This window comes from Bradyrhizobium japonicum USDA 6, from assembly GCF_000284375.1.
Classification (GTDB): Bacteria; Pseudomonadota; Alphaproteobacteria; order Rhizobiales; family Xanthobacteraceae; genus Bradyrhizobium; species Bradyrhizobium japonicum.
Genome location: NC_017249.1, coordinates 3,101,600 through 3,157,786 on the forward strand (window position 1 = coordinate 3,101,600; position 56,187 = coordinate 3,157,786).

The window sequence follows — 56,187 nt, forward strand, 5'->3', positions numbered from 1 at the left end:
CGTCTTGGAGGTCACGGCGACGTCGGGCGTCGCAACCGCGAGCGACGGCACGCCGTCGGCGGCGCCATTGGTGTCCTTCCAGAAGGTCGGGCTCAGCGCCTGCGCGCTGATGCCGAACATCGGGATCGGCACCTGCTGGTTCTTCCACTGCACCGTCGGCTGCACGCCGACATGCGAGATGCCGGTCACGATCACGTCGGGCTTCTTGCCCTCGATGTTGTTGAAGATCGGCGTGAAGTCGGTGGTGTCGGGCGAGAAGCGCACATGCTCCACGACCTTCAGGCCCGCCTTGGGCAGGCAGGCCTCGTAGCCGACGTCGAGCGGCTTGGTCCAGGCCGCGTCCTCGCTCATGATCGCAACGGTCTTGAACTTGAGCTTGTCGACCAGGAGATCCTTGGCGGCATCACAGACGAGCTGGGCCTGGGCCGCCGAGGTCAGGTAGCCGTGGAAGGTGTACTTGTTCTTCTCATAGTCGTTGTGGATCGCCTTGGTGATCTCGTTGGAGGCCGCGCCCGGCGTGATCAGCGGCATCTTCAGCCGCGCCGCCCAGGGTTCGAGCGCCAGCACGACCTCGCTGATATAGCTCGCGATCACGGCGGACACCTTGTCCTCGCTCACCGCGCGCTGGAACGCTCGCACCGAGTCGGCCGACGAGCTCTTGTTGTCATAGGTGACGATCTCGACCTTGCGGCCGAGAATGCCGCCCTTGGCATTGATCTCGTCGGCGGCGATCTGCGCGCCACCGGGGGTGGCGGCACCGGCGATCGACTGCACTTCGGCGATGACACCGATCTTGATCGGATCGTTCGACTGCGCGTAGGCGGGCGCGGCGAGGCACAGGGCCAGCGCCGAGGCGAGAAGGAGGCTGCTGCTTGGATTCGTCGATGGTCGCATGGTCGTTTCCCTTTGCTTGTTTTGTTATTGATACGCGCGAATTAAAGAAAATCGGCGCCGGCTTCGCTCGCGAAGCGGCCGGGATCGCCCTCCCAGACGATGCGGGCGTGCTCCAGCACATAGACGCGGTCGGCATGCGGCAGCGCGAAGGTGACGTTCTGCTCGCCGAGCAGCACCGTGATCGCGGTGGTCTGCCGCAGTTTCGTGAGCGCCTTGGACAATTGCTCGAGGATGACGGGAGCGAGGCCCAGCGTCGGCTCGTCCAGGATCAGGATCTGCGGCTGCATCATCAACGCGCGGCCGATCGCGAGCATCTGCTGCTCGCCGCCGGAGAGCGTTTGCGCCATCTGGCCCTGGCGCTCCTTCAGGATCGGGAACAGCTCGAACAGCCAGGCGAGCTGCGCCGCGCGCTTGTCGTCGGAGAGATGCTGGCCGCCGAGATCGAGGTTTTCGCGCACGCTCATCTCGCCGAACAGCTCGCGCGATTCCGGGCATTGCACAAGGCCGCTGCGCGCGATCTTCGCAGGGCTAGTGCCGCGCAGTCTGTCGCCGCCTCGCACGATCTCGCCGCTGTAGGGGAGGAAGCCGGAGATGGTGTTGAACAGCGTGGTCTTGCCGGCGCCGTTGAGGCCGACGACGGAGACGAATTCGCCCTCGTGGACGTGGATCGAGACGTTCTCCAGTGCCTGCGCCTTGCCATAGAACACGCTGACATTCTCGACCTGGAGCAGCGGCACCTTGTCCTTGAAGCTGGTCTCGGGCCGCGCATGGGTCTCGATGGCGCCGCCGAGATAGACCCGCCGCACCGTCTCGTTCTTCATGACGTCGTCGGCCTTGCCCGTGACGATCTCCTCGCCGAGATACATCGCGAGCACGCGGTCGACCAGCGCGGCGACGCTCTTGACGTTGTGGTCGACCAGCATCACGGCGCGGCCCTCGTCGCGAAAGCTGCGGATCAGGTCGGAAAAGACGTCGACCTCCGCACGCGTCAGCCCGGCAAAGGGCTCGTCCACCAGCACGACCTTTGGGTCACGCGCGATCGCTTTCGCAAGCTCCAGCCGGCGCAGATCGGCGAATGGCAGCGTCGGCGGCCGGCGGTTCATCACGCTGCCCAACCCGACGCGGTCGGCGATCCATTTGGCGCGCTCGACCAGCGCCTTGTCCGGGAACAGCATGAACAGGCTGTCCGGCAGCAGCGCAACCATGATGTTCTCCAGCACCGTCTGCCGGTTCAGCGGCCGCGAGTGCTGGAACACCATGCCAAAGCCTTTGCGCGCGATCTTGTGCGCTGGCAGGCCGGCGACGTTCTCGCCCTCGAAGATGACTTCGCCCGATGTCGGGCGCTCGATGCCCATCACGCTCTTCATCGCGGTCGACTTGCCGGAGCCGTTCGGCCCGATCAGGCCGAAGATCTCGCCGGCGTTCACCTCGAAGCCGAGGTTCTTCACCGCCGTCAATCCACCAAAGCGTTTTGTCAGGCCGCGGACGTCGAGCACGGGCCGGTTTGCGATCATATCCATCACGAGCGCGCCTCACGCGAGAGGGCCGCTCCGAGGAAGCCGCCGGGGAAGAACAGCACGACGAGGAGCGCAACCGCCGAGACGATGAAGGTCGCGAGCTCGCCGGTGGGACGCAGGAATTCACCGGCAACGATCAGGAAGATCGCGCCGAGTGCCGCGCCAAGCACGGTGCGCCGGCCGCCGAGCACGGCCGAGACGATCACGTTCACGCCGACCGCGACGTCGACGACGGTTCCGACCGAGGCGGTGCCGAAATAGAACACCAGCAGCGCTCCGGATAAACCAGAGAAGAACGCGCTGACGATGAAGGCAGCAAGCTTGTGCTTGACGATGTTGAAGCCGAGCGCGCCGGCCTGCACCGGATCCTGGCCGCTGGCCTGGAGCACGAGGCCAATCGGCGATTGCGACAGGCCGTAGAGGATCGCCGCCGAGATCGTCATGAAGCCGAGTGCGATCCAGTAGTTTGCGCCGGCGTTGATGGTGATGACGTCGGGGATGGTCAGGCCGATCTCGCCGCCGGTGAGATCGGCGAACACCACGATGAAATTCTGCAACATCAACACCGCGACCAGGGTGGTCAGGCCGAAATACGGTCCGCGCACGCGCAAAGCCGGCAGTGCCAGCACGAGGCCCGCGATCACGGAGGCGAGCGCCCCCAGCACGATGCAGAGATAGACCGACCAGCCGAACTGGGCGTTGAGAATGCCGGCGGTGTAGGCGCCGACACCGATCAGGAAAGTGGGCCCGAAATTGACCTCGCCCGCGAAGCCGAACAGCAGGTCCCAGGCCATCGCGAACACGCCGAAATAGAATGCGACGGTGAGCAGGCCGAGCACGTAGCCGGAGACGTAGAGCGGCAGCGTTGCCGCGATGATGACGAGCGCGACCGAGATGAAGAACAGGCGGGAGGTGAAGAAGGTGGACATCTCAGCGTCTCCCCAGAAGGCCCTGGGGCCGGATATACATCACGAACACGAGCAGCAGCAGCGCCGGAATGGTGCGGTAGGCCGGCGAGACCAAATAAGCCGTCAGCGTCTCGAGATAGCCGACCACGAAGGCCGCGATCAGCGAGCCGGAGACGCTGCCGAGGCCACCGAGCACCACGATCGAGAACGCGCTCGCCGTCAGCGGTCCGACGCTGTAGGAGCTGACCCCTAAGAACATGCCGAGCAGCACGCCGGCGATGCCGGCGAGGATGCCGTAGATCGCCCAGACCACGACGTAGATGTTGGTGAGCTCGAGCCCGAGCAGGGTGACGCCGCGCGGGTTCATCGACGCCGCCAGCACCGCCTTGCCGGTGCGGGTGCGGTTCACGAGCAGCCACAGCAGCGCGATGACGAGACAGCACACGATCGCTGTGAAGATCTCGTTCTTCGGCGTGCGGACGCCGAGGATCTCGACCACGCCCTCGACGATCGGCAGCACGGTCTTGGCGTTGTTGGTGAAGAAATAGGCGATCAGCTCCTGGATCATGATGCCCCAGAGCAGCGTTCCCGTGAGGACGAAGATCTCCTTCTCCTCGTTGGGAATGCGCCGGGAGTCCTGAATGGGCTTCACCACCGCGAAATAGGTCGCAAAGGCGGTGAGGAGGGCGACGGCGACCCCGATCAGCGCGCCGGCATAGGTGCCGACGTTGAGGATGCTGGCAGCGGCCCAGGCCGCCACCGCTGCGGCCACCATGATGGCACCGTGGGAGAGGTTGAGCACGCCGGAGACGCCGAAGATCAGGGTGAAGCCGGTGGCACCGAGAGCGTAGAGAGCGCTGATGGCAAAGCCATCGATCAATATCTGGAAAGCTCGCATCTATGATTGGCCGGGTGGCAGCCGAGCTGCCGCTTTGAGGAAAGGTGCTGCGGAGAGCCGCATGTGGAAGCTCCCGGGAGGTGGTCCCGGGAGCATGTCCTGCTAGTTGCTGAGCTTGATGAAGCTCGGGAACTTGACGTCGACCTTGGCGACGTCCTTGGGCCAGACCGCGCTCTGCTTGCCGTCCTGCCATTGCAGCATCAGCCCGGTGATCAGGCCCTTGCCGTATTTGATCGAGTGGGTGAACGGATCGTCCTTGCCGTAGAACTGGACGCGGCCGATCGTGCCTTCCCAGTCGGTCTTCTCCAGCGCGGCGACGAGCTTGTCGGCGTCGCTCGAGCCGGCGCGTTTCACCGCGTCGGCGATGTAGTAGACCTCGTCATAGGCGGTGTAGCCTGCATAGGAGGGATAATTGCCGAACTTCTTCTTGAAATTCTCCGCGAACGGCACCGATTTCGGCGTCACCGCGACGCCGGGCCCGGAGACGCCCTGATAGAGCACGCCTTCGGCCGCCTGGTTGGTGTCCTTGCCGAAGGTCTCGTTGGTGGCCTGCGAGGAGATGCCGAACATCGGGATCGGCACCTGCTGGTTCTTCCATTGCACCGTCGGCTGCACGCCGACATGGGAGATGCCGGTGATGATCACATCGGGCTTGGAGCCCTCGATCTTGTTGAAGATCGGCGTGAAGTCGGTGGTATCGGGCGAGAAGCGGATGTGGTCGAGCACCTTCAGCCCGATCTTGGGCAGGCATTCCTCGTAGCCGATGTCGAGCGGCTTGGTCCAGGCGGCGTCCTCGCTCATGATGACCGCGGTCTTCATGTGCATCCTGTCGACGAGCAGGTCCTTGGCGCCGTCGCAGACCGAGAGCGCCAGCGCGGCCGAGGTCAGATAGCCGTGGAAGGTGTACTTGTTCTTCTCGTAATCCGCGTGGACGCTCTTGCTGATCTCGTTTGAGGCGGCGCCCGGCGTGACGAACGGCGTCTTCAACCGTGAGGCCCAGGGCTCCAGCGCCAGCACGACCTCGCTGATATAGCTGGCGATGACTGCGTTGACCTTGTCCTCGTTCACCGCGCGCTGGAACGCACGCACTGAATCCGCCGACGAGGAGTGATTGTCGTAGGAGATGATCTCGATCTTGCGGCCGTCGACGCCGCCATTGGCGTTGATCTCGTCGGCGGCAAGCTGCGCCGCCTGCGGAATGGAGGCGCCGGCGATCGCCTGCGCTTCCGCGATCACGCCGATCTTGATCGGATCGGCTGCAAGTGCTGCGCCTGACGCTGCCATCATGGCACCTGTCGCGGCCGCACCGAGCGCCATTTGCAATGCAACAGAGAGTCGTTTTTTCATGTTGTTCTCTCCCTTTGAACAGGCCTCTTGTGAGCCATTATGTCGCAACTATAACGGCGAGGACATTCTCGGCAAGTGAAACCGCGTTCAGGATTGGGAGAGACGGACTAAAGTCTAGCGCTGCGCAAATTGCGGGCAGGATAGGTGCGAGACACTCATGACGCGCGCAGGCATGCAGATTCTGTCGGCGGGCATGCGTGAGCGTCGAAGCCTTTGAGTCGAAGCCTTGGAATCGAAGCCTTGGAGCGGGCGGTTGCCTACAAGACGAGCAGCGATACCGGTTCAACGCGCTTGCAGCAACGATGGATCGAGCGGCCTCAACCGGGCCGGATCGAAGGGCGACAAGTCTACACGCGCCGCATCCTTGGCGATCAGCTGCGCCAGCGCTTCGCCGGTCGCAGGCGCATTGAGGATGCCCCAGACATTGTGCCCGGTCGCAACATAGAGGCCTTCGCTCTGCGGCACCTTGCCGATCAACGGCAGACCATCCTCAGTCACCGGTCGGAAGCAGGCCTGCTGCGCGATGATCTTTTCGGGACGAAACAGTGGCGACAGCCGTTCGCACATGATTTGCAGGCGCGCGATCGCACCGACGTCCGGCGTCACGGCCGCCGGATCGAGCGGCAGCGGTGCGATGTCCGAGAGTGCGGTGATATGCGTGCTGCCGTCGGCGCGTGGAAAGACCTCGATCGACACGGCGCTGCCGTCCTCGTCATACTCCAGGAACAACGCATCGGCCGGCACGTTAGGGCCGAGATCGTACACGATGCTCGGGCTGCGCTGGCCATAGACAGCGGGCAGGCGCATCCATTGCGCGGCGAGCAGCGACCACGGCCCCATCGCGATCACGACAGCGTCCGCCTCAACGAGGCTGCCATCCACCTCGACGCCCTTCGCGATCGTGCCATTCGCGTCGCGCACGATGCCCGTGATGCGGCCAACGCGAAGCTCGGCGCCTTGCGCGACTGCCGCGTTCATCACGGCCGAGGTAAATTTGCGAGGATGAACGATCGCAGTCGTCTGCGTCGTACCGATGCGCTGCGCGATGACGACGCCGTTGGCGAGCCAGCCGAGCGCAGATGGTGCATTCCGGCGCGGATCGCCGTCGGACGCAACAAAGCCGCCATACGCGGTCATCGGGCGATAGCCCCAATCGCCGGCGATCTCCTCCGCCAGCTGCGCATGAAGCACAAAACTCCGCCGCGCGAGTGCGTCGAGCGGCGAGCCGGTGCACCAGTCACGCGCCAGAAAGCCGCCGGCCTTGCCGGAGGCGGCGGCCGCGACCTCGGTCCGTTCGACCACGATGACCTCGATGCCGCGGCGCCGGAGAAACAAGGCGGTGCAGGCCCCGATCACGCCGCCGCCGCAGATGATGACGCGCATGGCTTGTTCCTTGGATAGTGCTGCGCTGACGTGCGCAACATCGCCTGTTCGGACGATCGTTCAGGCGAAGATTGCCGCTTCGCCGCTAGAGGTGCAATTCTGTCGTATATCGAATGTCGTCACTCAACGATCATGCGAGCGTCATAAAGAATCACAAAAGCGTCATGCCGCAAGCTGCCAATGGAACAGGCGCTGGGGCGAACACTCTACGGGGAGGGTAAACCATGGCGCTCAAATTCCGCAGCATCGACGGCTCCAACAACAATCGTGCGGATCCCACCTTGAACCAGGCCGACACCGACTTTGCGCGGCTGGGGCCGGCAAATTTCGTCGATGGGGTCAATGAAATGACGCCAGGTCCGAATCCGCGCGAGATCAGCAACATTGTCGTGGCGCAGACGGATATTGGCGAGGAAGGCCCGCATCTGGTGGATGACGCCGGCGTCGCGCTGTCAGGCATGATGTATGCGTGGGGCCAGTTCATTGATCACGATCTGGATCTGCAGAAGGAGGGAACGGGCACGGATGATATCTCGATCAAGGTCCCGGCTGATGACGAGTTTCTGCCGCCCGGCAGCATGATCGCGTTGACGCGGGTGGCGATCGATCCTGCGACGGGGGGCACCGGGCATCCGGCAGCCGCGATCAATACGGTGACGGGTTGGCTGGACGGATCGCAGATCTACGGTTCCGACGCGGCCACCGCGGCGAGCCTGCGAACGGCCGACGGCCATATGAAGGTGTCGGCGGGAGACAATCTCCCGATCGTCGAGACCGAGAACGGCAACGTCTTTGCGGCCGGTGACGTACGGGCGCAGGAGAATCCCGACCTGACCGCCTTGCAAGTCTTGTTTGTGCGCGAGCACAACTACCAGGTCGATCGACTGCACGAGGACCATCCGAACTGGAGCGGCGACAAGCTATACGAGACGGCCAAGGCCATCACCACGGCCGAGATGGTCAACATCACCTACAACGAGTTCCTGCCGCATCTGTTGGGCGAGGACGCCATCAAGCCGTACCAAGGCTATGACCGCACGGCGGACGCGCGGATCACCGAAGAGTTTGCCGGTGCGGCCTTTCGCTTCGGTCACTCCATCGTCTCCGACGAGATCAGTGCGATCAGCAATCTGGGTGCCTTCACGTCGGAGCAGACGCTGGCGCAATCGTTCTTCGAAGACACGGCGACTTTCAAGGCGACTGGTGCGGATGGCCTGCTGCGGCATCTGTCGGGGGACCTGGCCAACCCGCTGGACGCTCACATTGTCGATGGCTTGCGAAACCTCCTGTTCGATCCTCCGGACGGCATGGATCTGGCAGCGATCAATATCCAACGCGGCCATGATCTTGGGCTGGGTACACTGAACCAAACCCGGGAGGCGCTGGGGCTTGCGCCTTACACCAGCTTCGATCAGTTCAGCTCTGATCCGGCGACGGCAGCAGCGTTCGAGAAAGCCTATGGTTCGATCGATGCCGTCGATTTGTGGGCCGGTGGATTGGCTGAGGATCATGCGCCAGGAGCGGTCATCGGGCCCACCTTCGGCATAATCATCGCCGACCAGTTCACCGCTTTGCGCGACGGCGATCGCTACTACTTCGAGAACCAGGGCTTCGATAAGCAGACCCTGAATGAGATAAAGAACACCACGCTGTCGGACCTCATTCTGCGCGACACCGATACCACTGCGATGCAGAGCGATGCCTTCGTCGCCACCGAGCGGCACAGCGGCACGCTGGGCGGCGTAGACCCGACCGGAGAACAGGCTGCAGCAGGCATGGCGCAGCTTGTGGTCGGATCTCCCGGCGGGGATACCCTGACTGGCGGAGATCTGGACGACACGCTGGTCGCCGCGGGCGGCCGCATGACCATGACCGGAGGTGCCGGTGCCGACACATTCGTATTCGACCTTGGTGTTCTCGCAGGTAAGCACAACACCGCGGTCATCACCGACTTCGATCCCAAACGGGACAAGCTGCAATTTTCGAACGACGTTGAGGTCACGAAGTCATCTGACCATCATGGCGGAACGCTGTTGCAGGTCGGCTCCGAGACCATCGACCTGCTGGGCGTAAAGCCGCATGAGATGCATCTTCACGAATGGGGATAATGCTGGGTCGCTTCAAACGAGCGATACAGCATCGTTCGGCGCCGGCGGGGCACGCCGGCGCCGTGGTGCAATCCGCGCTTGCCCCTCAGCCCGGTCCGGCGCCCTGCGTCGCCGTATACACCGCGTAGAGCGACTGGCTCGCGGCCATGAACAGGCGATTGCGCTTGGGGCCGCCGAAGCAGACGTTGCCGCACACTTCCGGCAGGCGGATGCGGCCGAGCAGCTTGCCCGCCGGCGACCACACCGTCACACCGCTATAGCCGACGGCACGCCCAGCGTTGCTGGAGGCCCAGACATTGCCGTTGACGTCGCAGCGCACGCCGTCGGGCCCGCACTTCACGCCGTCGATCACGCAGTCGCTGAACTTCTTCACGTTGGAGAGCTTGTTGTCGGCGCCGACGTCGAACACGAAGATCTCGCCCTTGCCGCCGGGCCCGGTGTCGCCCGGTCCCTTGCCGGTCGAGGCGACGTAGAGCTTCTTGTAGTCCGGTGAGAAGCACAGGCCGTTGGGATCGGGCACCTGGTCCTCGGTGACGACGAGGTCGATGCGGCCACTTGGATCGATGCGATAGCAGTTGGTCGGCAGCTCGCGCTTGCCCGGTGCGAAGCCGGCCGGCTGTCCGATCCGCGGATTGAGCTTGCCGCCTGCATTGCTCGGGCCGCCCGCCACGTCGGGCTCACCTTCATAGAGCTGGCCGCCATAGGGCGGGTCGGTGAACCAGTAGCTGCCGTCGGGATGCGCGGCGATGTCGTTCGGCGAGTTCAGGCGTTTGCCCTGATAGGAGTCCGCGAGCACCGTGGAGGTGCCGTCATGCTCGTAGCGCGTCACCCGCCGGGTCAGGTGTTCGCAGGAGAGCTGACGGCCCTGGAAGTCGAACGAGTTGCCATTGGAGTTGTTGGAGGGCGCGCGGAACACGCTCACGCGGCCGTCGTCCTCGGTCCAGCGCATCTGCCGGTTGTTGGGGATGTCGCTCCAGAGGAGATAACGGCCCTGCGCGCTCCAGGCCGGGCCCTCGGCCCACAACAGGCCGGTGTAGAGGCGCTTGATTGCGGTGTTGGGCTGCGCCAGGTCGTCGAAGGACGGATCGACGGCGATGATGTCGGGGTCCCAGAAATAAGTCGTCGGCGCGCCGTTGGGGCCGAAATCGCGCGGCGGGGTGGTGATCGTCGTTGGCGGTGCGGCGGGTCCGGTCTGGGCCAGCGCAGGGCCGGCCACGGTCGCCGCGGCGCCGAGCGCAAGTCCCCGCACAAGTGTTCGTCGTGAAAGCGCAGCATCCTGGTCGCGCTGCTCTGAGCGTTCCATCGCGTCCTCCCGGTTATGTTCGGCTGGCCGGTTGATCCGGCCGAGCGGACGAAGGTTAGTCCGGTCCGCGGCCGGTTGCGAGGGGCAGGTTCGCATCCCCTGCGCGATGGTAGGCTTGCGAAGGCTGGAACGCGGCGGCATTGCGGCGAGGCAAGGGCGGAAGCGGCAATTCGTCCCGGTCTCGTCGTTCGGGGCCTGTCGTCGGGCTTTGTGCGGTTAACCGGAGCGGCTTTTAGGACGTGTCAAGCCTTGACCTCGCGCGCGATGATGGCAGAACGTTTCCGGGGTATCAGCCGGAGTTCATTGTGTTAGCCGTTGTTGCACTGGTCATTGCGCTCGCCATCGCGTTCGCCGCCGGCTATTTCACCCGCGATCTCGCCTCCCGCAAACGACGCGCGGAGGCGCGCCGCTGGCGCGAATATACCGAGCCGGGCTGGCTCCGTGCCGCCGCACCTGCCAACACCAACGAGGCTGTCCCCGTCGCCACCGGTGAGCTTGGCCAGATGCTCGACCGCTGGGAGAGCAGGGCCCGCGCCCGCCGCGCAGGATAGCCTGACCGCAACGCGGGTGAGGGGAGCGGCATCCGGGCGACCTTCCCGCATATCGCTCCGGTCTCGTGGGCTCCTCGCGCTGCCCGGCGACACCGTCATAATTTCCAGCTTACGTAATTCGGATTTGCCGGATGATCCGTGCGATGACGGACCGGTCGTCGCGCCGTACATTGCAGATCTGGTGGCAGGTCAGCCCTCCTGACCATCTTTTGGCGTTGCGGTTGCAGCCATTTCTCGTCTAGAAACGGCGCATCGAGCCTCCCGGCAACCAACCGTCAACGGTTTTGACCGAGGATTTGAGGGCTCAAAAGGGTCTGGCAATGCTGATTCGTGGCCAAATCGATGGGATTTCGGGGGAGGTGGCTCTGGCCGCCGCCACGATCCCGGCCGCGCTGCTGCCCACCCTCCTGATTGGCGGCCTTCTTCTTACTTGCCCCTGAGGGCCGGCTGGGCGCCACGCGCCTGGGCGCTCAGGGGTTGGTCGAGATCACCGGACACCTCAAGCGCCCAGCAGACTGACGGCGCACAAGCTCATAAAGGAATTTTGCAATGGCCCCCGTGAACAAGTCCGACAAGGACCGCGTCATCATTTTCGACACCACGCTGCGCGACGGCGAGCAGTGCCCCGGCGCCACCATGACCTTCGAGGAGAAGCTCGAGGTCGCCGAGCTGCTGGATGATATGGGCGTCGACGTCATCGAGGCCGGCTTCCCGATCACCTCCGAAGGCGACTTCCAGGCCGTCAGCGAGATAGCCCGCCGTTCCAAGAACGCCGTCATCGCCGGCCTGTCGCGCGCGCACCCCGCCGACATCGATCGCTGCGCCGAAGCCGTGAAGTTCGCAAAACGCGGCCGCGTCCACACCGTGATCGCGACCTCGCCGCTGCACATGCGGGTGAAGCTGAACAAGACCCCGGAGCAGGTGATCGAGACCTCGGTCGCCATGGTCGCACGCGCCCGCAACCAGATCGACGACGTCGAATGGTCGGCCGAAGACGGCACCCGCAGCGAGATGGAGTATCTGTGCCGCATCGTGGAGGCCGTCATCAAGGCCGGCGCCACCACGGTGAACATCCCCGACACCGTCGGCTACACGGTGCCGGAGGAATACACCCACTTCATGAAGACGCTGATCGAGCGCGTGCCGAACTCCGACAAGGCCGTGTTCTCCGTGCACTGCCATAACGACCTCGGCATGGCCGTGGCGAACTCGCTGGCCGGCATCGTCGGTGGCGCGCGTCAGGTCGAGTGCACCGTCAACGGCATCGGCGAGCGCGCCGGCAACGCCGCGCTGGAAGAGATCGTGATGGCGATCAACGTGCGCAACGACAAATTCCCGTACTGGAACAAGATCGACACGACGCAGCTCACCCGCGCCTCGAAGGTGGTATCGGCGGCGACCTCGTTCCCGGTGCAGTACAACAAGGCCATCGTCGGCCGTAACGCCTTCGCGCATGAGAGCGGCATCCATCAGGACGGCGTGCTGAAGGATGCTTCCACCTACGAGATCATGCGGCCCGAGATGGTCGGCCTGAAGCAGTCCTCGCTGGTGCTGGGCAAGCATTCCGGCCGCCACGCCTTCGTGCACAAGCTGGAGGAGATGGGCTACAAGCTCGGTCCGAACCAGCTGGAAGATGCGTTCACGCGGATGAAGGCGCTCGCCGACCGCAAGAAGGACATTTACGACGAGGACATCGAGGCGCTGGTCGACGAGGAGATGGCAGCGTCGCACGACCGCATCAAGCTGACCTCGTTGACTGTGATCGCCGGCACCCATGGCCCGCAGCGCGCGACCATGAAGCTTGACGTCGACGGCCAGATCAAGATCGAGGAAGCCGAGGGCAACGGTCCTGTCGATGCGGTGTTCAACTGCATCAAGCGCCTGGTGCCGCACGAGGCCAAGCTGGAGCTGTACCAGGTCCACGCCGTCACCGAAGGCACCGACGCGCAGGCCGAAGTCTCGGTGCGGCTGTCGCATGAGGGACGTGCCATGACAGCGCGCGCGGCGGATCCGGATACGCTGGTGGCATCCGCCAAGGCTTATCTCGGCGCGCTCAACAAGATCGTCATGAAGCGCCAGCGCGATACCGTGACGACGGCAGCGGCGAGCTGACGCTTCATCATCTCCAGTTCATCGGCAAACGCGGCGTCTTCGGCGCCGCGTTTTTCGTTTGGCACACGACGGCTCGGCCAATGGAATGGTGGTTGCCGCGGGCGCCGCGCAACTGGTGTTCGGCCTGGCCTCGAACTCGGTGATCTCCGGCAATCAGTACATCCAGATCGGCGGCTCGGCCGACGGCACGACGATCAAGGTCGGCGGCGACCAGGATATCCTCGGCGGCGGTATCGCGACCAACACCACCGTGGACGGCGGCACCCAGAACGTCTTCGGCGTTGCGATCCAGACCACGGTCGCGAATGGCGGCTTCCAGCACGTTCACAACAATGCCTTCAACACCATCGTCAATGCCGGGGGTAAGCAGAACGTCTACATCGACGGCAGTGCGACCGGATCCACCATCAATGCCGGCGGCATCCAGATCGATTGGGGCTTCACGATCATCACGACGATCAGCGGCGGCGGTCAGTACGTTTTCGGGCCGGCGAGCCTCACGACGATCAATTCGGGCCTGCAGGCCGTCGAGAGCGGCGGCACGGCCTCGGACACGACGATCCATGGCGGCGGGCAGGACGTCTATTTGGGTGGAACCGCGATCAACACCACCATGGATGGCGGCGTCCAGTCGGTCTATGGCGGCACCGTGGTCCAGACCACGATCAGCAATGGCGCCCTCCAGTATCTCCACGGCAACGCGTCGATGACGACGGTCAACGCCGGCGGCCAGCAGAGCGTCTACGCCGACGGCACGGCGACCGGCACCACGATCAATTTCGGCGGAGTCCAGGTCGATTGGGGCGCCGCCAACGCCACCATCGTCAACGGCGGCGTGCGATATGTGTATGGCAGCGCAACCGGCACGACGGTCCTGTCCGGCACGCAGCACGTGCAGGCCGGCGGCAGCGCCGATGACACCACGATCGGCTCGGGCGCGCTCGCCTTTGTCCACGCGGGCGGCACGATCGACGATGTGATCTTCGCCGGTCCCAATGCCTCGCTGGTGCTGGCCCAGGCGTCGGCCTTCACGGGAATGATCTCCGGCTGGCAGGACCATGACAGTCTCGATCTCGGCGACATCCTGTTCAGCGACGGTCTGACCTCGATGGCCTATGCGCAGAACAACGACAACACCGGCGGCACGCTGACAGTCTCCGACGGCACCCACGTCGCGACGCTGCACTTGCTCGGTCAGTACAGCGCGGCCGACTTCGCGCTGTCCTCGGACGGGCACGGCGGCACCCTGATCACCGATCCGGCGGTCGCGCAGCAGGCCCAGCTCGCGCCGGCGCTGCACGGCTGAGGTTGCGAGAGGCGGCAGCGGCGATGGCAGGGTTTCCCTGCCATCGCCATGCCTGTGCCAGTCCGGCAGATTTCCCCTCCGGATACCGCATTTTTGCAAGCCGCCCCTGCTAAGGGGCAATGGCGCCTGTGTCCGCTTCCCTATAATCCTGCCTTCAAGTCTTGAATCTAAGGCTTGGGGGCGACGGTTCGTGCCCTACCCAAAAAACGTGCGGGAGGAAGCATGCGGAGACTCATTTGGGCTGCGGCATCGGTTGCGGTCTTGACCGGGGCGTTGGCCCTGACCGGGCCGGCGTCGGCCCAATCGCCGATCATCATCAAGTTCAGTCACGTCGTCGCCACCGACACGCCGAAGGGCAAGGCGTCGGAGAAGTTCAAGGAGCTCGCCGAGAAGTACACCGGCGGCAAGGTCAAGATCGAGGTTTACCCGAACTCGACGCTCTACAAGGACAAGGAAGAGCTCGAGGCGCTTCAGCTCGGCAGTGTGCAGATGCTGGCGCCGTCCAACTCCAAGTTCGGCCCGCTCGGCATCCGCGAGTTCGAGGTGTTCGATCTGCCTTACATCCTTCCGGACCTGAAGACGCTGCGGAAGGTGACGGAAGGCCCGCTCGGCCTCCGGCTGCTCAAGCTCTTGGACTCAAAGGGCATCACCGGCCTTGCCTATTGGGACAACGGCTTCAAGCAGATGAGCGCCAACAAGAAGCTGGTCACGCCCGCCGACTACCAGGGCGTCAAGTTCCGCATCCAGTCCTCGCGCGTGCTGCAGGCGCAGTTCAAGGCGCTCAGTTCGCTGCCGCAGGTGATGGCGTTCTCGGAAGTCTATCAGGCGCTGCAGACCGGCGTCGTCGACGGTCAGGAGAACACCTGGTCGAACATCTATACGCAGAAGATGCACGAGGTGCAGAAGTACATCACCGAGACCAATCACGGCTACATCGGCTACGTCGTGATCGTGAACAAGAAGTTCTGGGACGATCTGCCGGCCGACATCCGCGACCAACTGTCGAAGGCGATGAAGGAGGCGACCGACTTCAACAACGCTCAGTCGCAGAAGGAGAACGACGACGCGCTGGCCGAGATCAAGAAGAGCGGCAAGAGCGAGATCATCAAGCTCACGCCGCAGCAGGACGAGGCGATGCGCAAGGCGATGGAGCCGGTCTACAAGGACGCCGCAGGTCGCGTCGGCCAGCCTCTGATCGACGAGTTCCTCAAGGAATCGAAGAGCACGACGAACTGATCCGGATCGACCATGAATGAAGGGGCTTCCATGCAGCCTGCGCGGAGGCCCTTTTTGTTGCAAATCGTTTCAGTCTGCATCTGAATGGACATTCAGGGGAGTTACATCTTCGTAAGAACGCTCTCTCTGTCCAAGTTGTAAGTTGCGCGTCAGCCGTCCGGCGCTCATCCTCACCGGCATCCTTCCAGAGGAGGTCCGTATGAGGAAGTTCACCATCGCCGCCATCGCCGTGCTCAGCATCGCCGGCTCGGGCGCGGTCTATGCCCAATTTCATCGCCCGTGGATGGAGCACTTCCGCCACGTCCGCATGAACCCGGAGGACCGTGCCGCCTTCGTCGACGCGCGGATCGCCGCCGTCCATGCCGGGCTGAAGCTCAACGCCGACCAGGAGAAGCTATGGCCGCCGGTCGAGGCTGCCGTGCGCGACTTCGCCAAGCTGCGCATCGACCGCGCCAACGCGCGGATGAATACGCGCCCGGGTGACGCCGGCAAGAACGCCGACACGCCCGAGGATCCGGTCGCCCGCCTGCGTCAGCGCGCCGAGGACATGGGCGCGACCTCCGCCGCCCTGAAGAAGATCGCCGATGCCGCCGATCCGCTCTACAAGACGCTCGACGAGGGCCAGAAGCGGCGCCTTGCCGTGCTGACCCGCCACCGTGGCCCGTTCGGCGGGGGTGGGGACGGCCCGTCCCGACACTTCATGGAACGGGGCATGGACCGCATGATGGAGCGCGGCATGGACCGCTTCCACGGCGACCGTTTCGACCGTGACGGCGGCCCGGACCGGGATCGCGAGGGCCGGCTCTGAGCCACCCCGTATTTCCCGAGGAATTAACCCTGGGATTGGCCTTGGCGAAGCCGCTGGAATCCAGCGGCTTTTCGCATTTTCGGGCCTGTGGAAGAACCTTGGAAAACATGCGCCACATCGCTTGCCATACCCGGATCGCTTTGCTAAACGACCGGCCTCGCAAGGCATTGACCGCCTTTCGGGCGCATAGCTCAGTTGGTAGAGCAGCTGACTCTTAATCAGCGGGTCCCAGGTTCGAGCCCTGGTGCGCCCACCATATAAATCAGGACCTTAGCGAGAGAGACCGTTTGAGAAGGCCGAACTAAAACGGTTTTTCAAACGGTGTTTTTTCGAGTTTTCGCTCGGCTGGCTCTCGATAATGTGAAGCGCCGGCAATCTTTTTCGGGAAGCGAATGAGCCTCGCCAAGCTGTTACAGGCACGACCGCGCCGCAACTGTCGGCCCTCTTGATCGTCGGCTCCGTGAACCATGCACATTTGCCCAGCCACCTTGGGGTGGTTTCCATCTGAATGTTTGACCACCTTGTCTATTCGCGAGGATCGAATATCAACCTTCGCTCCCCCAAGGTTGTCGTTGAGAACGAGATGGATTGGCTAAGTTTTCTGAAGTTTTTGCTGTCGGTCGGTACGGTAGCCTGCACGTGTCTTGCATTCGATCGCGTTCGTCGAGTTTTACGGAGGTCGGTCCTGGAGCGAACCTGGTATGGTTGCGACCGCGCCCGAGAAGAAATCATCGTTTCGCGCCGAGGCCCGCCGCAGCCGATTTTGATTCCACCAGACGTAGGTTCGAATCCTGCCGCCCCAACCACCAAACCCTCTGAAATTCTCTTATTTCATCGCAAAAATTGCGATTCCGTCCCACGAATTCCGACGCGGCATCGTTCGCAAAAATTCCCGTTCAATTTCAATGACTACCAACTTGTATCGGCGGCTCCACGCAGCAAGGACGCAGCATGGACTCGCTTGATCGCTAACGCATCACGCCGACTTATAGCTTCGCGGGTATCCGAACGTCTTCCTGGAGGAAGCCATTGTAGAGCTCTTCAGCTCTCTTTTTGATGATCTTTGCCTCGGCTTCTGAGCGTGCGCACAACTGATCGTTGACCTTGATCGTCGCGATGCTCAATTCATCGACGGCGCATTGCAGTACCAATGGTCATCGGGAATCCCAGTGGGGCCCAGGAAGGCGATTTTCGCGGCGCATCGGGATTTTGAAGGTGAATGATCTTAGAAGGGCCTCGGCTTGCTCTTGAAGCTTAGCGCGCACCGGCTCGTCTTCCGGGTCATTGCCGAAGAGGACGCGTTTCGAATAGCTCACGAGGTTATTCCTCCTGGCTTTCGACACGCACAGGGATTTCAATCACAGGCATGAGCGCTTCCAACGTTCCGCGGTAACGGCGCACGATGCGATTGTAGAGGTCGGTCACGCGGCGCGCCGTAACAGACACGATGAGCGCGTATTTCAGCTCCTGCTTTTTCTTGCTGTTGTGTCCTTCCGCGCGCGCATTGTAGTGAATTGAATGCGGGAGCATCGAGCGAGCGTCCCCGATATGTATTCTCGGCATGGAGGCAATTCTCCCATTCCAGGCGTCGCGGCGCAACTCGTCTTCGGCGACCGTGGGCCGATCCTTGCCGAAGAAGCTCTTCGATACAGCATGCGTTGCCTTGTCACGTACCTTGCCCGCTGTTCGGTCGAAAGATCACATCCAGACCCGCGCGCGTGTAGTTGCCTGGATGGTGGGGGTCGACTTCGGTCGCGTAAACAAGCGTCTCCTTGATCTTGACCAGCCCTTCAAGAGGTTCGTCAGGAACGGGGATTGGCGCCCTTATGTACTTGGATGCGGTGATCGTTCCCTCGAACACGACGCGGACGGTATCGTCATTGCAGATCGCAATTTCGGCAAGATGTTGAGAGGCGCGACCCCGGACCTCGACATGCGGGATGTCTATGGGTTCGGCGCAATGTACGAGCAACGCGCGAATGGCAAGCGGACTTAGGGATGAGCCGAGGTGCGCGCGAATTCCGACACCCATACGCAGGGTGCTGGGAGCCGCAAAGCTCCTGCCACCCGTGGGCCACCAGGCGTGGCTTCACCGGCAGAGGATCATGCGATGATCGGCAGGTTCAAGACGCTGACCGCGATGCTCGGCGGTGCCGCGGCTCTTATCGCGCCTATCGTTCTCGAGATCACGCCGCTCTACGTCTGGAATGCATCCGAGAGCGTACCGTTCGGCCTCTATCGTTTGCGACCGGTTGACAGCCTGTTCGTCACGGAACTCCTCGCCGTACAGCCACCGGAGCCGCTTGCAAGCTTCCTCGACCTGAACGGCTATCTGCCGGCCAGAGTGCCGATGCTTAAGCGCGTGCTGGCGCTTCCGGGGCAGACCGTCTGCCGAAACGGGCTCACAGTTTCTGTCGACGCGATCGAAATGGGGCAAGCGCGGGAGCGCGATGACCGCGGCCGACCGCTCCCGAAATGGCAGGGCTGCCGCGTCGTCGGCGAGGGCGAATTCTTCGTCATGAACCGGCAGTCCGCCAACTCGCTGGATGGCCGCTATTTCGGGTTCTTGCCGACATCGGCCGTGATTGGCCGAGCGTTCCCTGTGTGGACTTGGGAGGACTGATCGTGCGCGTGTTGAGAGTCCGATCTGCCATTCCTCTGTTCGACCGAGTGCGGCACCATTCCTCCGTCCCGACCAACAAACGCACAGCCGTCGCGCGCAGCGGCGGTCCAGGGCGGCCGGAAGGCCGGCGCGAAGCGACTTTACCCTGGACGGGCGCGCGCACGGCGGCATGCTTGTGCTTGTTCGAGAGAAGCCTGCGCGTTGTCGTGCCGCTGTTCCTCGTCCTGGCCGTCAATAACGCTACTGCTGTCGCCCGGATGCGACCTGCGGTGGCTACGGCGAGTTATCGAACTGGCGATCCATTTGCGGCTTTCGTCGAGGAGGCCTCGCGTCGCTTCGGCGTCCCGGTGCACTGGATACGCGCAGTCATAGACGTCGAAAGCGTTGGAGACGTGCGCGCCAAGTCACCGAAAGGCGACATGGGGCTGATGCAGATCATGCCGGAGACTTGGGCAGATCTGCACCTGCGGTACCATCTCGGCAGCGATCCGTACGATCCCAGCGACAATATTCTTGCGGGTACTGCGTATCTTCGCGAAATGCACGATCGGTATGGTTCACCGGGCTTCCTTGCAGCCTACAACGCCGGACCTGCTCGCTACGAGACGCATCTGGCCGGCCGTCCATTGCCAGCTGAGACCCAGGCCAATTTGGACAAGCTTGGACCAGTGGTCGGCGACGACATCACAGGTTCGGAGGCAGTTGCGAACCTGCAGCGATCGGCAGCGGTGCTCTTCGTTGTGCGGTCTGGAAGCTCGAAGACCGATGCACGGCTGCAGCCTGGGCGCCCGCCGAACCGGGCTCCGACGGCCGCTGCCGTTCACAACATCTCGGCCATCGTGCCACAGGCAACAGGGTTGTTCGTCGCGAGATCTGATGCAGGACGCCCGCGATGACCGAATGCGCAACCTCGCAAGCATTGGCGTGCGCTGGAGAAGAATGTGCGGAAAGGCGATGGAGGTGGGGACGCACGACAGCAGGACAGCTCTTCAAATCGGGCTTCGAGATACCGATGTACGGGGATAAGACGGTCGTGGCCGAATCTGGAGCCTGGTGCAACGACTTGCAAGGTCGTTGCCACAAGGGAGAGCTCCGATGAAACTGTACGTTGGACTGGACGTCGGCCTTGAAGAAACCAGCGTTTGCATCGTTGATGGCGAGGGTCTCACGGTTCGCGAAGTCAAGGTCAGCACGGAGCCAGAGGCGATCCGCTCCGCTGTAGAGGGCTGTGCGGATCGCCTCGATAGAGTGGGGGTCGAGGCGTCATCGCTAGGCTTCTGGCTGTATCGCGAATTGCAACCAGCTGGACTTCCGATGATTGTCGTAGAAGCGCGCCATATGCGCGTTTCGCTTTCGACAATGCGCAATAAGACCGACCGCAACGATGCGCGCGGCATCGCGCAGATGATGCGGCTGGGCTGGTATCGCGCCGTCCATGTCAAGAACATCGAGATGCAGAAAATGCGCTCGCTGCTGGCGAACAGGAAGCTGCTCAAGCGCAAGCTGATCGACCTCGAGAACCACATTCGTGGCACGCTGAGGGCTTACGGTCTGATGGTTGGAGCGGTCGGCCGCGGAGGATACGAAGCGCAGGTCCGCGAGCTCATCGAGCACAGCGATCCGGTATTCTCCGTGATGATCGAGGCCATGTTGGACGTACGGCGAGCGATCTTCGAGGGTTACGAACGATTGCATAAGGTACTCCTGCAGGTGGTCCAACATGATACGATTTGTCGTCGGCTGATGACCGTACCCGGCGTCGGTCCCGTTGCGGCTCTTTCGTTCAAGGTTGGTGTCGATGACCCTCTCCGGTTTGCGCGATCTCGGACAGTCGGCGCGCATTTTGGTCTGACGCCAAGGCGACACCAGTCTGGAACGTCCATCGACTTCGAAGGCCGAATTACCAAACAGGGCGACGTCGCAGTTCGCTAAGCGCTCTGCGAGGCGGCCGCTAGCTTGTTGCTGCGGGTCAGGAAATGGTCGGCGTTGCGGGCTTGGGGCCTGCGGATCGCCAAGCGGTCGAGCATGTTGTGCGCGGCGTCGCGGCTGCACGCAAGCTTGCGAGCATTCTGCACAGGATGTGGGTCAATGAGACCGACTTCCACGTCGGCTTCGGTGCCAAGGTCACGCAACGATTGCGCTTAAAGCCTGCGCAGTAACTTCTGTTGGATCACGGAGGATGAGCGCTGGTGCTGCAGCCGGCATGCTGAGAAGGAGCAACAATTAGAGATCCGCGCGCGCGGTGAGCGTCCCCTGGCGGGCCGCGAAACGGGGAATGTCCCCTATTTCTTGCCTGCTTCCGTCCTACGTGATGAGAGCGCCAGACTGCTTGGACAGCCCTGTTTACGAACCTGATGAAGAGCATGCGACGGCCATAGTGCTGAACGCGAAGGAACGCATGGACCCCGCCTGGAGAATGCAAACCGCGGTCGCGGCTTTGGTGAGGTGTGTGCGTTGTTGTTGCAAGGAGTGCGTGATGTTTGAAGTGCAGAAAGTCGCAGAAAAGCGTAGACGTGGATTGACTTTGCATGCCCGATTAGGAAGGCGAGATAAAAGGGGCTCGCCGGTCGAACCGCAAGCCATTGGCATGGCTTGGGTTCTGGCGTGCCGGTCAGTCGGGGCGCGTGCCGCGCTTTGCATTTTGACCAATGGAATCAAAGGCGTCTTCGGCACCATGTGCGATTTTGATCGTTGGCAGGCCTTGCCGTGAGCGTGGGCGACAGCGATCTGCGTATTCGGCCTGGACGCATCCGCAGTACCCGCGCGCCGAAGCCGAAGAGCTTCATCAACCAGGTGCTGCGGGCCGCGAAGAAAGCAGGACACACCTCGGGGCAGGCCGCAGCTGGCAGGCGTGCTGCAGCCTATGGGCGCTCGACGTTTGGCCGCGGCAGGCTGTCCTTTAGCCGCGCCAGATTGTTCAGCCCGACACGCCGCGTTGTGGTGAAGGCACGCGTGGTTCGTCACACAGGGCGAGCCTTTCGCTCAGCGCCGCTGACGACCCACATTTTATATCTGAAGCGTGACGGCGTGACCCGGAGCGGCGAGCGGAGAGATGTTCGATGCCGCCGGTGGCCGCACCGATAGCGCAGCTTTCGCAGAACGCTGCAAGGACGACCGGCATCATTCAGGTTCATCGTCTCACCCGAGGACGCCGGCGACATGACCGACCTGAAGGCCTTTACCCGCGATCTCGCCAGACAGATGGAAATCGACCTTGGTACGCGCCTCGATTGGGTGGCTGTCGATCATTGGAACACCGACAACCCTCACGTTCGTCTTCTCGTTCGGGAAGTAGATGAGGAAGGAGCGGATCTCGTGATCTCCCGCGACTACATCAGCCAAGGCCTGCGCTGACGCGCCGAGGAACTGGTCGCCATCGAACTCGGTCCAAAGCCGGAGCACGAGATCCGCAATTCGCTCGAGAGGGAAGTCACGGCGGAACGATGGACGCGGCTCGACCGAGAGATCCGGCTGATGGCCGATGAGACAGGCTCGATCGATCTTCGCCCGGAGAATCCCGGTAAGTCCGATCCCGAGATCCGGCGCCTGATGGTCGGTCGTCTTCAACACCTGGAGAAGATGGGCCTCGCCGCACCCGCCGCGCCAGAGGAATGGATGGTCGGACTCGAGGCCGAGCGCAGCTTGCGCGACCTCGGTATGCGCGGCGACATCATCGAGACAGTGCACCGCGCCTTTGCCGAGCGCGGAGAAGCTCGCGGCGTTGCCGACTTCATTATCGAGGGCGGCCAGCCGACATTCCAGATTGTCGGACGACTTGTCGACCGTGGACTGCATGACGAACTGACCGGCGAGGCCTATGCTCTGATCGACGGAACAGACGGACGGGCGCACCATGTGTGCTTTTGAGGGCTCGAGGCTTTCGAACATGCACCGCCGGTCGGCGGTATCGTCGAGGTCCGACGCTTGGGTCAAGCCGGCGATCCGCGACCGACCGTGGTGCTAGCGACCCGTTCCGACCTCGATCTCGGTGGGCAGGTGACGGCTAAAGGAGCAACCTGGCTCGACTACAGGCTCGTCGAACGCGACCCGATACCGCTCGCCATGGGTGGATTTGGCCGCGAGACCCGCGACGCCATGGAGGCCCGTACCGAGCATCTGATCCAGCAGGGCCTGGCCCGGCGGCAGGGCCAACGCATCATCCTGCAGCACGATCTCCTGGACACGTTGCGTCGACGCGAACTGGACGAGGTGGCAGCAAAGGTCTCGGTCGGCACCGGCCTGCCTCGCGTGAATGCCGCCTCCGGGGAGCATGTGGCGGGAACGTATCGCCAGCGGCTGACGCTCATCGGGACGCTTCGCCATATCGATAATGGGCTCGGTTTCCAGCTCGTGCCTTGGTCCCGCGAACTCGAAAAGAGGCTCGGCCAACACGTCACCGGTGTCGTGAAGGACGGCGGTGGAATCGAATGTGGCTTTAGTCGCAAGCGCGACCTCGCTGCCCATCGTCCCAGCTTTGGCCGCGGCTGCACCTGCCGCTCGTACTCGAAGGAGGTCTCTCCCGACCTCAGCACCTTCCGAACCGTGTTCCGCGACACCTTCAGGTCACGGGCGTCTCGCCCTTCCCCTGAGAACTCGGCGCAGTCCGATCCGTCGCGGGTGCCGTAGCGCACGTCCAGGAGGCCCCTGAGAGCCTTGGCGGGGGCCCATAGTTCGGCTTGCCGGGAAACTTAATTCCCGGTCAAGGCTGCTTACCGACCGTGGCCCATCCCAGCTAGTTGTTGCAACTTGCAGCACGTCGTCGGATTACCCATCGATGGCAGAGTCGTTCGGCAATTCGTTCACGATTGTGGAGGTGGCCTCAGACGATGCGCCGCCAGCGAAGCGGCAAGCCAAGTCAGGCGTTGACACTCGTCCTCGCGGCTGTCCCCGAAGGCTGGACGGCGGAAATTGTACCAGCGCTTGTTACGGAAAAGCAGCAAGGGCTGTTTCAGGAACTCAACCTACAACCCGGTGACGTTTACAAGCTCACTCCCGAGCGAGACAGCTTCATTTGGCGTCCTTTTATGCTAGACAATTTTCTTGCCGGGATGACATCGGGCCTGCGTTTGGGAACTGTCCAACTCTGTTCTAGGTTGCCTCGTGGACCGCGCAATGCAGCTTCGCCATTTGGAACAGGCCGAACGGCACGTCGCGCAAGGCGAGCGGAATATTGCCAAGCAAGAGGAGCGTATTGCGGACTTGGCTCGCCGAGGAGCGAACACAACCGAGGCTCAGAAGCTTCTAAACACCTTCTTCGCCATTCAGATGCAGCATATCCAGCACCGCAACCGCATCCTCACGGAGCTGGAAGAATAGGAGTTTGTATAGCGGCAACGCTTGCCTGAGATGGTTCGGTATTTGAACGACCCTTGCCGACCGACCGATGACAGACTCCTGCAAAGCAGCCCTCCCGAGCCGCAGGATCCCGGCCCCATCCGTGAGCCTTGTTCCCTTCGTTTTCGGCATTCGACGCGGGCAAGAAAAAGCTGTTGGGTCTTTTGAATGTCGGAGATGCCAACAGCCGTGTTTGGGATGACGAAATAGCGTGACCGAAAAGCAGCCCGTCCAAAGCCTTCGCCGGGGGGCGGCATGGAGGAAGCTCGACAGGCCGCGCAAGAGTGTGCCGACGATCCCGGGCTACATGACGAGCTTCGGCGAAGATGAACTAAAAGCCGATCCAGTTGGCGGCTCTATTTGCTAGCCCGATGTTGTCCCAGCTCGGACCTGGCGAGAGCGGCTAGTGCTAGTGCGCCACTATCAGGATCATAGCGGACCTCATACAAGGGAGTTATTAGTACGCGCCCTAGCTTGGGGCGATTAGGAGGAAATATTCAGACCGGCGAGAACTATATCGCAGTCCAAATGGCGACGCTTGGTTCATCGGGGCGCGAGCCGACTAGCGGTCATGCTTTTATTATTCATCAGCCCAATGCCCCTTCTGGTGGCCGCCTTTCTCACATTGAATTGGGCGAGCTCTTGCGTGACGGAAATGGAGTCGAACAGCAAGCGTTGCCGCGACTGATCGGAACACTGGTCGAGGTACCGCTGTTTGCCCAGGTCCGGAAGTGCTCCCCAAGGCTAGCAACAGACCCGCCGTTACTCAGTTCGCTAAGCTTGAACGCAGCTAGTCCCGGGACTCGGCGTTCTGAATAATCTCACCATTCAGCCATTCTTGCTCATCGGCCAAAGTCCTTCATGCGGTTTCTATGCGCTTGTACCGGTGGAAAGTTGGATCTCGGCAGCGCGCTCGGCAGTTCTCTGCATTTTGGAATGCTGCGATTGCTTCAAGCTGTCCTCCGTTAGGATGGACATGGGATTGGCCCGGCTCGCGATCAATGCAGTCCGGTCTGACAATTCTCCACCTAACGGGCTGTAAATCGGCCTAGCTAAAAGCAACGCGACGCTAGGTACGGAAGAAAACGAACCAGACAACGGCCATAGCGAGCACAGCGACACTTACGCTGATGAGAAGCAGCAAGAGGATCGAGGGCCCGGGTTCGGCTTGACGCGCTTCCAGGGTGTTTCGATAATGATGCCGTGCTTTTTCTTCACCATGGTTGCACCTAAATTTTGGGTGCTAAGTCGGCGCGGTCAAATACCGGGACAATCTCTACATCCTCGGTCAAGGCACCCGATGGCGTGTCTTCCGCAGCATGGCGCAACGCTTCGGTGCTTGCATCCAATCCATCGGTAGTTTCGTTCGCGCCGCTACCAGCGTCGTGACGACGTGACGGGACTTGATGGCCCGCATCGGCTTCTGTGTTGGGTATCTTTGTGGACATAAGATATCCTTTCGTTCTGGATACCAAGCTGTCCCAACGACTATGGTTACTACCCTGGCTGAGCGCCGAGCAAGCGCAGGCGTCTTTGTGCACACGGGAGGTTACGCACAAAGTTGGGTTCAATTATGTCTCATGTCACTGTGTTGTGCGCTGCCAGCGCACGATGAAAGTCAGGTTGGGCTACCGCCGACGGAAGCAATTCCTTATTGGCAGCAAGCGCGGATTGTGCGCGTCATGAGTGCGAGTGTAGCGCGGATGAATTTGGTCTGCCTACCGGCGGAATCTCCCCGTCCAGCCACTGCTGCTCCTCGGCGAGCGCGCGCCAAGCCGCCTCCATGCGTTGATAGCGGCGCGCGGCGGGGGCCGTCCGAGCCTGCTCCGCGAGGTGCGCGCAGTTCTCGGCGCACTCAAGATATTCGCGGGTACGATACATGATACTGCTACTCTCGACTGATGGGTGTTGCTCTCCTGCCATTCTCCAGATCGATGTCCGGCCGGTCAGGAGGGAGTTGATCCTTCTCAGGATTGCCCTTCCACGGTTCATTTGTCTGCTTGTGATGGGGGGCGTCAGTCTGCTGCCGCGGATCATCCAGCGGCGTCTCGCGCGGGTCTTCGTCTTGTGGGCGTATATTTTCGTCTTGTGGGCGTATATTTTCCATGATGGGTAACGGAAGCGGCTGGCGATCCGTTCCTACGGTGCATAGCAACAAAAAGCTCCCAAAATGCGTTTAGGGGGCATGCAGCGCATAGCCCTATCGCCTTCATTCTTGCCAGCGTGGTTCTCGCCCTCCCCTTGTCGGGAAGGGTGGCGCGAATGCGAAGCACCATAGCGCCGAGCAGTCCACCACAGTGGGAGGGCGAAGTAGTCCGCCATCCACACTTAGCCCGGCACTTCATCGGTGCTACGTTTAATGAGTATGTGTTCAATCTGGGCACAGATCCATGTCGGTGCGTGGGCTGGTCACCGAAGAGCCAATCTGCACTCAGGCATCGAAAGCTGCGGCGGAGCTATGCCAGACCATCTGGCGCGCCGTTAAGCGGCGGGTTCTCAATGGCATCGATCCGGAGCATCCCCAGAACCGTGAACCTAATGGTGTTATCGAGTTAGCCTGTTGAGAGTTGCCTGAGCCGCACCGCGTAACTTGCCTTGCTGTTGCATTAAAATGACGAGAGCTCCGCATGAACGCTGATCGTCACTACGCCGTCGCCTCTATCTTGTTTGATTACGTAAAAAGCCCATCCTTGAAGCACCTGCGTGAGCCGCATAGCGTTCACAAGGTATCGCGCGAGATTATGAAAGCGCTGGGTGGAGCAAGCTCCGTGTGGAAGAAGTGGGGAGAGTCGGCGAGAAGAGGCCGCACAGGCAGCGGCTCCATCTGGATACCCGTCGAGGACCTCCAGGCGTTTCTGAATACGTTACCCGGCCTGCCGTTGACGAAAACGGATGTGGAGCAGAGTCTGCGCGCTATTTGGGAAGAACCACATACAAGTTATCCCAAGGACGAACTCAGAAATGGCTGTGTCGCATTGTGTCAGTCAGACAAGGGAAACGGCACCGAGATGCGCGCGATCATTGGAGCGTTGCAGGAGCGCATCGAGCGCGAGGAAGACAGGCTTAGAAACGGAGCAGGAGCAAAGCTATCGGCGCTGGAGAGAGGAAGAGCGAATAAGGCTGGAACAGCGGTTTCTGTTGGGCGCGGATTGTGCGTGGACCAGAATCGAGAGATCCGAAGCATTCTATTGTCGCCGCAACGGTCGTGCGTTCCGCATCGCGCAGGGCAAAGACAAGCGCTGGACCCTGTGCCGGGTTGAAGAAATTGACGACGAGGGCGAGTTGCTCGGCACTTATCAAGGTCGCGGTGATGCGAACAAGGCACTGAAGAAGATTGCTTACGCTCCCCAGCCGCAAAGGTAAGCCCCCCTGAAGAGAGTTCACCAAAGCGGAGTCGGTCGAGATTTGCTAAAGAAAGTATGAAAAGCTTATCGTTTTCTGCCGACGTTGATCGAGGGCGCGTTCTGCAGTCGGATGAACTGGACGAACTCGAACCGCAACAGGAGATTGACGGCATGGCGAAGGGATAGCAACGCGGCAATCGCGAAGCCAAGAAGCCGAAGAAAGAAAGACTAAGGTGGTAGAAGACTAAGCGCATGAGAACGGACCTGCATCAGCGGCCCGATTTCATTTCGGGCTCGATTTCCAAAGCGCATGAGAGCGGCGCAGCGCGTCCCGGGTGATGTCCCGCCAGGGACGTCGCATCGGCACATAGATGGAAGTAACAGATCGTCGTCGCACATGGCTACCGACCGTAGGCTGGGACCCGTCTGTCAACCACCGGCGCCTATGACTGGGCCTTGGCCGGTGGTGGGGCAACCGCAGGAGATGAGGTCGTTTGGCCCCTGAGAACAAAAACGCCGCCCGCTTAAATAAAGCGCAGGCGGCGGCTTACCAGCCCGGGAGGGAGACTGTAAAATCCCGGTATAGGTTGGTCTCTTCGTGGAGTGCAGAAGTTCATCACGCGAACGAGAGCCAAGCTTAAGGTGGCGCCTGTAGTCCGGCGAGGTCAACCACCTGTTGATCTCTCCTGCGACATCGATGTGCCTGGCCTTTCGCAAGAGCTCTGCGCGGCGAACGCCAACGGGCAACTCCTTGACCTGTAGACTAGGCGGAGATTGATCGCCTCCTGTGCGAGGCGATATTCGAGTGTCGATGATTAGTGTGAGGGCCGTCGAGCCGCCATGTTTGATGCTCCGCTGCGGGTCAAGCGGGAGCGGAACTTGCGTTCACATCACCGTAATTGCTAAGGGCCGCGCGATGGCGGACAGTGCGCCTTTCGGTGCTGGATAGCGAGCACTTGTTTCGGCTCCCGCTAGTGAACTATTCGAGTTTCTGCCGCAGGCCGACTGCCGTCATGCGGTAATCGCTTCCGCGCGCGGGCTGGTGTTCGCCACCTATGTCAGGCTCGTAAGGCCAAACGCCGCCAACTGAGGCGGCCTCTCTGCGCTGGTAGGTTTACGTCGGAGCGCGCAGACCTGGTGAATCCAGCCACTTATTGACGATAACCGAGTTATCGATCCGGTTGGCCATCCGTAGAAGCTCGTCGCGTCGAACGCCATGAGGCATACCCTCAGCCTGCTTGCGCAAGTCAATTGCCTCGTCCTCTAAGCGGTATTGAAATATCGATGATTGCTTGAACATGGTGCTCGCTGTTCGGTTAGGCGGGAGCGCAATTGGCGTTCTCAGCACCGATAGAAGCCATGAGCCGGACGGTGATGGGCGTTGTTAACACTTGTGGCAGACCAGGTCTGAGCAATTTTGACCATCCGCTTGCGCGCACTCGGCGACCGGCCGGCGCGCCCCATAAGAGCACGAGTCGGTTAGAACGGCCCGCCAGGCGACGAGAATTTAGTGGTGGCTTGCCTTCAATATGCCGAGGCGTCCGACGCCGGCGGCCTTAAGCGGGCCTCCGCAGGAGGAACCACTGCGCAACGCTTTCGTTGTGTGCTCTCCCAACAGCAAAGGACACGATCATGGACCGCGAACATGTGAAGGGCGCTGCCGACAAGGCAAAAGGCGCCATCAAAGAAGGTGCCGGTAAGCTCACTGGCGACAAGGACATGGAAGCCGAAGGCAAGATCGACAAGGCCAAGGGATCTGCCCACAATGCGGCGGGAGATGTGAAGGATGCAGCGCGGGACGCCGCTGACGCCCTCAAAAATAAGCAGAAGAGAAGACAAAAACTAGCCGCCTCCGGGCGGCCCTCTCTTTCTGGTGGGCAGACGGCTTCTTGGATCTTTGTTCCGAAATGGCGCGAGGCTTGGAAAGGCCCGTCTCGCCCCGACCCTCAATTTTCGTGTGCGCCGGCCATTCGCTGCTCTTCCTTACTGAGGTTTTCAGCCACCAAGCGTGAGGGAGCGTTTGCATCCTATAGGAACAGCTAGTCAATGCTTGCGTTGGCCGCCACGAACTCTGCTCAGGAAGATTCGAATGCGGAGAGAGCGTTGGATTGGTGATCGACGCTTTGGCGTCAATTACTTTGATGGCACGTATCTGCACGCAGATCCTTTCAAACGCCTCGATTGACCTGCAAGGTGTGCCGATATCCGATCCGTCTCTGCTTATGGTCTCGGAGAACAGCCCGTATATGTGAGTGCTAGGCCGCTCTAACGCTGCTGGTACGCCCTAAGCGTACGGTGGCACGTTCACTAGCGTACCTATCAGGCGCAGAAGGGCCTGGTGCTCGGGTCCTTTCGGCTCACTTCGCAAGAAATCGCCGAGTTCAATGTGTGTCAGTCGGCCGCCAGGAGGCGCATTTGGCTGATGAATGATGAAAGCATGTCCATTGGCCGGCTCGCGTCCCAGAAACCAAGCGTCGCCGTTGGTATCACGATATAGCTCACGTCGTTCGCTCATCTGACGCTCCTTGTGGGCTAAACCTTCAAAATTCATCTGGTCAGTTTCCCCGATCGCAGATCGCGGCGGCGGAGAAGTGCCTGCGTATCAGCTAAGCCCGATTCCTCTGCTTACCTCGCGGGCTTCTCCTGGCGCGAGCCCAACAGTCAGGCCGAGCGCTGAAGCTTGCTCCCCGGCGGTGCCCCCGCGATCGATTAGTTTGGCGGTCCATCCCTCAGGGATGGCATCCAAGACGAGCTGAACGGCCTCTTCTTCCGTACCGGCTGCTAACCAAAACCGGCACTCGCCATCGTCAGTAGTGACCTGCAGCAGATGCGCTTCCATGCATGTGAACAGCCAAAGCCATACTTTGTTGCTATCCCCCTACTCGCGCCGCACGTCCTAGGGCGGCTCTGCCTACGTGAGCCACGGTGGCGGCTTCCAGGGATCGAGCCCAGGAAGCACCGCGGCGGCATTAACGAGACGTTCGACAAGGTCCCGCGCCGGCTTCGAGGCGGCATGGCAGAGGTGGCTGGCAACGCGGTCCGAGATCGATTACGAGGCTTGGCGCAGCTAGCGCGACTGGACCGCCTGGAAGAACTGCATGCACAGGCGGCTCTGCCGTTGCCGACTCAACGGCCGGACGGGAACGCCCGCTGCTCTTGCGGTGAGATGGTCACCATCCGCACTCTGGATGGCCTGAGGCCGCGCTGAGGAACCGGCAAAAGAGGTTTGTGATCGATGGCGAGGCCGTGATCCTGAGTTTGCCGCCCTTGGCTCCGGAATGACGCCTAGTTGGTTCTCCAACCGTACAGGTCGGCCCAGAGCGGTTCGGACTTGTCGAGGAAATCGGTGAAAGCGGCGCTCTCGAGAACTTCAATCTCGCGGGGCTCGTTGTTGTGAAGTTGTGCTGGTAGCTGAGCCGGCCACTGACCACTGCGAAGCGGACAGCGAGCTCGCCGAGAAACGCTTGTTGCCCTGGCGTAAGGCGGGGCCCACGCTGATGCAGCATCAAAGCCGGTCACTTCAGCGAACGTGGGCAGCCGGCCATCCGGCGACACGGGAAGCGGAAGGTGAGCGACATTGAGCATGTCACTCAGAAGGTTAAGGTGCTTTCTATTTTGGTTTGCCCGCGACGTGGGAGCACGACGAACCTGTTTCTGTTTTTTTAAACGAACTGGGCCATCGGGCTTGCGAAGACAGGGGAGGCGAGTTTCGCCAGAATTTGTCTGACGCTCCACGAGACGGTCCGCCTGCGCGAGCTCCTGGTTTATTGGATGGCTCCACCCCTTGAAAGGCGCCCGGGAGCATCTAGATACATCCACACACCATCCAGACGGATGGTGCAGGGATGTTTCACTATGGCCGGAAATGCACACGAGCTGCGACCCAAGGCCCCCGACACCGAGAAGATCACGATCAACCTTGGCTATGTCGACCTCGGTCATGTCGATCTCATGGTGCAGGAAGGGTTCTATTCGAACAGGACCGATTTCATCCGGACAGCAATCCGGAACCAGCTCGAGCGACACGTAGAGGTCGTCAGACAATCCACGGCCCGGAAGAACTTGGACCTCGGGCTGCGCAACTACACACGCGAGGATCTCGAAGCGGCGCGGCGCGCCGGCGAAATGCTGCAGATCAATGTTTTGGGCTTAGCCACCATCGCCCAGGACGTCACTCCCGAGTTGGCGCGCGCCACGATCGCGTCGGTTTCGGTGCTGGGGGCCCTACACGCCACTCCCGCGGTCAAGGCCGCTCTCGCCGACAGAACGAGGTGAACGATGCTGAATCAAGACATAGTCCGCGAAGCAACCCGCCTCACGCGTGCCGGCCAACTGGTCGAAGCCACCGCGCTGCTGCAGCGCATGCTCCAGGGCGATCGCGCTCCAAGACCGGAGTCGCGCAGCGCCTCTCAGGCTCCGCTCTCGCGGCTCGATCCGCTTACCATCGACGCCATGGCCGACGTCGTCGAGGAGCGAGAAGCTCCGCAGGCCTCGTCGGCCCGCTCTGGTCAGGGACGCAGACGCTCCTTACCGCTCGACGGAATGCGGGATTTTTCCGGGCTTGGCCTGCGAAGTCCGATTACGCGCGCTCCTCTGTCGCCATCGGACATCGTGCCCGAGGGCACACGGTTTATCGCCGGTACCTTCAGTAACGCCGCGGGAAGCCGGACCTACAAGCTGTTCATCCCGAGCCGCTGCCAGGGACAACGGCTTCCCCTGATCGTCATGCTTCATGGCTGCACCCAGTCGCCCGACGATTTCGCGGCCGGCACCCGGATGAACTTCCTGGCGGAAGAGCAGAATTGCTTCGTGGCCTATCCTGAGCAGCCGAGCGGAGCCAACCAGTCGAAGTGCTGGAACTGGTTTCGCACCGGTGACCAGCGCCGCGGTGAGGGCGAGCCTTCGATGATCGCCGGCATTACCCGCCAGATCATGCGCGACCATCCGATCGATCCGAAGCGCGTATACGTCGCGGGTCTCTCTGCCGGTGGGGCCGCCGCTGCCATCATGGGCGCCACGTATAGCGACCTATACGCGGCCGTCGGCATTCATTCAGGCCTGGCGTGTGGGGCCGCCAGCGACCTTCCCTCCGCGTTCGTCGCCATGCGGCAGGGAGGCGGCTCCAAGGCAATTGCGGACGGCAAAACTTCTGTGCCGACCATCGTTTTCCATGGCGATCGCGACACAACGGTGCATCCAAAGAATGGCGATCAGATTATCGAGCAGGCCGCCAGGGCAACGAGGCCGACGATGAGGGTGCTGCGCGGACGCGTACCCCACGGCCATGCCTATACTCGCACCGTCCTGATCGACGGGGCCGGTCGGGCGACTTCCGAACACTGGAACATCGATGGCGCGGGACACGCATGGTCAGGCGGCAGCCCCGCCGGGTCCTACACTGACCCGCAAGGGCCGGATGCCACGAGGGAAATGCTGCGCTTCTTCCTCGAGCATTCGCTCGGTGGGTAGTCTGGCTTCTCGGGGCGGCTCAGAGAACGTGCGATTTATCTTAGTTCATGCGACCAACAGTGCACGGGCTTGGAACGCCACGTCACAGAGCCTGTTGTCCTTTCGGAAATGACCGTTGTGGTCGCACCCCCATTTTCTTGGAGCGTCAGATGAGCAAACGCAAAGCGGCGACAGCGGCAAAGCGCGCCCGCAACCCGAAAATGGCCGCGCGGGCCCAACGGAACAAGCAGGCCATTGTTAGAAGCCCGAAAGACAATTCACTTCACTCTGCTGCGGCAGACTCGGTCGAACCGCCTCCTGAGCTTCATGATGATCCTAAACACCAGGTTCCCATCATTGAGCCTGAGGCGGATGCCTTAGTAGGTGACCGCAGCCAGAGAATGACGGATAGCGATCCAACGAAAGGCTTTGCTCTACCGACAGCAAACATGCAGGCGTATCAAGCGAAGCTTCTTGAGATAGCCGGGGCCAACGCGCAATTCGCTTTTGAATTCAGCCTGAGACTTGCGACGATCAGGTCACCAACTGAATTTTTGGGCGTCATTACGGAGTTTACGAGCAGACGGGTCGATATGTTCGCGCGGCATTCGAAAGAACTGGCCGCATATCCGTTCTTGCGGATCAAGCCGCCCCGAGAAGTCACGGCTCTGCCGGGACGATAACTGCAAGCCTTACCCGCTGCGGCAAAGGATGGACGCAAACGCGGATCAAGCACGCGGGTCACGGTTGCTGCTTTCGGCTAGGGAGCGCGACTCACAACGAGGGAGCGGAATCAGCGCCGGCCATTTTGGTGCCGATCTTTGTCTTGACCGCAGTTTCTGCGTGAGGGGCCATCAAACCGCAGTCAGGGGCAAGTGCCTTGCCTTGCGACGCCGCTCTTCAGATGGGCCCATCAAATTGGAACACGCCAAGGATGTCGGGCTCGATTTGCTTCCCTGGCAACCCGCGATTTCTGCGCTGTACCCCAAGAGTTAGCGGACCGAGGCTGCTGGCGCGAGTTGAGGACCCTGCCATCTCCGGGACGCGGGTTCGGAATCAGGTTTGTTCGGAAGATCGGCGGAAGCTGGTGCAAGACGGCGCCTGCGGGTTTTTGCCAATACTTAGCAGGCGGTGCACGCCTACATCTGATCGCGTCGGCGCTCTCGCAGCCTCTGAAAAACCTTCCCGACATGGCGACGAACGTGTCAATGGTCGTCGGCGACGCATCGCGGCGGCCGTCCGATATTCCGGATAACTCCGCCGGTGTGTTTTCTCGCTGAGCCGCCCCTCGAGAAAGGCGCGCGCATAGATGCCGGGCGAACTGTGGCCCTGAACCAGGATCAGATCGCCGCCATGGTTCTCCGAAGCTGCCAGGCGGTTCGAGCGCGACGCGCCCATCCTTGACGAGCAGACGACGTCTGTTCTGCTGGCTTATGCATGGCCGGGAAATGTGCGCGAGCTTCGCAATGCCGCCGACCGTTTCGTGTTGGGTGTGCTCGACGGCAAGACGATCAACAAATCCGGCCTTGGCGGCGCGGACGTCTCGTTGCCTCGCCAGCTCGAGAACATCGAACGATTGATCATCGAGGATGCATTGCGCCGCAAGCAGGGCGACGTCCAGGCAACAGCTGCGCTGCTCGGCCTCCCCAAGCAGACCTTGTACGACAAGATCAAGCGTCTTGGGGTGAACGTCGACGGCATCAAGGAAGGTTCGAGTCTCCGCCGGGGATTGTGTTCGAGTACGGATGCCGGGATGACGTGCCGCCGACGTTACCCGCCATCTTGAAGGCCGCGGGACAGACGCGGCGCCGGACCAGGAAACGCACTCCCTGAGATCCCCACGAACTGCCTCAGGCGACAGATCGAATAAGATAAGACGTAGCCGAGTTCCGGGCACCCCTGACCGAGGTCGCACAGTCCGAAGAGGCGATCGGGCTCGTTTGGGTCGACTTCAGTGATGAGCCACGCGGCTTGAGCCGGTGTGAAAAATTTCGCAACTGGTACGTGGCACCGCCGTTGATTGCGTTCACCAAGAGTTGGACGCGTTCTGCCACCGTGAGGAGATCGACGTTGGACATCAAGCCGCTCCCAGTCAGAGCGTTTGAGTAAATCGACGATTGGATATGTCGCACAATTCATTGGTACAAAGGGCAAATTGGTCGGTCTGGTAAGTGACTTTTGCTACTCTCGATCGGTCGCTCCCTCGGGGGCACCCCGTCGTCTGATCTCGTCCTCGATTTCTTCAAGAAAATCGAGGATCTCGGGAAAGTCCATGTCCTCAGAGCTTATAACGCTCCACGATCGTCAGCTCAGCCTCTGAAAAAGGTCCGGCCCCATTTTGCATCACCGTCTCCCGTTTTATAGGACGAGCAGGCAGGCGAGAGCGACTGATGGCGTTCTCATCACCGATAAATGCCTAGGGCCTCGCGGTGACAGGTTTTGTTAACATCTACGGCGGTACCGAATCTGAGCAAATTTGACCATCTCGCCACAAGGCGATGGGGAGAGCCTAGCACTCGTCCTTGGCTCTGTGATGAAGATTAAAAGCGTGTCGTACTTGTCGCGGGCTTCGGTACCAGCGCCGTATCGGCCAGGCCGCCATAGTGTGGTGGATTGTAAATTGTCGTTGTCAGCGTCTGCCTTGGCTTGTTCGCTCAGTCTTCTCGGGCGTCCAAACGGACATTGCCTCACTAATGACTTTGCTGCGGCTTATGGCGCCGGCGGCAATTTGAACAAGGTGCCAATCGTCCAACAGCTTCCCGCCAGAATGCCGAATCCATCCCGCATGGTGTGGTCAAAGACGATCGCCCGATCGAGGGCGACTGGCCCTATCTGTTGTCCTCCCGAATGGGAATCAGGTCTTGGCCGCTGTCTTGGCAATCTCCGTCTCGCTGCCGGTGGCGCAAGCCTTGGCGAATGAGTAGTCCATGCTCGTGGACGCCACACTCTTCACGAATTCGCTGACGACGTTTTCTCTGGAATAAGGGCCGGTCGCCTTGAACTTCGCGAGAGCGCCGTCCGCGGCTGTAAACTGAGCGACACACCGCGGTACCAGAACGGACATCCGGCCACTGGTCTCCGCCGAGACCCGCATGACCCTGGCGGACTCCCCGGTGACCCAACCGCCCCAGGCAAATCCAATCGCCATCGTCGCCACCGCGCCGAAAGCAATTCCTTGAAGGAAACGGGTCCGCGCCTCGCCTTGTAATATTGCAGGAAGCTTCATGATGGTTGCCTTTCGTGAGCGCATGAGGACGTGCACCGGCGCTGCTGACGCACGTTGGTAAAATCCAGTTTTATGATTGCGCCTTCCGATGGCACGTGAGCTGCTACTACGACGACGCGCGGCGACTTCGGAGGTCGCTGCTTCCTGGGCAGCTTCAAGGTGAGCATCTGCCAACCTCTAGCCATACCCTATATCTTCGGATTGACCGTGTAAATGACGTTGCGCTCTGCTTCGACCGCACGTTCAGGCCGCGCGACGAGCCTTCTTGGCTTTGCGCTAGCCAGACAAACTACTTTGCCAGAGCGTCACGGCTACGACCAGTTGAGTGTAATTGGCGTGTCTGAACTCCTCATCCCAACGAATAAGATCGTACGCGATCTTGTCCGGCGTATAGGCACGAAAGTTGAAGCCAGCAGAGAGATGCCGCGCAGCGGCACCATCCAGGGCTTCCTTGGTGACATCCGTCATACGGCGCCCTTCTGCAAAACCGGTTTCGCTGCTGAACGTGTTTCCGTTCAAGGCCAGCCTCTTCGTTCGGATGACGCTGCGCTTCGTAGCAGGGAATAGCCAGTGAAATCGGGGCTCGCGAGCGTCAAATCGAAGGTCTGTCCGCTCCCTGCCAGGTCGAGATAGTTGTGGCTATTGCAGCTCCGGAGGTGCACGCTGTCCTTCAGGCAGAGATGATATCAATCGGTCGATCTGTCAGACGCGCTGCCGTCGCAATGGTCCGGAAGGCAATTGCACTTCGTCGCTCCCTGGTCGTGTTTGAGAACAGCGCAAGGAGCTGTGCGATGAGCGGGCGGTCGTGGCAGGAGTTCACTGGAACCCTAAGCGACCGCGGTCATTAGCTGGAGGCGGGAGCGAAAATGGCCGGATTCCCGCCTCTCCTCCCGCGGCATCGCCGTTATCGCCCTCCAATCAATGATGTCAGAGATGTCCAGGTCAAAAGCAGTTCCGCGGAAGACGTCAGCGGGGACAGCCGAGCAAGGACGGGCGGTTCGGCTGACGCCCGAGCTTCTCGACCAGGTTGACGCATGGGCGCTCAGCCAGAAGCAGAGGCCTAACCGATCAGAAGCGGTACAACTGCTGGTGAAGACGGCGCTCGAAGGGCTGCGTGATCGGCCTATGCGCGAATCTCCAGAGTCGAATCGTGAGAGCCCTCGGATCCGCGCAAAGGAGCTTGCCTCTGACGCGCTCGACCGGCTGGCCGATACGGGTGCGACATCCGAAGACAGGGCAAGCCGGAAGAGCAGGCTGATGAAAGGTCCCGAAGAATTTCGCAAGGTCCGGCGGGACAGATCGAACAGTTGAGGCTGATCGTGTGACAGGACGACAGCCGCATCGATGTCCGAGTCTTCAGGCAAGCGACGCACCGATTGGCGGGACTAATATGTGTTCAATTTCTGGAGCGCTCCATGAATCGGTATTTCTTTGACATCCAAAGTGGTCGCGATTTCTTTGCAGACGAGGAAGGTCTACCCAAGTGCCAAACGACCGTTGTACCGCAGGTTCCGGCCGCAAAGTCGCGCGGTTCTCCCCGCTGGCGGAGCCAGTTGTGACAGCTCGGGAGCCAGTGGCTATACTCTAGGCTCGGCGCTTCGGAAGGGCACGGCATTCGCGAGCAGCGGGCTTGTGCCTGCTCGATCTAGGGCTCGCGTCATCTACTTGGGGGCGGCTTTGAGCAATTCCACTGAGCGGCCAAAGTACGAACGCCTGGCTGACTTCATTCGATAGAACCAGGCTCCGATCGTGAAGGAATGGACGGAGTTCGCTCGAACTCTGTCACCGGCAAGCGATCGGATGACGAAGTTGGCTCTGGAAGATCATATCTTCGATCTTCTTAGGTTTGTGGCGGACGACCTCGAAACCGCACAAACCCCGCGGGAGCGATTTGATAAATCGCGAGGCGACGGCCCGAAAGATAGCCCCTTTTCTCAAAGCGCGGCTGAGCTCCATGCCGCTCTGCGTCTGGCCGACGGCTTTAACATCGACCAGATGATCTCGGAATACCGGGCGCTTCGCGCAAGCGTCGTCAAGCAGTGGGTTGCTCATCATCGAAGCCTTGCGGACACCGATATTGAGGACTTGACGCGGTTCAATGAAGCGATCGATCAGGCCGTGACGGAGTCGGTGGCCCACTATACCAAGACGATAAATGACTCGTGCAACCTGTTTCTGGGCGTCCTCGGCCACGACCTGCGCAATCCTCTCGGCGCCGTTTCAATGGGCGCTCAGTGGATGGAGCGATCGGGGACAACCGACGCGAAGCAGGCCAAGGTTGTTTCGGAGATCAAGCTGGCCGCAGGGCGGGCGACGCGAATTCTGAACGATCTGCTCGATCTCACACGCTTCCATCGGCACTCAAATCCCCGTTACAAAGACCGAGAACGACGTTGCGGCTCTGTGCCAGGAAATCGCGGATGAGTTTCGCGCCGTCAACGCAGATAGGAAACTTCAAGTCGCAACGAAGGGCGATCCGTTGGTTTCCTGCGACCGCGCCCGCCTGGGACAGGTGCTGTCCAACCTGATGGGCAACGCGGTCCATTATGGCGACGTAGCGACGCCCATCACAGTGACCGTCGCAGGTAACGATCCCGATGCTGTGACCATCAACGTGCACAATCTCGGCTCCTCAATCCCGCTTGAAGCGCAAAAATCAATCTTCCAATCCTGGACGCGAGGCCACGATGACGGAAGTCCGCCAGAGCACAGTACCCACCTCGGCCTTGGCCTCTACATCGCAAAATTGATCGTCGAAGCCCATGGCGGCGAGATCTCTGTGGCATCCAACGAAGAAACAGGCACGTGCTTTTCGATCCGACTGCCTCACAGGTGACGGTCATGCTCTGAGGGGAAGGGGTGGTGGCGTTCGACGCGCTCACCCTGCGGCGATGGGCGGGCAGGGTCGCCAGACGCACATTGCCGACGGGGCGACTTCCACGCTCATTCGGCGGAAGTGGCGGCGCCTCATGGTGAACCCTTGGAACCGTCAGCCGCATTGTCGATGCAAAGACTGCTCAGAAACAATCGGCCATTCGGAACGTCGGCTGCTGCCATCGCTTGATGTCCGACCGGGTGGCGTCTCCTGCATTAGAAAGAGCTGATATGCCAGAGCAAAGCTCTCCTCGCGGCAGTTGCAACTTGATCGTCGAGGACGAACCGATGCTCCTCTTGATGGCGAACGACATCGTCCAGGATGCGGGGCTGCATCCGCTCCTTGCCGGCAATGCCGATGAGGCCATCAAGATTCTTGAAACCCGACAGGATGTCTGCGTGGTCTTTACGGATGTCAGGATGCCTGGCTCGATGGACGGGATTGGGCTCGTGGAAGCCGTTCGCGAAAGATGGCCACCGATCCAGCTCCTTGTGGTCTCCGCCCATCTGGTCGAAGGCTCTGAGCTACCCGATGGGGCAAGATTCTTCCGCAAGCCATACCCGTCAGAGGCGATCATCTCGACGCTCCGAGAGCTTGCTGCCTGATCGTGAGGAGCGTTTGTCCGCACAACGGGTTGCTGAACGCCTTTGGCGCCGGCGTCGCTCCGATGCCCATCTGTGCTCGCGCGCTTCGCATTTCCTGTGGGGGCGTTGATCCTGCGGGCGCCGAGCGCGGGTCTCACCAGCTTCTACCACCTGATCAATATTGACCAGCGCGTCGCACCTTAAATTGCTACGCTTGATGCATCGCCGCGCGGCCCTCGGTATCTGTCGGTGATGAGAACGCTGTCGCGCTCCCGCCTTCCCTGGGAAAAGGAGCACGCTATGCAGCGACGCCGAATCAACCAAACCACCTCCTTTGAAGAACGCCTAGCCGAGCATGGGCGAGCCCTTCGTCAAAAGGCAAAATCGCTTCCGCCAGGTGTTGAGCGGGAACAAACCATCCGCAAAGCTCGGCAGGCGGAGACCGGGGCTCAAATCAGCGAATGGCTGTCCACACCCGGATTACCGGCTCCCGAATGAAGGAACGGGAGGTCGCTGCGTTCGAGCAGCATCAGAAAGCAGCATGATGTTGCGCGCGGATCCTGCTGGCAGGCCCCGCGCGCCGGCTCACGATCATTGCGTTCAGTCCCGGTCGTTCGCCTCTTCCTTGATCACGGGCGGTGTATGGCCGAGCTCAATCTTTTGAGCCAGTTGCGCCCGCTCCTTGTCTGCCGGCTGATCTTCTCCGCGGACGCGCATGATGCCGTGGTCTGATGTCTTGGTCATGATGACCTCCTGCCGGACCAAGCCCGGCTTAACCACAACGTTCCAAATACGGAGAGCCGCGGGCGGAGCGGTCGCGTCATTCCGGTTGCTTCGCCACAATTGGCCGCGGCCTCGTTCTGAAACGTCGCCTGAGCCGCTTCCATTTCATCTCGATCCAACGCAACACGGCAGGAGAGGTTTTTGCAGGATCGGCATGTCCTGCGCGATAAGAAGAAGTCCAAGGGGGAGCATCCAGAGGCCGAAGAGGGGCAAGAAGCTGAAGATGCCCCCGAGAATTAATATCCCCGCGACAATGACACGGATCCAGAATTTGGATGGCTCTCGCAGCCAGCGAATGAAAGTCCCCACTTTCGTGGGCACTCGACGCTCGATCAATGCGAAGTATCTGTTCAGCCCCAATATGACGGAAGCCATGCCAATTCCGATTCGCGCGAGTGTTAAAGCACCGCATCACAACAATGCTGCTTGGGGAGCCAAACCGACTGGGGGCGGAGTGTTCCTCCGTCCTGGTTGCGCACAGAGGAAAAGTGCGGCGAGGTCGCTTGGACATGCAGAACCCAGTGAGGTGCTCTCAACTCGGTGCCCTTGCTTGCGGCGGGGGACGACACGTCACAGGCATCGAGAGATGCCCATCAAACAAAAGCCGCCGGGCGTTACACCGAACGGCTTTTCTTCGCGGCTCCCAGTCTCCTGGTTCTGCCGCCAGATTCAAACCGCCTTCTCACCCTTTGTTCCCTTCGAGAGTCCGGCTGTCAGCAGATCGGCGGACAGCGCGTGTGCTTGACCCGTAAGGGGCCACTGCCAGCTCCCCTTGTGTTTGCAGTAACACGGGCTTTCCCTCACCACGGCCACTTGCGGAACGAACAAGCAATAGCCATTTGGTAATTATCGAGTTTCGGCCGAACGACTTGGCCTTGCCGCTTAAAGCGCGCCTGACTGACGACCTCCCTCCAGATCTCGCTTAGCTTGCTGCGCGCTCGAGCGCGGCTCCGAACATCTATCCCAAAGGAAGATCACCCATGAATACGGGAACTGTGAAGTGGTTTAACGGCCAAAAAGGCTTCGGCTTCATTCAACCAGACCAAGGAAGCCAAGACGTCTTCGTTCATATCAGCGCGGTTGAACGCGCCGGCATGAGCGGTCTCGATGAAGGACAAAAGGTGTCCTTCGACGTCGTTGCTGACCGCCGGACCGGCAAGTCCGCAGCAGAGAATCTGCGCGTCGCGTAAGCGTGCATAGGATGCCATGCTGCTTTGACCACGGATGTACTGGCAGGGCCTCTGGCTTCGCAACCCGCGACCGGTTTAACGGCTGCGGGTTTGTTTTTTAGAACGCAAGGAAGATGGCGCTTCGCAATGTGCGCGCAGCCGGTTTCCCTACGCCGCTCGTCGCCGTCGGAATCCAGCTTGAACGAAAAAGTGGCATCTTTTGCCGGCGTCCCCATATGAGATGAATGACCAAATGGCAAAAATCCAGCGCGCGGCAACCGCACAAGACGAAGGCTGAACTCCGTCAAATGCTGACAGATGCGGTTCGTAATACGTCCGTAACTGACTTGGGACCAAGGCCCGTCGTAAGACGTGAGGGCCACGGGCAGCGGCTTGCGTCGATTAGGCTTGGACAGTCATCGTAACGTGGCGTTCAGTCCATGCGAGCGAAGTCTTTCGACAACCAGTGAAGGAGCAAGATGCGCAAGTTTCCCGAGCCCACCGAGCGAGAGGTTCAGGAAGGACCCCAACAAGTATCCTTCCAGATCGCGAATGGAAACGCGCGTCAGACCTGCGTTTTGCAAACCGCTTACCCAACGAAAGCGCAGGCGCAGAAGTACCTTCTCTCAAATTGGCCGGCCATCGAAAAGATGGCGCGCGACGCTCTCGCGGCGGGGGCCGTTGAGGGCGGGCAGATCAAGCTCGTATTGAGCTGATCAACCGGAGAGGGCGCCGGACAATGGCTCCAGTTCCAGTTGGCGCGGCCAACTGTTTTGTCTGAACCGTGATGCCGGGCAACGGCTCGTTGCGCGGCGTTTGGCGGTCAGATCGTCCGAAAGATGCAGCGGCTGTTTGAGCCGACTGTACCTCCTCCTGCATGTCTCTAACCGCCGAGCTCGCGCGCAGCGAAGACACTTATCGGGGAGAGTTGATTCTCAGCCCAATAAGGTTCGGGCCTTTGTCACGGCGTCATAGATTTCGATCTTGAGCATCGGGTAAGTCGACTTAAGTGCGCGACCCGACGACTCGGCAGCTTCCGCAGTATCAAGCATCGGCTTGAAATGCCCGTCGACGATGATCACGAATCCCTCCGTCGGCAGTCTGTCAGCACGTGGTGCTCTCGGCTCGGGCTCTTCAATTGAGTGAACAGGCATTTTCATATGAAGAGCTCCTTAAAAGCGACAGCACACCAGCCATAGATCCTATCGCGGCATCAGGCCCAGCAGCTGAGTTCTTCCCTAACCGAGGCAGAGGCGGACAATCTGACAGGAACGACTCTCTCATCGTGAGATTGTCATATTGGTCTGTGGCGCGATACTGACCCCTCAGCTTGCGCCATCCACCCGGGATGGCTCATCGTCGGACGCGCGTCTTGCGATGAGCCGATTCTCGGAAGGCTGACTCAATTGGTCTTTCAGATTCCTTCCGCGTCCGACGAAGGCAAAGTCGCGAGCGGTGCCGGGCCTATCCGGCGGGCTTTTCTTTGTGCCGAGCCGGGGTGTCCCGATTTTCGTCAGTCTGCTCCGCGTCTCCGGGCTTTTTTCCAGCCATGTTTCCCGGATTGTAATGGTACTTACCTTCCGGATTTTCGCCGGGCTGCTTCTCATTGGGGATTTTGTTGTTTGCCATTGATCCAGTCGCTTTCTCGGCAAGAGTAACAATGTTGAACAAGACCAACGTCGACATGTTCCACGCCATCATTATTGCCTTCAGCTGGGCTGATCAGTAAGAGTAATCTTGAACCGGCGAGAGCGACAACGATGCGCTCCAAGTAACGTTTGGAACGAAGATTCGGCGGCGATGGTTGAGGATGAGCTGCAACATTTCTCAATTTGCCTGAGTCATCGTGCAGACCATCTGAGGTACTGCACATGGCACTCCCGCGAACACGCTCCCTCTCGCTCCAGTCCGACTACACCGCTGCCTTGCGGCGACATCCTGCGCTTATGGCATTTGCCGGGGCGGCTTCCCTCCTCGGGGCCATGGCGATCGTAAATGGGCGAGTCGCCAAGAAAGCGGAACGCGATAACCCGCCTCGCGGGCAGTTCTTGGAGATCGATGGCGTCCGACTGCACTACGTGGAACGCGGCAACGGCCGTCCGCTTGTGCTCCTGCACGGCAACGGCAGCATGATCCAGGATTTTGAATCCAGCGGCTTGATCGACCTGGCGGCCAACCGGTTTCGGGTGATCGTATTCGACCGCCCCGGATTCGGACACAGCTCGCGGCCGCGGAACGTGATATGGACCCCGGAAGCCCAGGCCGATCTGTTCAGAAAGGCGCTTGATCGGCTGAGCGTTCAGCGGGCGATCGTGCTTGGACATTCATGGGGCGCGGCGGTCGCTCTTGCGCTGGCGACAAGACATCCGTCATTTGTCGAAGCTTTGGTGCTCGCATCAGGCTACTATTTTCCAACCGTTCGTGCTGACTCGGCGGCATCTTCGATGTCTTCGATACCCGGGATGGGCGATGCGATCAGTCACACGATCTCGCCGATCGTCAGCCGCCTCTTGTGGCCTTCCATGTTGCGAAAGATGTTCGGTCCGCGGCCAGTCCCTGACAAGTTCGTCGGCTTCCCCAAGGAGCTGGCGTTGCGACCGTCACAGATGCGTGCCAGCGCGGCGGAGGCAACGTTGATGATCCCCGCTGCATTCGAGTCGTCGAAGAGCTACGATCAACTCAAGATGCCCACCATCATCATCGCCGGCGATGAGGATCGCCTCATCGATATCAACAAGCAATCGGTCAGACTTCACGGCGAAATCGCTCACAGCAAGCTGCACCGCGTCGCTGGGGCAGGGCACATGATCCAACAGTCTGCCACGGCTCGGTTGATGGCGGCCATCGATGAAGCCGCTGCTGCGACCGACATTGGCGGGAATGCACCGCACCGGTTCGCGAGCGCCTAGGAACGCTCCGGCGGGGCCACGTGTTCTCATTCTTCAGTTGGCGAAGAGGCCCGCCGCGGCCGAACCGTCCAGCCGGACCGACTGCTTATCCGGCTAGAGGCTCCTGCAGCCGCATCGCGCCCTTCCGACCGGTGCGAAGCTGACTCAGCGGGTTGGGGCAGGCCCCTTGATCGGGATGGAGAAAAGCGTCGTGGTCTCGCTGTCAAAGTTGCCGCATGAGCCCCCCTGGTCCCCGGGGCAGAATGTCGGCGTACCGGAACCGGCTGCCTCGCCACCGCAGGCGGCCGACGATATCGAAATGCCGCTGCCGTCCAGCCCGCAGACGTTCTTTCTCGGTAGTCTGCTAACACTGGCCGTGCTGGCAGCCATGCATGTGGCAAGCTCGATCATATTGCCCGTGGTGCTCGCCTTCGTGCTGCAGCTCATTCTGCACCCCGTCGTGCATCTGCTCGAGCGTATAGGTCTCCCCCGTGCCATCGGAGCGCTCTTGGCGATCCTGGTGGTGGTGGGAGCGCTCGTGGGGTTTGTGGCAGCCTTGTCGCTACCTGCCGCGACCTGGGCGGAGAAATTGCCGGAGGGCCTGCCTCGCCTCGAAACTCACTTGGTCGTTCTAAAGCGCCCGATCGAAGCGCTGCAGAAAGTCATCCAGCAGGCCGAGCACGTCGCCGACGCTCCCGAGAAGAAAGGAGCCATCGTTTCGGTCCGCAGCGATCTCGGCCTGACCGGCGCGCTCTTCGCTGGAACGCGGGCTGTCATCGACGGCCTTTTTACCACGGTTCTGGTGCTCTACTTTCTCCTGGTCGCAGGCGACGTTTTTCTGCGACGTATCGTCGAGGTCCTCCCAAGTTTTCGCGACAAGAGGCAGGCGGTGGACATCTCCCAGCACATCGAAGCGGACATATCTGCCTATCTGCTTACAATCACCGCCATGAATGCTGCAGTGGGAATTGCAACGGCGGTTGCGATGTATTTCTGCGGGCTTGGAGACCCGCTGTTGTGGGGAGCCAAGGCCTTCCTGCTCAACTACGTTCCAATTCTGGGCCCACTGTTAGGCACCGTCATCTTCCTGCTGGCCGGAATGTTGAGCTTCGACAGCTTGTGGTGGGCCTTGCTGCCGCCGGCCCTCTACTTCTGCATCCACCTCGCCGAAGGCGAAACCCTGACGCCCATGTTGCTTGCCCGACGCTTCACGCTGAACCCGGTGCTGGTCATCCTGTCGCTGGTGTTCTGGTTCTGGATGTGGGGCGTGCCTGGCGCGATCCTGGCTGTTCCGATGCTGGCCATCCTCAAGATCGTCAGCGATCGCGTGCGTCCGCTAAGAGCTTTGGGCCACGTCCTCGAAGGCTAGTCCGGTGTCGCTCTTGGGAGAAGATTGAGGACCGCGCCGTCGAAAGGCGGCCATTGCAGCATGCATGTTACGCCAGCGGCATTGAGAAACTAAAGCGGGTCTCCGCGGGTGTCGATGCGACGGTCAATGCGCCCCCATGCGCCTTTGCGATCTGCGAGGCGATGTACAGCCCAAGTCCAAGCCCTTGCTTGCTCGCACGGGCCTTGCCGCGGAAGAACGGTTCGAACAGCTTGTCCATCACCGTTTGCGGAATAGCCTCACCGGCATTGGCGACCCAGAGCTCGAACAATCCATTTCGCGTCTCGGCGTGAACGGTGATGGGCTTGTTGGCCGTGCCATGCGTCACGGCGTTGCCGAGCAGGTTGGAAAGGAGCTGGCCGATGCGGATGCGATCGCAGTTTACCGGCCCGTCGACGGCAAACTCGAATTCGATGACGCGACCGGGCGAAGCCAGCCTCAGTTCGTCGATCACCTGGGCAAGGACGGGCTCCAGCGGTCCTTTCGCATCGTATTCCAGGGTAATGCCGCCGCCCAGACGACCGCGTGCAAAGTCGAGGACGTTGTCGATCATCGAGGCCATGCGCATGACCGTCGTCTGCATCATGGCGACGATCTGCTGCTCCTTCTCATTCTGCACGGTACGGCCGAGAAGTCTCGCGCCGGCGCTGATGGAGGCGAGAGGATTGCGAAGATCGTGACCAAGTACGGCGATGAACTGTTCCCGCAGTTCGGAGGTTTCGTGCTCGAGCAGCAGCACTTCTTGCGTCGCCCTTTCGGCAGCAATGGCCAATTCTCGGCCGGCGAGGAGCTCCTGTTCGTAGCGCCGTCGGTCGGTCGCCTTGATCAACGCAAGACGGATCAGCAGCAGCTTTTCATCCGCATCGCGGCGCTCGTTCGCGTTGGCGATCATGTGGAGCGGCTCACCGGCAGCGGTCACCATGTCGATAGCGAATTCGTTGAAGAAGCCCTGCATCCGCAGCAGCGGCGCGATATGAGTTTCGTAGTAGATGCGGCCTGGCATGGTCAGGAAATCGGTGAAACGCTTGCCGACCATCTGGTCTGCCGGGTGCCCGCTCCACGCCAGCAAGGTCGGGTTGACATGCTCAATGCGGCCGTTCGGGTGCAGGGTGACGTACCCGCACGGGGCGTTGTTGACCATGTCCTCGAAGTCTGGACCGGAGACGCTCACGAGACGAAGGCTCGAATCGCCGCGATGACCTCGTCGGGCGCACTGAGGTTCGGGCAATGCCCGGTCGCGTTCAGGACGATCATTCGACCGCCGGGGATACTACGGGCAACGAAATCGCCGACCTCCTGGGAGGCGATGATGTCCTCCTTGCATTGGAGGACGAGGACTGGAACGGAAACTTCCGCGAGATCCTTGCGGTTGTCGGAGGTGAAAGTCACACGGGCGAACGCTTTGGCAATATCGGGGTCCGTGCGGCAGAAGCTGTTCGTGAGCTCCTGACCGAGTTCCGGGCGGTCGGGATTGCCCATGATCATCGGCGCAATCTGTGTTGACCAACCCATGTGGTTGAATTCGAGAAGCGCGAGCAATTCACCGATCTGCTCGGCACTGAACCCGCCAACATATCCTTCGTCGTCGATGTAGCGGGCTGAAGGGCCGATGAGCACGAGCTTGCCGAACATGCCTGGCGCTTGTCGCGCCGCCAGCACGCCGATCATGCTGCTGACGGAATGCCCGACGAAGACGCAATCCTTCAAACCTAGCTCGGCGCCGATTTCGACCACGTCGTCGGCGTAACCGGATAAGGTTGAATACTTGGCCCAGTCATAGGCCGACAGATCGGATCCGCCGGCGCCGACGTGGTCGAATAGAACCGTCCTGAAGTCCCTTTCAAACGCCGGAGCCACGAACCGCCACATGTTCTGATCGCACCCGAAGCCGTGGGCGAAGACCATCGCCCGGTCGCCCGCGCCACGAACGTGAACGTTATTCCGTTCGGTTACATTTGCCATAAAGCCTCCCTTACGCATCATCGTGCAGTTTTCTATCTTTGCTAAGCGCAATGCGGCCCTGGCCAGGAGCACTCGTCGAGCTTTGGCTCCAGGGCAGCGTCTCGGTTCTGCGTCGCCCAGATCAGAACCATCAGGAACATCATGATTTCCTACCCGTGTAGATGACCAGCTGCCGGATATCGCTCGAGCCATCTGATGCAATCTCGAACGGCCCCAACGCCGGGACAGTTCCAGCGGGAAGCTGGCCGCGCTTCAATGGAATGATCTGGCGAGATCAGAGCCCGCGACTGGCGACGCGCGTCCTGCGAACTGTCGATCCACTCCGCGTCCGAAAGTCACATCTTCGATCTCGAGGCGGTGCATCTGGGATGCTGTAGTTGACTGCTGTTCACACTGATGACGTCTCAGCCATTGTCATGGCGCGCCCAATGTCGCTTGACCGACGAGACCCCACGCCATCTCGATATCATCTACTGGGCGGAAATGTGCCACGAGTGACGGCTCCACTTGCATCCGCTTCATCGTCGCGCCGAACCAGATAGACCAAAGGCGAGTCGTCCGCAGCTCTCTCCGTCTTCGCGTCGACGTAATACACTTCTTCTGCTGGATCGGCGCGACGCACCCTAATCGGAGACGTCCCATCCCAAAGCGGTCTGTGTCCGAGCGTCATTCGCTTCAAGTCCTCTAGGAGCCATTGCTCCTGGCCGAGTTCTCTGGCCTGGAAAAGCGTGGCAGCCATGAGCGCTAAGATCGGCTGGCCATCGATCTCCAGCACGAACACGCCCGCAGGTAACTCCTCGGTTTTCACTGGCACCATCATCTGAACCACTCCTTTTCCTCGGCCGGTCGAAGCGGTCGAGCCCCCGGGGCGAGATTCGGGCCTCTTGTCCGTCGACGCTTGCGCTCCGTACGTTCCTCGTCCGATGTAAGGCGCATCGCCCGCTTGTCGAACCGCGCCTGGCACGGCTGGCAACGAGCTGGCGGCCCCCAACTTTATCTTGTCTTGCAATGCTTGACTTCGTCATCAGGGACAGCCGGTTCACCGCTTGCGTCTGGCAAGGCTTCGCAAGGAAGACGCGATTTGCCGCCGCTGATTTCGGTCAGGTCCTGGGGGAGCGACCGAGCAAACCGGAGCATCTGATGGCGCAGTTGAACGAGCTGCGAGACGCTGTAGCCGATTTGTTTGTCTGTTCGCTTGCGCAGAAGTGACGACATGACATCGACCATGGCCAGGCGGCGCGCTGACTTTCCTTCACCGAGAGCTACGGAAGTCATATTGAAACCTGGCTTGGCGCCTTGCTGGTCAATATTGCTCACTCGCAAGTAAATGTGCCGAATCCGGCGAGCCGGAAGCATACGCTTCGGTCGCTGCCTGCCTTCAGGATACTAGGTCAGCCTATGAAATGCCGGGGGCAATGCTTCTCGAACCAGTTCACTTAGATCCAAGGTCTCGCCACTTTCGGAAATGTCAGAGAACAGGACCTCCACGAAGGGATGTTGGCGGTTGAACGCGGCACCTCGCTCGTATTTCGCGCGCACAATCCGTTGGAGTGCGGGGAGGTTCAGTCTGCCAAGCGCATTGTATTGATCTCGGAAAAGACTTTGACGTCCTCCAAGATGCTCGACGGATTCCGCCCAGACGTCCATCACCTTCCGGCTCATGAATGCCTCGACCTGCTTGTTGCCATCCCGTGCAATGAGTCGGAGCCCGTCCATCGTGTGCGGTCCTTCATCGATTCGAAAGCGCGCAAGTGGCATGGAATCCTCCTGTTGTCGGCGACCTATTCAGGCCGGCAGCCTGTCGCGGGGCGTTGCACTCAATTGGCCCGATGGTCCGATCAGACACACAGGATATGGGTATGGAAGCGTCGAATAGCGAGGGGGTGCAAAGCAGGGCCCGCAAGGAGTTCGGGCGCTGCCTAACTCCATGGTGAGCTATATTGACCAGCGCGTCGTGCCGCCGGGTCGGCATACTTCCATGCTCCATCGTAAAGTCGTGCCACGCGCAGGGCGACCGTCGCTTCGCCCGAGAATGCCTGCTGATGGGCGCGCAATGAGCCGCGCCCTTTGGAAAGTGGCTCTTCCCTAGAATTGCGAACAATCAGGGAGTAAATTCTGCCCAATAGGGCCGCTGCCGCAAGGTCTGGCCGGCAAGGAGCAACCGTTCGTCGCTTGGTCAAGAAAGCCGTTCCCTGGCAGCCGATCGAAGCGAACAAGTTTGGTCGATTCAAAGGAGTCCACGCGTGGCGAAGCCGTCCAAGGACACGTTCGATCCCCAACATTTTCTCGGCAAGGTGGGCGCCGGCAAAGCCATTCTGACGTTTCGCAAGAACCAGCATGTGTTTCAGCAGGGCGACGCTGCTGACTCGGTGTTCTACATTCAAAGCGGCAAGGTCAAGCTGACGGTCGTTTCGGAGCAGGGCAAGGAGGCAGTCGTCGCCATTCTCGAGCCCGGTCAGTTCTTCGGCGAGGGATGCATGAATGGTCATCCTCTGCGGATCGCGACGACAACGGCGATGGAAGATTGCGTCATCACGTCGATAACCAAAGAAGCGATGATGTCGGCTATCCGTGAAGAGCCGAAATTCTCCCAGCTGTTCATTTCGTATCTGTTGACCCGAAACAGCCGGATCGAGGAGGACCTGATCGACCAGCTATTCAATTCCAGCGAACGGAGGCTGGCTCGCCTGCTGTTGCTGCTCGCGAATTTCGGCAAGGAAGGCAGTCCGCAGCCGATCAGTGCGAGCATCAATCAGGAGACACTGGCTGAGATGATCGGGACCACGCGATCGCGGGTCAGCTATTTCATGAACAAATTTCGAAAGTTGGGGCTCATCAGCTATAATGGCCACATCGAGGTCCACAACTCGTTGTTGAGTGCGGTGTTGCACGAGAAGCCCGTGCTCAGAGAGCGCGACTAGAGAGACTCCCAAGCGACGGCCCCAGAGCGTGGGGGCGCAATGAGGCCGTCATTTCCTCGGATGCTGTGGGGGCGTTTGCATCCGGTCGTCCTTACCAAGTTGCGCCACCGACATTCGTTCCGGCAGAAGCTCAACTCGCTTTCGTACGGTCAAGTCGAGTCGCAAGTCCGGGATCATTTCTCTGGAGCGATTCAGGGCTCAGCCTCACTTCATCCTGTGCTCACGAATGGATCTCGTCGGTCCACACCTTGAAGCTGACCAAGGTGTTAGGGCCAAACGTCTGGGTAATCGGCACGTCGGCCGCGTCACGTCCTTGAGCGATCAGAACACGTCCAATCCGGGGGACGTTGTTGCGTGGATCGAATGTGTACCAACGTCCGCCGATGTAGGCTTCGAACCATCCCGCGAAGTCTCCTGGGGCGTAGGGGGGAGGCATGCCGATGTCGCCGAGATAGCCAGTGCAGTATCTGGCGGGAATGTTCATGCAGCGACAGAACGTGATGGCCAGATGCGCGAAGTCTCGGCAAACGCCCTTGCCTTCGTTGAAGACGTCCCGGGCCGTCTTGGTTGCGCGCGCGTGTTCGTAGCCGAATTGAATGTGATTGTGAACGAAATCACAGATCGCCTGAACACGGGCCCATCCGGGCGAGACCTTCCCGAAAAGTTTCCACGCGACATCGGACAGATGATCGGTTTCGCAATAGCGGCTGCCGAGCAAATATACGATCGTCTCTGCCGGCAAGTCCTCGACCGCGTGTTGGGTAGCCGAGGGCACAACGACGTCCGGCAAGCCGGTGTCGCGAACGATCCCGTCAGCCGCCAGGCGCATTCGACCGGCTGGAGCAACGATGCGGCTGCACCAATTACCGAAGCCGTCACGATAGGGGACGATCGCAACGGAGGGCGTGGTGGTCAGATAATCGGGCACGACGACGTCCGATGCCCGAGAGAAATTAACGCCCAGGACCATGATCATGGGTGTGTGCTGCGGAAAGTCGTAGATCATCTCATAGCCGACCAGGATATTCACTCGGCGTCCTCCAAAGTCGACAAATTGCCGCGGCTGCTTCGATCTCGATCGTGCCTATCGAGCGTGGCGTTCGGAAGTTCCAACGCGCTGGCGGGGGCGTGTTCCTGCCTCTTCATTGAGCGACATTACGACAGAGCCGCCGCTGTTTTGACGTTCACGTCCACATCCATCCCAAGCTCGTCCTCACGAGCTCCCCAATAAGTGCCGAACAGGGGAATGGCCTGGCTTGGGACTCTGGCCACCGCCACGCGGATCAGATCGCGGTTTCCGACGATTCCATTGGTCGGATCGAACTCGACCCAGCCGGAGCCGGGGACGTAGATCTGGCACCAGGCATGGGTGGCTCCCCGCCCAGCCAGACAGGACCATCGCGATCCGGTACGTAGATATAGCCGGTGATAAAGCGTGCGGCGAAGCCGAGGCTTCGTGCAGCTTCAATCATCAAGACGGCAAAATCCCGGCAGGTGCCCTTCCTGCGTTCGAGTGTCGTAGAAGGACTTTGCGTTCCTGGCGCCGTGCGGCGGTCGTAGGCGAAGCCATCCGAGATTGCTTCATTGAGGGTCATCAGGACCTGTCCGGTAGGACGTCTGGTCCCGCGCACGAGAAACGTGTCCAGCCACCGGCCGAGATGGTCTTCGGGGTCTGAGAACCACCTCTGAACATAGGGTGCCAGGTCGGGCGCCTCCTCCGCCTGATATGCAAACGGATGGTCCTTCGCGTGGTCCTCAATTCTGAAGTCGGGCGCATTCTCCGGCGTGTGATCGACCTTGATGACGCACTCGAATCGCAAATTGTCGCTGTCACAGCCAAACTCGACCTGCGCAACACAATTCCCGAAGACATCGTGCAGCCACCTCACTTCCGAGGGCTCGGGCGTCACATCGAGCGAGAAATCAATCAGTCGCTGGTCGAAACTATCGCGCGGGCGCGCCATCAATTGATGTCGGCCGAGCCGGACCGCACGCCGGTACCGATATGTCGTGATATGCCGGACGAGGAAGATCGCCATGGTACCGCCGATCGACGAGAGGTGAGAGCTTGCTCGATGGCCGCTTGACGTGGAGAGTCGGACGATGTTGGGCCCTATAACGCGCCTCGGGCGTGGCCAATCATCCTACGAATCCCAGCTTTGATCTGCCAAGCCTGGAGCGGCTTACCATAGAACTCGCTGCAAGGGGAAGATCGATGCTCGGCGGGTTCAATTGCTCGGACATCAGGATGACGTCGATCGCCGGCCACCGACTACGCACGGTGTGCGCAAGGCCTATGCCGTCCATGCTGCCCGGCAGCTGGATGTCGGCGCAAACGAGCGCGATGTCGGATCTGGAGCTCAGGATTGCGAGGGCTTCGTCGGTATCCAGCGCTTCCAACGGCGTGTAGCCGGCGTCTTCCACCATGCCAACTGCGCGCCTGCGGAGCACCATCTCGTCTTCTACGACGAGAACGAAGACTGGAATGCGTGATGGACCGAACGTCATTGAGACTCCCCGGCATACGGCTGCTGTGGGTGCGCACCGATGATGGGCACGCCCCTCTATGTTCCCGTCTCGCTGCCGCATCCCTTTATCCGTTGAGATGTAATTTCATGATCTCAGAGAGTTGCGCCGCTGCGGCCCGCGGGCGGCTACCATTGAATGAGTACCGCACCAGCGATCACAAACGCGAAGAAGATCGGCAGCAGGACCGGCGGCACCAGCCACGCGCGCAGTCCGAATTTGGAGATGTTTGACATATTGACCGCCTCTTGGTCGCGGCGGGAGCACGATGCTCTCAGTCACCGATAACAGCCGGGAAGCACGCGGTGATATTCAAGATATGGTGCCCGTCCGCGGAATAGCGAGGTCAGGCAGAAACTATTTGCTGTGACCGGGGCGAACGGGATTGTAGTTCGCTTTCCACGTAGCCATCTAAGAGTTTGCGGGACCTCAACGCTCATCCAGCGCCAGGTTTGGCACCGTCGCTCGTAAGGGCGGTCGCAGATCGGCCGTCCAAAAGGCAAATAGCGTCGAGCTGGCAAGGCAAGGAAGTCCCCTTTCCACAACGGATCTGCCCCGGCCACATGATCGAGTTTCCAAACCATAGCCGTTCATACGACCGCACGCGGCGTGCCGTGCGATTCTGGGGACACGATAGCGCCATTGAGGCATCGTTTTTTATCGAAGAAGAAGCGCTGAAGCGAATTCAACCCGATACCTGCTACGACGAGTCGAGCCTTCTCCACGCGTTCGATTCCAATCGGGACTTGATATGCGCCGCCGCCGCCAAGGTGTACGTTCGCGGTACCAGGGGCTCTTACGATCTCGTCGCCGGCAATTTTTGAGCCGATCGGCGCCTTTTAAGGGTTTCGCACCCGAACCAAATGAACCCCTCTGCCTGTGCCTATAGGCAGATGGAGTCTCTTTCTGTTTCAAGGCAGGAGCGTAGCCTTTTCTAGCCCGGCAATGGTCTGCCCCAGAGAGTTGCAAACGCCCTCGAGCAGTGATTTGCACTCGACGCCGGCCGCATCTGGACCGATGGACTGCGGTCCTAGATGTCAAGGAGTGACTGCTAACGCATTTGCTGCAGGCACATGGGTGTCCGCCCCGCTTCAGCAGGTCGGATATGTCCCTCGACCGATCGACGGTGGTACAAGAGCAAATCAATAGTGCGATAAGCCGTCGTTTTTGTTGAATGGGTGAGCGCGGCGGATCCACTATCATATCTGACCTGCCACCGAACTTTCATCCGGCCGCGGTTAGTCGCTTCGGAGACCCCGTGCTTGCGAGCTAGGTCGGCCGTCTTCGCCCCGGCCTCATGCTCAGTCCATATCCGCCCGTTGTTCAGGCGGGCTCCAACAGTCGGTTGATGCACTCGACCACCGTTTGACCACCGAAACCCCATGTACAAATAGCGATAATGAATGCGATCGGCGCACGGGATCGCAATTCTTTGAGATCCGGATAGGGTAGTGATAGGGACTAGTCGATACGGCGAGCTTCAGCCAATGAAATCGTTGATATCTCCTATCGATGTTCGCGATGAGCATCGATAGCCGTCACCCGATCGTTCTCCTGATCACGTCGATCCAGTTCGTCGAGCCGATCTTGGTCAGGAGCTCGCGCGAGTAACCGTGTCCTTCGAGGGCCGCATAGAGTGCCCCAAGTCCTGCCGCGGAGCCGATTTCTTCGGGGACGATGGCGCCGTCGAAGTCGGACCCCAGTCCGACGTGGTCCTCGCCGAGCTTCTCGAGCAGATAATCAAGTTGGCGAACCATGAGGTCGATCGGCGTATCGGGGCGCATCTGCCCGTCGCTGCGCAGGAAGCAGGTCGCAAAGTTCAAGCCTAGCATGCCTCCGCTGTCGCGAATGGCGGCAAGCTGGCGGTCAGTGAGATTGCGTGGAGACGGGCAAAGGGCGTGGGCATTGGAGTGGGTCGCGACAAGTGGAGCCTTCGAGAGTCGTGCGACGTCGAAGAATCCCTTTTCGGTGATGTGCGAGAGGTCGACCATAATCTTCAGCTCGTTACAGGCCTGAACAAGGCGCCTGCCGGCTGCAACCTCAAGCAGATGCAAATCCTCGTCGATCGCATCTGCGCCCTCGAGATGAAGGATCACGGCGAGTGACTGGCGATCGATCGCCGCTTCAATGTCGGACGATGTCGTGCAAAGCGCGACCCGTCCGTTCGATCTGCGGATGACACGCATCAACGTGGCAATCATCGCGAAAATTGGAGGCTGGGCTTCGCCCAGCGTCAATCGGGGTGGCATGTCGAGAGCGTAACTTTCTCCCGTCATGTTGTTGAAGTCGGTTGGGGCCGCCACCGAGGGCGAATAGAGTGCAAAGAAGCCGCCGACAAAATGCCCCGCTGCCGCCTTTGGCAGGTCGATGTGACCCTTGGGTCCGCCAGCGAGAAATTCTCCGACCGGATCAACAGACGTCGATCTCAATAGCCGCAGGAGGGCGTCATTGTGACCATCAAACGTCCTGATCGGAGTCATGTGTTCACGCTCGTCGTGCTTGGGGTATGGGCTTCGCCACTGAAGCTCAATTCGGTAAGCGATAATAGAAGCAAGCTCGGCATCGGCACGTTACCCGTAAGGCAACGAACAATCCGTATGTCGGCACGCGAGCGGCGATCACGAGCTTCGGGCTCATATCCACCACTACGCGGAGGGCATAGCCAGCGTCGATGCCTCCAATCGACGCCATGGGTCTCCGCGAGGTGTGGGCGCCCGCCTAGATCATCACCTATCCAACCTCAGGA

At 60.7% G+C, this 56,187-nt stretch carries 52 protein-coding genes, 1 tRNA gene and 3 pseudogenes (1 of these 56 running past the window's edge); 29 read left to right on the forward strand and 27 right to left on the reverse strand.

Going from position 1 to position 56,187, the window contains the following annotated elements; translation table 11 throughout:
• The 6 genes from BJ6T_RS14530 to BJ6T_RS14555 form a co-directional block, all read right to left on the reverse strand.
• Positions 1–894 carry the 5' portion of an ABC transporter substrate-binding protein gene (locus BJ6T_RS14530; RefSeq protein ID WP_014493137.1) on the reverse strand. It extends 348 nt beyond the left edge of the window, so only the first 894 of its 1,242 coding nucleotides appear in the window; the start codon lies at positions 892–894; its stop codon lies beyond the left edge, outside the window.
• Positions 895–935: 41 nt separating this feature from the next.
• Complete coding sequence (locus tag BJ6T_RS14535) at positions 936–2,414, reverse strand: ATP-binding cassette domain-containing protein (protein ID WP_014493138.1); 1,479 nt, start codon at positions 2,412–2,414, stop codon at positions 936–938.
• Positions 2,414–3,340 carry a branched-chain amino acid ABC transporter permease gene (locus BJ6T_RS14540; protein WP_014493139.1) on the reverse strand — a complete coding sequence of 309 codons (927 nt, stop codon included), beginning with the start codon at positions 3,338–3,340 and terminating at the stop codon, positions 2,414–2,416. The genes BJ6T_RS14535 and BJ6T_RS14540 overlap by 1 nt, the downstream gene beginning before the upstream one ends.
• Position 3,341: 1 nt before the next feature.
• Entirely contained in the window at positions 3,342–4,217 is an 876-nt protein-coding gene (locus BJ6T_RS14545; RefSeq protein WP_028156504.1) for a branched-chain amino acid ABC transporter permease, read from the reverse strand.
• Positions 4,218–4,319: 102 nt separating this feature from the next.
• On the reverse strand, positions 4,320–5,534 hold the full coding sequence (locus BJ6T_RS14550; RefSeq protein ID WP_085973423.1) for an ABC transporter substrate-binding protein: 1,215 nt from the start codon (positions 5,532–5,534) through the stop codon (positions 4,320–4,322).
• A 312-nt stretch (positions 5,535–5,846) separates the two neighbouring features.
• A complete protein-coding gene (locus BJ6T_RS14555) occupies positions 5,847–6,947 on the reverse strand; it encodes an NAD(P)/FAD-dependent oxidoreductase (protein ID WP_014493142.1) in 1,101 nt (366 codons plus the stop codon).
• Positions 6,948–7,171: 224 nt separating this feature from the next.
• Between BJ6T_RS14555 and BJ6T_RS14560 the strand changes: the two genes are divergently transcribed.
• Positions 7,172–9,055: a peroxidase family protein gene (locus tag BJ6T_RS14560; protein ID WP_014493143.1), complete on the forward strand. Its 1,884-nt coding sequence runs from the start codon at positions 7,172–7,174 to the stop codon at positions 9,053–9,055.
• 85 nt (positions 9,056–9,140) lie between these two features.
• Here the strand turns inward: BJ6T_RS14560 and BJ6T_RS14565 are convergent, their stop codons facing one another.
• On the reverse strand, positions 9,141–10,358 hold the full coding sequence (locus BJ6T_RS14565; protein WP_014493144.1) for an SMP-30/gluconolactonase/LRE family protein: 1,218 nt from the start codon (positions 10,356–10,358) through the stop codon (positions 9,141–9,143).
• A gap of 305 nt (positions 10,359–10,663) precedes the next feature.
• On the opposite strand from BJ6T_RS14565, the gene BJ6T_RS14570 reads away from it, so the two are divergent.
• The 6 genes from BJ6T_RS14570 to BJ6T_RS14595 all read left to right on the forward strand — a co-directional run bounded on the left by BJ6T_RS14570 (position 10,664) and on the right by BJ6T_RS14595 (position 16,627).
• A complete protein-coding gene (locus BJ6T_RS14570; protein ID WP_014493145.1) occupies positions 10,664–10,909 on the forward strand; it encodes a hypothetical protein in 246 nt (81 codons plus the stop codon).
• A gap of 549 nt (positions 10,910–11,458) precedes the next feature.
• The gene (locus BJ6T_RS14575) at positions 11,459–13,021 is read left to right on the forward strand and encodes a 2-isopropylmalate synthase (protein WP_014493146.1); all 1,563 of its coding nucleotides are present in this window, start codon (positions 11,459–11,461) and stop codon (positions 13,019–13,021) included.
• Positions 13,022–13,106: 85 nt separating this feature from the next.
• On the forward strand, positions 13,107–14,327 hold the full coding sequence (locus BJ6T_RS14580; RefSeq protein WP_028170256.1) for a hypothetical protein: 1,221 nt from the start codon (positions 13,107–13,109) through the stop codon (positions 14,325–14,327).
• A gap of 222 nt (positions 14,328–14,549) precedes the next feature.
• Complete coding sequence (locus BJ6T_RS14585; RefSeq protein WP_014493148.1) at positions 14,550–15,563, forward strand: TRAP transporter substrate-binding protein; 1,014 nt, start codon at positions 14,550–14,552, stop codon at positions 15,561–15,563.
• A 199-nt stretch (positions 15,564–15,762) separates the two neighbouring features.
• The gene (locus BJ6T_RS14590) at positions 15,763–16,371 is read left to right on the forward strand and encodes a Spy/CpxP family protein refolding chaperone (protein WP_014493149.1); all 609 of its coding nucleotides are present in this window, start codon (positions 15,763–15,765) and stop codon (positions 16,369–16,371) included.
• Positions 16,372–16,551: 180 nt separating this feature from the next.
• A tRNA-Lys gene (locus BJ6T_RS14595) sits at positions 16,552–16,627 on the forward strand.
• A gap of 1,064 nt (positions 16,628–17,691) precedes the next feature.
• Here BJ6T_RS14595 and BJ6T_RS14600 read toward each other — a convergent pair.
• On the reverse strand, positions 17,692–17,901 hold the full coding sequence (locus BJ6T_RS14600; protein WP_014493150.1) for a hypothetical protein: 210 nt from the start codon (positions 17,899–17,901) through the stop codon (positions 17,692–17,694).
• Between the two features lie 136 nt (positions 17,902–18,037).
• Positions 18,038–18,403, reverse strand: a complete 366-nt coding sequence (locus BJ6T_RS45545; protein WP_014493151.1) for a hypothetical protein — start codon at positions 18,401–18,403, stop codon at positions 18,038–18,040.
• A gap of 78 nt (positions 18,404–18,481) precedes the next feature.
• Between BJ6T_RS45545 and BJ6T_RS14610 the strand changes: the two genes are divergently transcribed.
• The 6 genes and pseudogenes from BJ6T_RS14610 (at position 18,482) to BJ6T_RS14640 (ending at position 24,310) form a co-directional block, all read left to right on the forward strand.
• On the forward strand, positions 18,482–18,994 hold the full coding sequence (locus BJ6T_RS14610) for a S26 family signal peptidase (RefSeq protein WP_014493152.1): 513 nt from the start codon (positions 18,482–18,484) through the stop codon (positions 18,992–18,994).
• 179 nt (positions 18,995–19,173) lie between these two features.
• On the forward strand, positions 19,174–19,890 hold the full coding sequence (locus BJ6T_RS14615; RefSeq protein ID WP_014493153.1) for a lytic transglycosylase domain-containing protein: 717 nt from the start codon (positions 19,174–19,176) through the stop codon (positions 19,888–19,890).
• Positions 19,891–20,089: 199 nt separating this feature from the next.
• Positions 20,090–21,153, forward strand: a pseudogene (locus tag BJ6T_RS14620) (IS110 family RNA-guided transposase).
• A gap of 317 nt (positions 21,154–21,470) precedes the next feature.
• A complete protein-coding gene (locus BJ6T_RS45550) occupies positions 21,471–21,704 on the forward strand; it encodes a hypothetical protein (protein WP_141379031.1) in 234 nt (77 codons plus the stop codon).
• A pseudogene (locus BJ6T_RS43345) lies at positions 21,701–23,449 on the forward strand (relaxase/mobilization nuclease domain-containing protein); the annotation flags it as partial. The gene BJ6T_RS45550 and the pseudogene BJ6T_RS43345, both read left to right, overlap by 4 nt.
• A 657-nt stretch (positions 23,450–24,106) precedes the next feature.
• Positions 24,107–24,310, forward strand: a complete 204-nt coding sequence (locus BJ6T_RS14640) for a hypothetical protein (protein ID WP_018640766.1) — start codon at positions 24,107–24,109, stop codon at positions 24,308–24,310.
• 1,247 nt (positions 24,311–25,557) lie between these two features.
• Here BJ6T_RS14640 and BJ6T_RS45555 read toward each other — a convergent pair.
• Positions 25,558–25,776 carry a hypothetical protein gene (locus tag BJ6T_RS45555; protein ID WP_141379029.1) on the reverse strand — a complete coding sequence of 73 codons (219 nt, stop codon included), beginning with the start codon at positions 25,774–25,776 and terminating at the stop codon, positions 25,558–25,560.
• A gap of 232 nt (positions 25,777–26,008) precedes the next feature.
• Positions 26,009–26,209 carry a hypothetical protein gene (locus tag BJ6T_RS48255; RefSeq protein WP_014493160.1) on the reverse strand — a complete coding sequence of 67 codons (201 nt, stop codon included), beginning with the start codon at positions 26,207–26,209 and terminating at the stop codon, positions 26,009–26,011.
• A gap of 746 nt (positions 26,210–26,955) precedes the next feature.
• Between BJ6T_RS48255 and BJ6T_RS43365 the strand changes: the two genes are divergently transcribed.
• Both BJ6T_RS43365 and BJ6T_RS49605 read left to right on the forward strand, forming a co-directional pair.
• On the forward strand, positions 26,956–27,588 hold the full coding sequence (locus tag BJ6T_RS43365; RefSeq protein ID WP_014493162.1) for a hypothetical protein: 633 nt from the start codon (positions 26,956–26,958) through the stop codon (positions 27,586–27,588).
• 1,716 nt (positions 27,589–29,304) lie between these two features.
• Positions 29,305–29,715, forward strand: coding sequence for a CsbD family protein (locus BJ6T_RS49605; RefSeq protein ID WP_014493164.1), 411 nt, complete (start codon positions 29,305–29,307; stop codon positions 29,713–29,715).
• Positions 29,716–29,956: 241 nt separating this feature from the next.
• Here BJ6T_RS49605 and BJ6T_RS43375 read toward each other — a convergent pair whose 3' ends face one another.
• On the reverse strand, positions 29,957–30,223 hold the full coding sequence (locus BJ6T_RS43375; protein ID WP_225895072.1) for a hypothetical protein: 267 nt from the start codon (positions 30,221–30,223) through the stop codon (positions 29,957–29,959).
• 1,304 nt (positions 30,224–31,527) lie between these two features.
• Here BJ6T_RS43375 and BJ6T_RS14670 point away from each other — a divergent pair.
• From BJ6T_RS14670 to BJ6T_RS14685, 4 genes are all read left to right on the forward strand, one after another.
• The gene (locus tag BJ6T_RS14670; protein ID WP_014493169.1) at positions 31,528–31,947 is read left to right on the forward strand and encodes a ribbon-helix-helix domain-containing protein; all 420 of its coding nucleotides are present in this window, start codon (positions 31,528–31,530) and stop codon (positions 31,945–31,947) included.
• A gap of 3 nt (positions 31,948–31,950) precedes the next feature.
• Positions 31,951–33,141, forward strand: coding sequence for an extracellular catalytic domain type 1 short-chain-length polyhydroxyalkanoate depolymerase (locus BJ6T_RS14675; RefSeq protein ID WP_014493170.1), 1,191 nt, complete (start codon positions 31,951–31,953; stop codon positions 33,139–33,141).
• 149 nt (positions 33,142–33,290) lie between these two features.
• Positions 33,291–33,803, forward strand: coding sequence for a hypothetical protein (locus BJ6T_RS14680; RefSeq protein WP_014493171.1), 513 nt, complete (start codon positions 33,291–33,293; stop codon positions 33,801–33,803).
• Between the two features lie 713 nt (positions 33,804–34,516).
• Positions 34,517–34,906: a helix-turn-helix domain-containing protein gene (locus BJ6T_RS14685; RefSeq protein WP_445432993.1), complete on the forward strand. Its 390-nt coding sequence runs from the start codon at positions 34,517–34,519 to the stop codon at positions 34,904–34,906.
• Here BJ6T_RS14685 and BJ6T_RS49610 read toward each other — a convergent pair.
• From BJ6T_RS49610 to BJ6T_RS14695, 3 genes are all read right to left on the reverse strand, one after another.
• Positions 34,891–35,259, reverse strand: coding sequence for a DUF2958 domain-containing protein (locus tag BJ6T_RS49610; RefSeq protein WP_141379033.1), 369 nt, complete (start codon positions 35,257–35,259; stop codon positions 34,891–34,893). The two genes, BJ6T_RS14685 and BJ6T_RS49610, sit on opposite strands and share 16 nt — an antisense overlap.
• A 715-nt stretch (positions 35,260–35,974) precedes the next feature.
• On the reverse strand, positions 35,975–36,346 hold the full coding sequence (locus BJ6T_RS14690; protein ID WP_014493173.1) for a hypothetical protein: 372 nt from the start codon (positions 36,344–36,346) through the stop codon (positions 35,975–35,977).
• A 276-nt stretch (positions 36,347–36,622) separates the two neighbouring features.
• Positions 36,623–36,865: a hypothetical protein gene (locus tag BJ6T_RS14695; protein WP_225895071.1), complete on the reverse strand. Its 243-nt coding sequence runs from the start codon at positions 36,863–36,865 to the stop codon at positions 36,623–36,625.
• A 1,281-nt stretch (positions 36,866–38,146) separates the two neighbouring features.
• Between BJ6T_RS14695 and BJ6T_RS48270 the strand changes: the two genes are divergently transcribed.
• The 4 genes from BJ6T_RS48270 to BJ6T_RS49615 all read left to right on the forward strand — a co-directional run bounded on the left by BJ6T_RS48270 (position 38,147) and on the right by BJ6T_RS49615 (position 40,303).
• Entirely contained in the window at positions 38,147–38,770 is a 624-nt protein-coding gene (locus BJ6T_RS48270) for a histidine kinase dimerization/phospho-acceptor domain-containing protein (RefSeq protein ID WP_014493176.1), read from the forward strand.
• Positions 38,771–38,825: 55 nt separating this feature from the next.
• On the forward strand, positions 38,826–39,182 hold the full coding sequence (locus tag BJ6T_RS48275) for a sensor histidine kinase (RefSeq protein WP_014493177.1): 357 nt from the start codon (positions 38,826–38,828) through the stop codon (positions 39,180–39,182).
• A 305-nt stretch (positions 39,183–39,487) separates the two neighbouring features.
• Positions 39,488–39,826: a response regulator gene (locus BJ6T_RS14710; protein WP_100213765.1), complete on the forward strand. Its 339-nt coding sequence runs from the start codon at positions 39,488–39,490 to the stop codon at positions 39,824–39,826.
• 279 nt (positions 39,827–40,105) lie between these two features.
• The gene (locus tag BJ6T_RS49615) at positions 40,106–40,303 is read left to right on the forward strand and encodes a hypothetical protein (protein ID WP_014493179.1); all 198 of its coding nucleotides are present in this window, start codon (positions 40,106–40,108) and stop codon (positions 40,301–40,303) included.
• Positions 40,304–40,405: 102 nt separating this feature from the next.
• Here BJ6T_RS49615 and BJ6T_RS14715 read toward each other — a convergent pair whose 3' ends face one another.
• On the reverse strand, positions 40,406–40,549 hold the full coding sequence (locus BJ6T_RS14715; RefSeq protein ID WP_157785226.1) for a hypothetical protein: 144 nt from the start codon (positions 40,547–40,549) through the stop codon (positions 40,406–40,408).
• A 1,019-nt stretch (positions 40,550–41,568) separates the two neighbouring features.
• On the opposite strand from BJ6T_RS14715, the gene BJ6T_RS14725 reads away from it, so the two are divergent.
• Both BJ6T_RS14725 and BJ6T_RS14730 read left to right on the forward strand, forming a co-directional pair.
• Positions 41,569–41,778, forward strand: coding sequence for a cold-shock protein (locus BJ6T_RS14725; protein ID WP_014493181.1), 210 nt, complete (start codon positions 41,569–41,571; stop codon positions 41,776–41,778).
• 458 nt (positions 41,779–42,236) lie between these two features.
• Complete coding sequence (locus BJ6T_RS14730) at positions 42,237–42,473, forward strand: hypothetical protein (RefSeq protein WP_014493182.1); 237 nt, start codon at positions 42,237–42,239, stop codon at positions 42,471–42,473.
• Between the two features lie 219 nt (positions 42,474–42,692).
• On the opposite strand, the gene BJ6T_RS14735 is transcribed toward BJ6T_RS14730, so the two are convergent.
• Both BJ6T_RS14735 and BJ6T_RS43390 read right to left on the reverse strand, forming a co-directional pair.
• On the reverse strand, positions 42,693–42,839 hold the full coding sequence (locus tag BJ6T_RS14735; RefSeq protein WP_225895070.1) for a hypothetical protein: 147 nt from the start codon (positions 42,837–42,839) through the stop codon (positions 42,693–42,695).
• Between the two features lie 382 nt (positions 42,840–43,221).
• Entirely contained in the window at positions 43,222–43,443 is a 222-nt protein-coding gene (locus BJ6T_RS43390; RefSeq protein ID WP_141379027.1) for a hypothetical protein, read from the reverse strand.
• 185 nt (positions 43,444–43,628) lie between these two features.
• Between BJ6T_RS43390 and BJ6T_RS14740 the strand changes: the two genes are divergently transcribed.
• Together BJ6T_RS14740 and BJ6T_RS14745 are read left to right on the forward strand one after the other, a co-directional pair.
• Positions 43,629–44,666 carry an alpha/beta fold hydrolase gene (locus BJ6T_RS14740; protein ID WP_014493185.1) on the forward strand — a complete coding sequence of 346 codons (1,038 nt, stop codon included), beginning with the start codon at positions 43,629–43,631 and terminating at the stop codon, positions 44,664–44,666.
• A gap of 175 nt (positions 44,667–44,841) precedes the next feature.
• Positions 44,842–46,014, forward strand: a complete 1,173-nt coding sequence (locus tag BJ6T_RS14745; RefSeq protein WP_028170264.1) for an AI-2E family transporter — start codon at positions 44,842–44,844, stop codon at positions 46,012–46,014.
• Positions 46,015–46,081: 67 nt separating this feature from the next.
• On the opposite strand, the gene BJ6T_RS14750 is transcribed toward BJ6T_RS14745, so the two are convergent.
• From BJ6T_RS14750 to BJ6T_RS14770, 5 genes are all read right to left on the reverse strand, one after another.
• Complete coding sequence (locus BJ6T_RS14750) at positions 46,082–47,173, reverse strand: PAS domain-containing sensor histidine kinase (RefSeq protein WP_043900367.1); 1,092 nt, start codon at positions 47,171–47,173, stop codon at positions 46,082–46,084.
• Between the two features lie 26 nt (positions 47,174–47,199).
• Entirely contained in the window at positions 47,200–47,994 is a 795-nt protein-coding gene (locus tag BJ6T_RS14755) for an alpha/beta fold hydrolase (RefSeq protein ID WP_028170265.1), read from the reverse strand.
• 466 nt (positions 47,995–48,460) lie between these two features.
• Positions 48,461–48,814 carry a hypothetical protein gene (locus BJ6T_RS14760; protein WP_014493189.1) on the reverse strand — a complete coding sequence of 118 codons (354 nt, stop codon included), beginning with the start codon at positions 48,812–48,814 and terminating at the stop codon, positions 48,461–48,463.
• Positions 48,815–48,987: 173 nt separating this feature from the next.
• Complete coding sequence (locus BJ6T_RS45565) at positions 48,988–49,311, reverse strand: hypothetical protein (protein ID WP_144037994.1); 324 nt, start codon at positions 49,309–49,311, stop codon at positions 48,988–48,990.
• 69 nt (positions 49,312–49,380) lie between these two features.
• Entirely contained in the window at positions 49,381–49,752 is a 372-nt protein-coding gene (locus BJ6T_RS14770; protein WP_014493191.1) for a hypothetical protein, read from the reverse strand.
• Positions 49,753–50,237: 485 nt separating this feature from the next.
• Here BJ6T_RS14770 and BJ6T_RS14775 point away from each other — a divergent pair, with 485 nt between their 5' ends.
• Positions 50,238–50,915, forward strand: coding sequence for a Crp/Fnr family transcriptional regulator (locus BJ6T_RS14775; RefSeq protein WP_014493192.1), 678 nt, complete (start codon positions 50,238–50,240; stop codon positions 50,913–50,915).
• A 220-nt stretch (positions 50,916–51,135) separates the two neighbouring features.
• Here BJ6T_RS14775 and BJ6T_RS14780 read toward each other — a convergent pair whose 3' ends face one another.
• The 3 genes and pseudogenes from BJ6T_RS14780 to BJ6T_RS14790 form a co-directional block, all read right to left on the reverse strand.
• A complete protein-coding gene (locus BJ6T_RS14780) occupies positions 51,136–51,945 on the reverse strand; it encodes a transglutaminase-like domain-containing protein (RefSeq protein WP_014493193.1) in 810 nt (269 codons plus the stop codon).
• Between the two features lie 125 nt (positions 51,946–52,070).
• A pseudogene (locus BJ6T_RS14785) lies at positions 52,071–52,954 on the reverse strand (transglutaminase family protein).
• A gap of 100 nt (positions 52,955–53,054) precedes the next feature.
• The gene (locus tag BJ6T_RS14790; protein WP_240537968.1) at positions 53,055–53,342 is read right to left on the reverse strand and encodes a response regulator; all 288 of its coding nucleotides are present in this window, start codon (positions 53,340–53,342) and stop codon (positions 53,055–53,057) included.
• A 662-nt stretch (positions 53,343–54,004) separates the two neighbouring features.
• Between BJ6T_RS14790 and BJ6T_RS14795 the strand changes: the two genes are divergently transcribed.
• Positions 54,005–54,265 (forward strand): DUF1488 family protein, encoded by a 261-nt coding sequence (locus BJ6T_RS14795; protein ID WP_028170268.1) that lies wholly within the window; start codon positions 54,005–54,007, stop codon positions 54,263–54,265.
• A gap of 714 nt (positions 54,266–54,979) precedes the next feature.
• On the opposite strand, the gene BJ6T_RS14800 is transcribed toward BJ6T_RS14795, so the two are convergent.
• Positions 54,980–55,921 carry a dipeptidase gene (locus tag BJ6T_RS14800; RefSeq protein ID WP_028170269.1) on the reverse strand — a complete coding sequence of 314 codons (942 nt, stop codon included), beginning with the start codon at positions 55,919–55,921 and terminating at the stop codon, positions 54,980–54,982.
• Between the last annotated feature and the right edge of the window lie 266 nt (positions 55,922–56,187).

Coding starts and splice junctions, on each gene's coding strand:
- BJ6T_RS14535 (WP_014493138.1), bottom strand. CDS start 2,414: ATGGATATGATCGCAAACCGGCCCGTGCTCGACGTCCGCGGCCTGACA.
- BJ6T_RS14540 (WP_014493139.1), bottom strand. CDS start 3,340: ATGTCCACCTTCTTCACCTCCCGCCTGTTCTTCATCTCGGTCGCGCTC.
- BJ6T_RS14545 (WP_028156504.1), bottom strand. CDS start 4,217: ATGCGAGCTTTCCAGATATTGATCGATGGCTTTGCCATCAGCGCTCTC.
- BJ6T_RS14550 (WP_085973423.1), bottom strand. CDS start 5,534: ATGGCGCTCGGTGCGGCCGCGACAGGTGCCATGATGGCAGCGTCAGGC.
- BJ6T_RS14555 (WP_014493142.1), bottom strand. CDS start 6,947: ATGCGCGTCATCATCTGCGGCGGCGGCGTGATCGGGGCCTGCACCGCC.
- BJ6T_RS14560 (WP_014493143.1), top strand. CDS start 7,172: ATGGCGCTCAAATTCCGCAGCATCGACGGCTCCAACAACAATCGTGCG.
- BJ6T_RS14565 (WP_014493144.1), bottom strand. CDS start 10,358: ATGGAACGCTCAGAGCAGCGCGACCAGGATGCTGCGCTTTCACGACGA.
- BJ6T_RS14575 (WP_014493146.1), top strand. CDS start 11,459: ATGGCCCCCGTGAACAAGTCCGACAAGGACCGCGTCATCATTTTCGAC.
- BJ6T_RS14580 (WP_028170256.1), top strand. CDS start 13,107: ATGGTGGTTGCCGCGGGCGCCGCGCAACTGGTGTTCGGCCTGGCCTCG.
- BJ6T_RS14585 (WP_014493148.1), top strand. CDS start 14,550: ATGCGGAGACTCATTTGGGCTGCGGCATCGGTTGCGGTCTTGACCGGG.
- BJ6T_RS14590 (WP_014493149.1), top strand. CDS start 15,763: ATGAGGAAGTTCACCATCGCCGCCATCGCCGTGCTCAGCATCGCCGGC.
- BJ6T_RS14600 (WP_014493150.1), bottom strand. CDS start 17,901: ATGCTCCCGCATTCAATTCACTACAATGCGCGCGCGGAAGGACACAAC.
- BJ6T_RS45545 (WP_014493151.1), bottom strand. CDS start 18,403: ATGGGTGTCGGAATTCGCGCGCACCTCGGCTCATCCCTAAGTCCGCTT.
- BJ6T_RS14610 (WP_014493152.1), top strand. CDS start 18,482: ATGATCGGCAGGTTCAAGACGCTGACCGCGATGCTCGGCGGTGCCGCG.
- BJ6T_RS45550 (WP_141379031.1), top strand. CDS start 21,471: ATGTTTGAAGTGCAGAAAGTCGCAGAAAAGCGTAGACGTGGATTGACT.
- BJ6T_RS14640 (WP_018640766.1), top strand. CDS start 24,107: ATGCAGCTTCGCCATTTGGAACAGGCCGAACGGCACGTCGCGCAAGGC.
- BJ6T_RS45555 (WP_141379029.1), bottom strand. CDS start 25,776: ATGTCCACAAAGATACCCAACACAGAAGCCGATGCGGGCCATCAAGTC.
- BJ6T_RS48255 (WP_014493160.1), bottom strand. CDS start 26,209: ATGTATCGTACCCGCGAATATCTTGAGTGCGCCGAGAACTGCGCGCAC.
- BJ6T_RS43365 (WP_014493162.1), top strand. CDS start 26,956: ATGAACGCTGATCGTCACTACGCCGTCGCCTCTATCTTGTTTGATTAC.
- BJ6T_RS49605 (WP_014493164.1), top strand. CDS start 29,305: ATGGACCGCGAACATGTGAAGGGCGCTGCCGACAAGGCAAAAGGCGCC.
- BJ6T_RS43375 (WP_225895072.1), bottom strand. CDS start 30,223: ATGAATTTTGAAGGTTTAGCCCACAAGGAGCGTCAGATGAGCGAACGA.
- BJ6T_RS14670 (WP_014493169.1), top strand. CDS start 31,528: ATGGCCGGAAATGCACACGAGCTGCGACCCAAGGCCCCCGACACCGAG.
- BJ6T_RS14675 (WP_014493170.1), top strand. CDS start 31,951: ATGCTGAATCAAGACATAGTCCGCGAAGCAACCCGCCTCACGCGTGCC.
- BJ6T_RS14680 (WP_014493171.1), top strand. CDS start 33,291: ATGAGCAAACGCAAAGCGGCGACAGCGGCAAAGCGCGCCCGCAACCCG.
- BJ6T_RS49610 (WP_141379033.1), bottom strand. CDS start 35,259: ATGAATTGTGCGACATATCCAATCGTCGATTTACTCAAACGCTCTGAC.
- BJ6T_RS14690 (WP_014493173.1), bottom strand. CDS start 36,346: ATGAAGCTTCCTGCAATATTACAAGGCGAGGCGCGGACCCGTTTCCTT.
- BJ6T_RS48270 (WP_014493176.1), top strand. CDS start 38,147: ATGACGAAGTTGGCTCTGGAAGATCATATCTTCGATCTTCTTAGGTTT.
- BJ6T_RS49615 (WP_014493179.1), top strand. CDS start 40,106: ATGCAGCGACGCCGAATCAACCAAACCACCTCCTTTGAAGAACGCCTA.
- BJ6T_RS14715 (WP_157785226.1), bottom strand. CDS start 40,549: ATGACCAAGACATCAGACCACGGCATCATGCGCGTCCGCGGAGAAGAT.
- BJ6T_RS14725 (WP_014493181.1), top strand. CDS start 41,569: ATGAATACGGGAACTGTGAAGTGGTTTAACGGCCAAAAAGGCTTCGGC.
- BJ6T_RS14730 (WP_014493182.1), top strand. CDS start 42,237: ATGCGCAAGTTTCCCGAGCCCACCGAGCGAGAGGTTCAGGAAGGACCC.
- BJ6T_RS43390 (WP_141379027.1), bottom strand. CDS start 43,443: ATGTCGACGTTGGTCTTGTTCAACATTGTTACTCTTGCCGAGAAAGCG.
- BJ6T_RS14740 (WP_014493185.1), top strand. CDS start 43,629: ATGGCACTCCCGCGAACACGCTCCCTCTCGCTCCAGTCCGACTACACC.
- BJ6T_RS14745 (WP_028170264.1), top strand. CDS start 44,842: ATGGAGAAAAGCGTCGTGGTCTCGCTGTCAAAGTTGCCGCATGAGCCC.
- BJ6T_RS14750 (WP_043900367.1), bottom strand. CDS start 47,173: ATGGTCAACAACGCCCCGTGCGGGTACGTCACCCTGCACCCGAACGGC.
- BJ6T_RS14755 (WP_028170265.1), bottom strand. CDS start 47,994: ATGGCAAATGTAACCGAACGGAATAACGTTCACGTTCGTGGCGCGGGC.
- BJ6T_RS14760 (WP_014493189.1), bottom strand. CDS start 48,814: ATGATGGTGCCAGTGAAAACCGAGGAGTTACCTGCGGGCGTGTTCGTG.
- BJ6T_RS14770 (WP_014493191.1), bottom strand. CDS start 49,752: ATGCCACTTGCGCGCTTTCGAATCGATGAAGGACCGCACACGATGGAC.
- BJ6T_RS14790 (WP_240537968.1), bottom strand. CDS start 53,342: ATGGTGGAAGACGCCGGCTACACGCCGTTGGAAGCGCTGGATACCGAC.
- BJ6T_RS14795 (WP_028170268.1), top strand. CDS start 54,005: ATGATCGAGTTTCCAAACCATAGCCGTTCATACGACCGCACGCGGCGT.
- BJ6T_RS14800 (WP_028170269.1), bottom strand. CDS start 55,921: ATGACTCCGATCAGGACGTTTGATGGTCACAATGACGCCCTCCTGCGG.